This is a genomic window from Pseudomonas sp. MWU16-30323, from assembly GCF_020515595.1.
Classification (GTDB): domain Bacteria; phylum Pseudomonadota; class Gammaproteobacteria; order Pseudomonadales; family Pseudomonadaceae; genus Aquipseudomonas; species Aquipseudomonas yamanorum.
The window spans coordinates 1-54,833 of record NZ_JAIWYM010000019.1 but is presented as its reverse complement, the minus strand read 5'-3'; the positions used below and the strand labels follow the sequence as shown (position 1 = coordinate 54,833).

The window sequence follows — 54,833 nt, the reverse complement described above, 5'->3', positions numbered from 1 at the left end:
ACTATTCCCGCGACGAAGAAGAAGACCTGCTGCGCAACTACATGGCCTACCAGCCACGGGGTTTACTGCTGACCGGGTTTGACCGTACGGAAAGTGCGCGGCGCATGGTGGAATCGAGCAACGTGCCGTGTGTGTACATGATGGATTTGGACCCGAATGCCGGCCTCAACTGTGTAGGCTTCTCGCAGATGAACGCCGGGGAAACGGCGGCCGCGCATCTGATCTCACGGGGTCGCAAGCGCTTGGCCTACATCGGCGCGCAACTGGACCAGCGCACGTTGTTGCGCGGTGAGGGTTTTCGGCGCGCTCTGCAACAGGCGGGGTTGTATGACCCGGCGCTGGAAGTGCTGACGCCACGCCCGTCGTCGGTGGGCCTGGGTGGTGAGCTGTTCCTGCAACTGCTGGCCAGCCATCCGGATGTGGACGCGATCTTCTTTGGCAACGACGACCTGGCTCAGGGCGCGTTGCTGGAGGCGTTGCGCCATGGCATCAAGGTGCCGCAGCAGATCTCGGTGCTGGGCTTCAACGACCTGCCCTCGTCCTCGTTCATGGTGCCGCGGTTGAGCAGCATCAGCACGCCACGGGAAGCCATTGGCCGACGCGCCGCTGAACATCTGCTGACGGTGATGGCCGGCAACAAGATCGCCCGGCCAGTGGTGGACATGGGGTTTGAGTTGAAGGTGCGCGAGAGTACCTAGGCGGCAGCTGTAGGAAGTGACTGGTGTTGATGCCGGCGCCTTGCTCCGTTGCCTACAGGTACGTCAGAATCCGCCGGCTTGTGCGCCTGGGTAGGGCTCTCTAAGGTTGCCCGGTCGCTGAATTTCTCAGTGATCGGGTTTAGTAGCCCGAACTGGTTCACTCTTAGTGCATGAGCTTCATCTGTCAGACGATTTTGTCTGTGCTTGATGGCGGCTGTGCGTAGGGCACCTTCGGGTGCGCCGGCTATGAGTGTCCACCGGTCTACTAACCTGCGCGCAGCTGCCTCCTTTTCGTTTAGTAGCGATGTGGGGGTGGCCTAATACAGGGCACTTACTATGTTCAAAGCAACTCCAAATCCCCCCGCCTTATTCACCGTCAGCCCCGACGCCAACAGCGAAAGCCTGATCGCCAACAGCTACGAGACGTTTTCCTCGGTCAGCACGTTATTGCTCGACCTGTCTGATGAACTCACCGGCAAAGACCGCGACACCGCATTGGCGATTCACCAGTTGAGTGAGTTGGGCGTATTGCTGATGGGCAAGTTGATGGACCAGGAATCACCACTCTGCTAAGGGCCCAGACGCGGTCAATGTGGGAGCTGGCTTGCCTGCGATAGCATCACCTCGGTATGCCTGATACACCGAGGTGCCTGCATCGCAGGCAAGCCAGCTCCCACATTTTTAGTCGTCGTTGGCCCATGCCCCTGCTAAATTGCCCCCTGCCTTCTCACCCTCGTCAGGAAAGCACCATGGGCCATTCGCTGAAAATCCTGGGTCGCACCTCCTCCATCAACGTGCGAAAAGTCCTGTGGACCTGCCAGGAACTGGATATCCCCTACGACCGCGAAGACTGGGGCATCGGCTTCACGCCCACCCAGTCCCCCGAATTCCTGGCCCTGAACCCCAACGCCCAAGTCCCGGTACTCGTGGACGACAACGGCGTGCTGTGGGAATCCAACACCCTCTGCCGCTACCTCGTGGGCCTGCACCAACGCCACGACCTGTTGCCCGTCGAGCCGGCGGCCCGGGCCAGGGTCGAGCAATGGATGGACTGGCAAGCCACCGAACTCAACCCGTCGTGGGGCTACGCCTTCCACGCCCTGGTGCGCAAGAACCCGGACTACCAGGACCCGCAACGCATCAAAGCCGGGGTAAAAAGCTGGAACGACAAGATGGGCCTACTGGAACAGCAACTGATCAAAACCGGAGCCTATGTGGCCGGTAACGATTTCACCCTGGCCGACATCCTCATCGGCCTGTCGGTACACCGCTGGCGGATGACGCCCATGGAGCGTCCGTCCTACCCGGCCGTCAGCGCCTACTACGAAACCCTCAGCCAGCGCCCCGGCTTCAAGACCTTCGCCCTCGACGGTCATAACTAAAAACAAGGACCACACAATGAACGGACTCAACGTACTACTCACCGGCGCCTGCGGCCGCATTGGCAAGACGTTTTTCGAAGCCTCGAAAGACCGCTACCGCTTCACCCTCACCGACCGCATCGAGCCGGATTTCGCCCTCGGCGAACACCGTTTCATCCACGCCGACCTGAGCGACAAAAGCGCCCTCGCCGCCCTGCTCGACGGGATTGACGTGATCGTGCACCTGTCCGGCATCCCCCACGCCAGCGCCACCTTCGACGAGTTGCTGCCCAACAACATCCTGGCCACTACCTACCTGTTCGAAGCCGCCGTGGCCGCGGGTGTGAAACGCCTGGTGTTCGCCAGCAGCGCCCAGACCATCGAAGGCTACCCGGTCGACCGGCAAATCACCCCCGGCATGCAGGTGATGCCCGCCAACCTGTACGGCGTGAGCAAATGCTACGGCGAAGCCCTGTGCGGTTTTTACGCCGCCAAAACCCCGCTCTCCACCATCGCCCTGCGTATTGGTGCATTCGAATTCCCGGAAGCCCCCGACCTGAACAACGCCCGCGACCTCAGCGCCTGGCTCAGCCCCCGCGACGCCGTACAACTGCTGCAACGCTCGGTGGAAACCATCGGGGTGAAACACCTGATCGCCCACGGCATTTCCAATAACCGCTTCAAACGCCTGGACCTGAGCGAAACAACCCGGGTGTTAGGCTATCGCCCCGTGGATGACAGCTTCCAGGCGTTTGATATACCCATTACTTACTAAGCGGGGTAACAAAAAAAGTGGTTTGTCTACTGTGATAACTGACAGTAGACAACTTAGGCCGCCTGGAACTTAATCAGATCTCCTGTTGTTACCCACAAACAAGGAGTTCGATATGACAACTGATACGATTGCTGGTGAAAAAGACATCAAGGCATCCGAGGGGCGCCTAGTGGCCACTGAAGCCTATGAAGGCCCCTTCGACACTCGCGTGGTCAGCTATCGAGAGTGGTCCACCGGCACCCGGCTTATCAACCTTGAAGGCAAGGAAATCATTAACCCCCAAGAATCCCGCGGCATTAAAATCGCCTTTTCCAATAACTTCAAGACTGGGGTACACAAAGTCCCCCAAGACGCTTTTCCGGTTTTCGCCGAGTTGACTTATTTCCGCGACGTAGGCGATCGCAGAACTCAATTTGCAGCCAATAGGGGATCGTTTGAGTTGGTAACTTATGACCGGGAAAAAGCCTCGGCTTCAGGCACCTTCGATTTTGTCGCTGTAGTAGACGGTGCTGAGCATTCATTCAAAGGGCACTTCTCCATTCGATACGTTCAGGAATGACAAAAGCTGAATGCCTTGGAGATTGAAATAGCTGAGCGAGCCCTCGAGCCATAAAAACTCGCAATACAAGCGCCACAAGCAATGATTCAACAAATAAGCCGATGACTCGCTCAATTTTCGCAAGCACTGATTTCCGATAGCAGGCTAAGATTCCAAGTCATTGCCCTTGGAACTTCCCCCATGCCTTCTTCCCCTCACGCAGACGGCATCGACCCGATCCGCGCCGCGCATATCAGTGCGCGCATCGATCGGTTGCCCGCCGTCGCCACCGTTTGGCGCCTGGTGGCGCTGCTGTCGATTGGCGGTTTTTTCGAGCTGTATGACCTGTTCCAGACCGCCTACATCAGCCCCGGCCTGATCAGTGACGGGATTTTCCATACCGGCAGCCAGGGCGTGTTCGGCTTCTCCGACCAGGCGGCCTTTGCCTCGGCGACCTTCCTCGGCCTGTTCCTCGGCGCCAGCCTGCTCAGCCCGATTGCCGACCGCTACGGGCGCCGCGCGATCTTCACCTTTGCGTTGATCTGGTACACCGTCGCCACGGTGCTGATGGGCATCCAGACCTCCGCCCTGGGCATCATCTGCATGCGCTTTTTGGTGGGCATTGGTTTGGGGATCGAGCTGGTCACTATCGACGCCTACCTCTCGGAGCTGGTGCCCAAGCGCATGCGCAGTTCGGCGTTTGCCTTCGCATTTTTCATCCAGTTCCTGTCGGTGCCGGCGGTGGCGTTGATGTCGTGGTGGCTGGTGCCCCAGGCGCCGTTCGGGATTTCCGGCTGGCGCTGGGTGGTGCTGAGCAGTGCGGTGTTTGCGCTGTTTATCTGGCAACTGCGCAAGCGCCTGCCGGAATCGCCACGCTGGCTTGCACAAAAAGGCCGTTTCGACGAGGCCGGGCAGATCATGGACAGCCTCGAAGCGCGCTGCCAGAAAGACCACGGCAAGCCACTCGATGAGCCGGAACCGCAAGCCGTCAGCGTGCAGGGCCAAGGGCGCTTTGCCGATATCTGGCAACCGCCGTACCGGCGCCGGGCGTTGATGCTGATTGTGTTTCACGTGTTCCAGGCCATCGGATTTTTCGGCTTCGGCAACTGGCTGCCGGCGCTGCTCTCAGGCCAGGGCGTGAGTGTTACTCACAGCTTGGGTTATGCCTTCATCATCACCCTCGCCTACCCGCTGGGGCCGCTGCTGTTTGTGAAGGTGGCGAACCGGTTTGAGAACAAATGGCAGATCGTCGGCTCGGCCCTGGGGGCGGTGATCTTTGGCAGTTTGTTCGCGCTGCAAACCACCGCCGTGGGGCTGGTGATCTGCGGCGTGATGATCACCTTCTGCAACGCCTGGCTGAGTTTCAGTTATCACTCCTACCAGAGCGAATTGTTCCCCACCAATATCCGCGCACGGGCGGTCGGCTTTTGCTATTCGTTCAGCCGGTTGTCCACGGTGTTCAGCAGTTTGTTGATCGGCGTGATTCTCGAACACCTCGGCACGCCGGGCGTGTTGGCGTTTATCGCCAGCAGCATGTTGATCGTGATGATCACCATCAGCTGGTTCGGCCCGCGCACCCGCAACCTGGCGCTGGAGAACATTGCCCACTAGCGGCAAACCCTGGCCGTCGGCACGCCAAGGCTTGCCGACGGTGGCGGCCAAAAGCCCCGTAAACACGGGGCCACACCATTGGGCACGCTAATTGCTCCTCCTGTGGCACCGCCCACATCCACAGGTGTCCTGATCATGCTGATCAACAACAATCCCCAGGCTCAGTCGACGATCCAACGCATCAAGCGCGCAGACATGGACCCGGCCAACGCCGCGGCCAGCGCGCTGTACAGCGGTGCCGCGCAAAACGCGCAAGGTGCCGCCGGCGTGTCCACCACCCAGGCCGCCGCCGATGCCAAGGCTGACAACATCGATGCGGCCTTTGCCAAGACCCGCGTGCAGTTGCAGGCCACCACCGCGACCACGTCGAGCACTGATGTGCCCAAGACCGACTCCACCACATCGGCCCGCAGTGACTTCACCGACTACATGAAGAAAAGCCCGGCCGAGCGCATCCGCGAGCAACTGCTCAAGGAACAGGGTTTGACCGAAGAAGATGTGAAGAACCTGCCGCAGGAAAAGCAGGACGCCATTTCCAAAGAAGTGGCCGCACGCCTGAAGGACCAGCAGGCGCAGCAGGTAGCGGCGAAAACCGCTGACCCGCAGGCGCAGACGGTGAAAGAGACCCTGGCTGCAATCTAAGCCCTGACAATACAAACCCTGTGGTCAGGGAGCTTGCTGTGGCTAGGGAGCTGCTGTGGCGAGGGAGCTTGCTCCCGCTGGGCTGCGAAGCGGCCCCAAAATCCTGGGAGCGCTGCGCACTCCAGCGGGAGCAAGCTCCCTCGCCACAGCAGCTCACTCGCCACAGGTTATTTCTCGGCCATAACGGTGTGTTACTGCAACTGCAGTGTCGAGTTGAACTGACTGATCGCATCCACCACATGCCGTGACCCTTCCTGAATCTCCAGGATCACCTGCCCCGCCTCATTCGCCAGCTCCACCCCAAGCCCCGTGCGGCTCAAGCTCGACTGCATGCTCGACACCGCGCTGATCGACAGGTCGTGGTTCTTGCGCACCACGTCCACAATCTCGATCGTCGCCTGGCTGGTTCGCGCCGCAAGGCTGCGCACCTCATCCGCCACCACCGCAAACCCGCGCCCATGTTCACCCGCCCGGGCCGCTTCGATCGCCGCGTTGAGCGCCAGCAGGTTGGTCTGGTCGGCAATGCCGCGGATGGTCTGGACGATACTGCCGATGATGTCCGACTGCTTGCTCACCGCATCGATGCTCACGGCGGCCTCATTCAGGTCTCGAGAAATTTCTTCGATGATCTGCACGGTCTGCTGCACCACTTCCGACCCCTTGCGGGCGCAGGCGTCGTTCTGCACCGAGGTGGCGTGGGCCGAGTCGGCGGCGGTGCGCAAGGTGGTGACCTGCTCGGTGATGTCACTGGCGAACTTCACCACTTTGTACAGGCGCCCGCTGGCATCGAAGATCGGGTTGTAGGAGGCTTCCAGGAACAGCGTTTGGCCGAATTTGTCTTTGCGCTCAAACCGATGGGAGTGATATTCGCCGCGATTGAGCGAAGCCCAGAATGCCTTGTAGGCCGGCGAATCGGTCTCACCGCGATGACAAAACATACTGTGGTGCTGGCCCACGATTTCACCGAGGGAATACTTCACTGTCTTCAGGAAGTTGTCGTTGGCATTCAGAATCTGGCCTTGCGGAGTGAATTCAATCACCGCCATGGAGCGGCCGATGGCGTCGATCAGGCTCTGGTTTTCATGCTCGCGGTGAATCCGCGCCGAGATGTCCGAGGCCACCTTGATCACGCTCTGCACCTGGTTGTCGGAATCGACCACCGGCATGTAGCTGGCTTCCAGCCACACCTCCTGGCCATGTTTATTCAGCCGCATGAAGGTGCCGCTGAGGGGCTCGCCCCGCGCCAGGTCGCGCCAGAGCTTGGCGTAGGCGTCGGTATGGGTGTAGGCCTCTTCGCAGAAAATCCGGTGATGCTTGCCGCGAATCTCTTCGGCACTGTAGCCCATGGTCTTGCAGAAATTTTCATTGGCATCCAGCACGATGCCGTTGCGATCAAACTCGATCATTGCCATGGAACGGCTGATGGCGGCCAATTTGGCCTTGGCTTCGGTAAGGGCACAGGAGAAACGTTCGATTTCCAGCAGGTCGGATTTGTGTTGGCGGTTGAACATGACAGATCACCCTTTATTTTACCGACGCCCACGCGGGCGGATTCCATTCACGGTTTGAATCTTGATCTCAGACCTTTATGGGGAAAACCATCCGAAACGCTTTATATGCCATGCGTCATCAACGGTTCTGAGTGAGCATAGACAGGCGTTGGCGCTATGCAAGGCCACTAGTCAGCCAGCATTTGCAGCAAGGCAGTAACCGCTGCGGAGGGCGGTTGATGGCGCGAAGTCACCAACGCAAACTCGCGGTGTACCGGCTCCGTCAGCGGCATCACGCGCAAGCCATTGCGTTGGGCAGGCAGGGTCATCTCGGGTACCAGGGTGACACCGACACCTTCGCGCACCAGGCTGAAGGCGCTGTTCCACTCCCGCACTTCCACCCGCACCTCGCGCACTATCAGACCGGCTTCCCGCGCCAGGCTGCGGGCATTAACGGTGCAGCCGCCGGTGGCAAGCACGAACGGTTGCTCCACCAGCTCCTCCAGCGTCACCGTTGCCTGTGGCGGGCGCCGGGAAAACACGTGCGCCATCGGCAACACGGCCACCCAGTTGTCGCGCCCCAGCACCGCAGCATTGCGCTCGGATGGCGGGTTGAGCACCACCCCCAGGTCGATCAGATTGGCGTCGAGCAAGGTGTTCACTTCATCGTCCGTGACTTCCAGAGCCGTGACCTCGATGCCCGGGTAAAGCTGGTTGAACCGCCGCAGCAGCGGCGGCAGGAACACCGCCAGCACCATGGGGAAACTCGCGATGCGAACCGTCCCACGCAGCATCGGCCGCGCTTCGTCCACGGTGGTGCGAATCGCCTGCAAGGCCCCCAGCATCACCCGCGCCTGCTCGATCACTTGCAGGCCCAGGGCGGTGGGCAAGGTCTGGCGTGCTTCGCGTACAAACAACTGCGCACCGAGGTTGGCCTCCATGGCCGCCATCGCCTGGCTGGCGGCGGACTGGGTCATGCCCACCCGTTCGGAGGCTGCGGTGATACTGCCGTTGTCCGCCACGGCCACCAGCAGGCGCCAGTGCATCAGGTTCATCATGACAGTAGCTGTCCTTATGGCAGGATTCTGAAAGATTAATTTTACGCAAGGTGCCATGCCCACGAGACTGAAGGCAACTGTCCTGCGGAGTTGCCCCGATGAAGCTGTATTTTTCCCCGAATGCCTGTTCCCTCGCCTCCCATATCGTGCTGCGGGAATTGGCCCTGCCGTTTGAATTGATTCGCGTCGACAACCAGAAAAAGCTCACCGCTGACGGTGATGATTTCCTGCTGATCAACCCCAAGGGCTATGTGGCGGCGCTGCAACTGGACAACGGCGAGGTGCTGACCGAAGGCGCCGCGATCCTGCAATACCTGGCCGACCGGGTACCTGCGGCGGGCCTGGCGCCGGCCAATGGCAGTTGGGAGCGGGTGCGTTTGCAGGAGTGGCTGAACTTTGTCTCCAGCGAGATTCATGGCGGGCTGGGGGTGCTGTTCAAGGACGCGATTCCGGATGAGGTGAAGGCGCTGTTCAAGGCCACGCTGTTCAAGCGGTTGGCGATTCTGGTGCAGACCCTGGAGCGTCAGGACTACCTGCTGGGCGCGCAGTATTCAGTGGCGGATGCGTACCTGTTTGTGGTGCTGCGCTGGGCTGGGCTCTTTGATATCGATTTGCAGCAATGGCCGGCGTTGGCGAAGTTCCAGCAGCGGGTGGGCGAGCGGCCGGCGGTGATTGCTGCGTTGGCCGCTGAAAATTCATGACCTGAAAAGCGATCAACATGTGGGAGCGGGCTTGCTGTGGCGAGGGAGCTTGCTCCCGCTGGGCTGCGCAGCGGCCCCAAAAAAAGCGGGAGCGCTGCGCACTCCAGCGGGAGCAAGCTCCCTCGCCACAGCAAGCTCCCTGTCCACAGCAAGCCCCCCCACAGTAACTCCCTCACCACAGGGATAACGTTACGGGGCCTTGAACACCACTTGCTGCACATCGACCTTTTTCGGGATCAGGCCATTGGCAAAAAACGCGTCGGCCGTGCCTTGTTGGGTGGCGATGTCCGTCGCGTTCAGTGGCCGGCTCGGGGTCGGCGAGCGGTGCTTGAAGTAGCTGTCCACCACCGCCGGCTGCAAGCCCAAGGTCTTGGCCATGAGCGCGACGCTTTCGTCGTGTTGGTCCAGGGACAGCCGCTGGGCCTGGGCAAACACCTTGAGAATCGCGGCGATCGCCTGGGGATGCTGCTTGGCAAACGGGCCGCTGGCGATGAAGAAACTGCCCGCCGGGTTCAGCCCCTGGCCATCCCCCAGCACCTTCGCCGAACCGTCCACCACCGCCGCCGAGTAGTACGGGTCCCATACGACCCAGGCGTCGACCTTGCCTTGTTCAAACGCGGCACGGCCGTCGGAGGGCGACAGGTACACCACGTTCACATCCTTCCACTGCAAGCCCGCACGCAGCAGGCTTTTGAGGAACAGGTTGTGGGCGCTGGAGCCCTTGAGCAGCGCCACACGCTTGCCCTTGAGTTCGGCCACGCTCTGCACGGTGCTGTCCTTGGGCAGCAGGATCGCTTCGGTGCGCCCGTCATTGGGTTCGACGCCGATGTAGCGAATGTCGATGCCGGCGGCCTGGGCGAAGATCGGCGGGATGTCGCCGATATTGCCGATGTCGATACTGCCGCCGTTCAAGGCCTCGATCAGCGGCGGGCCGCCGAGGAATTCGATCCACTCGACCTTGGTGCCTGGCAGCCCTTCTTCGAACAGGTGATGCTCACGGGCGAGCACCATGCTCACCGAGCTTTTCTGGTAGCCGACGCGCAGGGTGGCCGGGTCTGCCGCCAGCAGAGGCCCGGCGCACAGCGCCAACAGTGTGGCTGCGATGAGTTTGCGCATCAGAGATTCTCCTTGACCTTGGCGGCGACGTCGGCCGGCACCCATTGCTGCCAGACCTGCGGTTGTTCTTTCAGGAACGCTTCGGCCACTTGGCGCGGCGCGGTGCGTTTCTCGGCCATTTGCGCAAGGATGCCGTTGAGCAGGTCAATCGGCAGGTCGACCTTTTCAAAGAACGTCACCAGTTGCGGGTACTGCGCCTTGAACGGCGCCGACACGCCAATCGCCAGGTGCGCCGGCATCGAGCGGGTGCCGATGGGGTGCGGGTTGTTGGCGTCGGCCAGGGTCTTCCAGGCTTCGGCGTTGAACGGTGGTTCTTCCAGTTTGATCAGCTTGAAGCGCCCCAACAGTGGCGTCGGCGACCAGTAGTAGAACAGCACCGGCTTGCCGCGTCGGATCGACGAAGCGACCTCGGCATCCAGCGCCGCGCCGGAGCCGGTGCGGAAGTTGACGAAGCTGTCGGTCAGGCCGTAGGCCTTGAGTTTCTGGCTGTTGACGATCTCCGAGGTCCAGCCGGTGGGGCTGTTGAGGAAGCGCCCGCGGGTCGGGTCTTCGGGGTCGCGGAACACGTCTTTGTAGCGGGCCAGGTCGGCCACAGATTTAAGCTCCGGGGCCAGGGGTTTGATACCGCGCTCGGCGTCGCCCTTGATCACGTATTCCGGCACCCACCAGCCTTCGGTGGCGCCTTTGACGGTGTCGCCCAGGCCGAACACCTTGCCTTCGCTTTCGGCCTTGACCCACGCCGGACTGCGCCCGGCCCATTCCTCGCCGATTACCTGGATATCGTCCTTGGCCAGGGCGGCCTCCAGGCTCACGGTGCTGCCGGGCAAGGTGTCGGTGGGCAGGCCATAGCCTTTCTCGACGATCAGGCGCAGCACTTCGGTGATGAGGCTGCCGCTTTCCCAGGTGATGTCACCGAAGTGAATCGGTTTGGCAGGTTCGCCAGCTGTGGCGGACTGTGCCAGGACCGTCAGTGCCAGTAGCGAGCCACCGAGCAGGTTTTTGAGTGTTCTCATGCATAGCCTCTTGGAGATGATCGTTCCCCCGCTCTGCGTGGGAATGCCTCTTGTGACGCTTCGCGTCACGCTTTGGGGCGCAGAGCGGCCCAGGCTGCATTCCCACGCGGAGCGTGGGAACGATCGGTAGGGGGTTTAAAAATCATCACTGAGCCGCGTGCAGTAAAGGCGCCGTCGGCGACAGGTAGCTGTATTGCTGGCCCGGGGTCTGGCGCAAACGGCTCATGTAGTTGCTGACCGAGCGCGGTGAAATGCCCAGTTCAGCCGCGATTTCCGGGTAGGTCAGGCCGTTGAGCTGCGACAGCAGAAAGGTCGCCTTGACCTTGGCCGGCAAGCCGTCGAGCAATTGGTCGATGGCCTGCAGGGCTTCGAGCATCTGCGCCAGGTATTCCGGGGATGGCGCGGGCGAGGTTTCGTCCTGGTCGAGGGCGTCGAGGTAAGCGCGCTCCAGGTCACGGCGGCGCCACAGCTGGTACATCAGGCGTTGGGCAATGGTGGTGAGCAAGGCGCGAGGCTGGCGGATCGGCGCCACGCCCGGGGAACTCAGAAGCTGGACGAAGGTGTCGGCGGCGATGTCTTCGGCGTGGGCGCGGGAATCGAGGTGGCGGTGCAATCGGCTGCACAGCCAGTCGTAATGACTGCGAAATAATCCGCCCACGTAGTCGCTGTGAGAAGTGTCGGCGCCGGACATAGTGGCTCCATCTGAGTAGGTTGCGCGTTATGTCCGGTGTTCCGGTGGAGCGATCCTAGCAAGGCTAGTTATTCTTTAATAATATTAAAAATGCATTTTTATATAACCAATCGTTCCCAGGCTCCGCGTGGGAACGATCATTGGAGGCCTGGATAACCCAGGGCTTCGGCCTGCTGCTGGTAATCCAGCAGCACCTGGTAATCAGCCTCGGTGGCGGGCAGCACTTCGTGTACGCCGAGGGTTTGCACCACGTCGGGCAGGTCCTGCAAGGCGAGGTTCATGGCTTCACGCAGGGGTTCACTAGAGCCGGGCGCGGTGATGTACGGCAACGTGGGGCTGGGCGCACTGCGGGTGACGATCCGCAGCCCGGCCACTTCCTGCGGCGCAAAACGCGCGAGGTAGTCGAAGGTCACGCTGTCGATGGCGGCCAGGTCGGCGCGGTCTTCCCGCAGCCAGCGCAGGCTTTCACGATGGGCACCGCTGATGCCGACCTGCGCAAAAAACCGGCCGCCCTGCTGCAGCGGCGCCAGGCGTTCGCGCAGCAGGTTCATGCCACTGTTGGAGTCATGGCCGTTGATCACGCCGCGGCTGTTGTGGAAGTCGGCCAAGGCGCTGCGGGAATTGTCGTCGCGGGTCAGCAGCAGGCTGCAATGCTGGCCGCCGCTGCTGTGGGGCAGTTCGTAGCGCGGGCGGCCGATCACCTGGACTTGCCCGCGCAACTCGGTCATCAGCGGGTAGCCGCAGGTTTGCGTCAGCAGCAATTCGGGGGCGCGCCACAGGCTGCGCAGGTCGAGATGTTCGGCATTGCGGCGGGTCAGGCCCAGGTGTTCCAGGATGCGCGAGAGCCAACGCTCATTGGCCTGTTGCACCTCTTGTGGCGCCACGTACATCAGCAGTTCGGCGTAGCGGTCACTCATGGTCGTCTCTCAAGCAAAGGGATGCCGTGGGCTGTCGATGGCCCTGAGGCCGTGACGCCCGATCAACTGACCGTAACCCTGCACCAGGAACCCGCCGCTGCGCGCCACCCATTGTTCCCGGCGCGCGCGGTACACGGTGGGCAACAAGTACCACGGCAACTTCGGCAGGTCGTGATGCACCAGGTGCAGGTTGTTGTTGAGGAACAGCCAGGTCCATGGCCAGGCGGCTTCATTGAGCACCGTGCGCTGTTCCGGGTGTGGGTGCGGGCGGTGTTCATAGTAGGAACGGATCGCCGCCACCGACAAGGCCGGCACGCTGACCAGCACCACGTAGTGCCACACCGGCAGCACGCTGCAGTGGGCGATGAAGGTCAGCATCAGCACGGTCACGGTGCCGTGGCTCAGCCACATCAACCAGGCTTGGCGCTGGCCTTGGCGCAGGCGCCTGAATTCGTTGCGCGCCAGTTTCCACAGCGCCATCGGCGAACCCAGCAGGAAGCGCCCGAGGACGGTCTTGGTCAGCCAATGCAAGGTGCGCTCGAACAGCGAACTGGCGTCCCACTGTCGCTGATTCAGGTAGCGGCTTTCCGGATCAACACCGGGCACCGTCAGGTCTTCGTCATTGTGATGAACAAGGTGGCAGTTGCGGTACAGGGTGTAGGGGTACCAGACGGCAAACGGCGCGTAGCCGAGGACTTTGTTCAGGGCAGTGAAGCGGGTGGGATGGCCGTGCAGGAGTTCGTGTTGCAGGGACATCCACAGCGCCACGAGCGGAATCAACAGTGCAGTACTCAGCCACAGGCCGAGCCAGTGGCTGCCAAACATCACCGCAAACCAGCCGGCATACACACCGATCAACAGCAGCCAGGTCGGCCACTCGGTGCGAGCGGTAAAGGTCTGGGCCAGGGCTTCGATTTCGAGGCTGTGGGTTTCATCAAGGTAGTTGGACATCGGCAGCTCAGGGCAGGCGTGGCCGACGAAAAAGTCGGCTTCATCCTGCTCTGTGCAATGAGGCGGGAAAATCTTGCAGATCGTTGGGTGCTTAGCTTAGAACGTTAGTGGCCGAACAGATTGCTGTCGGTTTTCTTGGCCTTTTTCTCGGCGCGTTTTTCATCGGCGGTCTTTGCCGGTTTCTTCTTGTCAGCTTTCTTGGAATTCAGACCTTTGGCCATGATGCGTGCTCCACTTACAGGGGATGTAACACTGGGTATAACACCGATTGCCCAACAGAAGGCGCTTTGCCCGACTTATAATCTTCGCCCCCTGAATTCGCGTGTTTGAAAACCATGCCCGAGTTGCACATCGACCGACTGGCAGAGCCTCTGTGGCCGCTGCTGAACAAGTTCTACCGCAGCCATAACTCACCGATGAAGGCCCTCAAGGGCGGCCAGTTGTGGGTGGCCAAAGGCAGCGAGATCGTCGCGGGCCTGTGCCTGACGCCCGTGGTGGGCGGGCAATGGTTGACCGGGCTGTTTGTCGACCCGGCGATGCGTGGCCAGGGGCTGGCGGCGCAGTTGATTCGAGCCTCGGTGGCCGGCGTTGAAGGCACGGTGTGGCTGCTGTGCCATCCGGACCTGGAAGGCTTTTACCAACGCCTGGGCTTTACCCAGGACACGCTGCTGCCGCAGTCGCTGTCCGAGCGCCTGGTGCGTTACAAACGTAACAAGCCAATGATTGCGATGGGCTTAGAACCGTTGGTGAGGTCGACCTTCAATAAAGTGTGATCAGCCGTTGTGGGCCCCATGCTAGCCTCAACGGCACCAGAGGCCCATTACAGGATGATCATGAAAGCGACCCTTGCAGCCTTATCCCTTGCAGCCCTCCTCGCCCCGGCCTTGAGCCAGGCAGCCGAAGCGCCGGTTTCCGCCGAGCAGTACGCAAGCGTGCTCGCCGGCAGTTGGCGCTTGCCGGCCAACAGCGCACGGGATGTTTATCGTCATCCGCAACAGACCCTGGAATTCTTTGGCTTGCGGGCCAACCAGACCCTGATCGAAATCACCCCGGGTGCCGGCTGGTACAGCGAAGTGCTGGCACCGCTGCTCAAGGATAATGGCCATTACATCGCCGCTGTGCAGGCCCCCAGCAGCAGTGCCTACGCGCGTACGTCAGAGGAAAACCTGAAGAAGAAATTCGCCGCAGACCCGGCGCATTACGCCAAGGCGGGCTTTGCCGAGTTCGACCCCAAGGCGCCGGTGCTGGGCAGGCCAGGCTCGGCCGACACCGTGCTGACCTTTCGCAACGTGCACAACTGGGTGATGGCGGATACGGCGCCGGCGATGTTCGAGGCGTTCTTCAAGGTGTTGAAGCCGGGTGGCGTGCTGGGGGTGGTGGATCACCGGGCCAAGGACGGGGCGTCGCTGGAAGACATCAAGCACAGCGGTTACCTGACCACGGCGTATGTGGTGAAACTGGCGACCGATGCGGGGTTCAAGCTTGAGGGCCAGAGTGAGGTGAATGCCAACCCGAAAGACACCAAGGATTACCCGGATGGGGTCTGGACGTTGCCGCCGGCGTTGACGCTGGGGGAGAAGGACAAGGCGAAGTATGTGGCGATTGGTGAGTCGGATCGGATGACCTTACGGTTTGTTAAGCCGGCTAAATAAACCCCACCATCTGTGATGAGAGAGCTTGGTGTGGCGAGGGAGCTTGCTGTGGCGAGGGAGCTTGCTCCCGCTGGGCTGCGCAGCGGCCCCAAAATCTTGGGAGCGCTTCGCACTCCAGCGGGAGCAAGCTCCCTCGCCACAGCAAGCTCCCTCGCCCAGCAAGCTCCCTCGTCACAGGGATCGCCGGTTATTCGTCTGCCGTCGGGTCCATATCCGGGAACATCACGTCGATAAACCCGAACTTGCTGAAATCGGTAATCCGCGACGGGTACAGCCGGCCGATCAGGTGATCGCACTCGTGCTGGACCACCCGGGCGTGAAAGCCTTCGGCGATCCGCACAATCGGCTCGCCCTTGGGGTCAAACCCTTCGTAGCGAATCTGCTGGTAGCGGTCCACTGCCCCACGCAAACCAGGCACCGACAGGCATCCTTCATAACCCTCTTCCAGCACCGGGCTGAGCGGCGTGATCAGTGGGTTGATCAGGATGGTCTGGGGCACGGCAGGCGCATCGGGGTAGCGTTCGCTGCTCTCGAAACCGAAGATCACCAGTTGCAGGTCCACGCCAATCTGCGGCGCGGCCAGGCCAACGCCACCGACGTGTTCCATGGTCTGGAACATGTCATCAATCAACTGCCACAGCTCGGGGCTGTCGAACATTTCCGGCGGAACCGGCGGGGCAACACGCAGCAGGCGCTCATCGCCCATTTTCAGGATTTCACGGATCATCGATCAGACTTCATCGGTAGTGGGCTTGAGGGAAGGGTCTCGGCCAAGGCCGGAAACATGCTTTTTTTCGTCGTGCTCGCCAAAGTCCTTTTCACCAGGATCCTTGCCTTCAGCCGACATGTGTTCGATCACCGCGTTCATCTCCGCCCCCAGCAACAGCACGGCGGCCGAGATGTAGAAGTACAGCAGCAACACAATAATCGCGCCGATACTGCCATACATGGCGTTGTAGTCGGCAAAGGTTTTGACGTAGTAGCCAAAGCCCAGGGAAGCAATGATCCACACCACCACCGCCAGCACCGAACCCGGGGTGATGAAGCGGAATTTCTGCTTCACGTCAGGCATCACGTAGTACATCAAGGCCACGGAAAACATCAACAGGATCACGATCAGCGGCCAGCGCAGGATGGTCCACAGCGTGACCACGAATTCCTGCATGCCGATCTGCCCCGCCAGCCATTCCATCACCTGCGGTCCGAGCACCATCAGTGCAGCGGCGGCCAACAGCATGCCGGCGAAACCTACGGTGTAGAAAATCGACAACGGGAACCGCTTCCAGATCGGCCGGCCTTCCACCACGTCGTAGGCGGCGTTCATCGCACTCATCATCAGGCGCACACCCGCCGAGGCGGTGTACAGCGCAATCACGATACCCACCGACAACAGTCCACCCTTGGATTGCTGCAACTGGTCGATCACCGGGTTGACCTGCTCCAGGGCCTGGGGCGGCAGTACCAGTTCCGATTGCATGCGCAGCCAGGTGAAGAAGTCCGGCAGGTGCAGGAAACCGATCAGGGCAATCAGGAACAGCAGGAAGGGAAACAGCGAGAACAGCATCTGGTAAGCCAATGCCGAGGCGTACGTAGGCATCTCGTCATCCAGGAACTCTGTGACGGTGCGCACCAGCACTTTGTGCAGGGGCAGGCCTTGTAATACCGGAAAAATCATAGCGTCTCCTTTCGCCGCAAAAAATATAAGTTCGTGGGCGACTCAGGGGCCGTTTACTACATCAAGGTAGCCCATTTGGCGACCTCGAAACAATTTCCAAACTTTAATCACTGCCGGTGACACAAAAACGGCCATCCGTGGATGGCCGTCGGGCTGATGTGTTGCAGTCAGCCAGGTCAGGACTATTTGACCGCTTTCTTTACCGCGTCCTTGGTGTCGCCGACTGCTTTTTGCACTTCGCCTTTCTTTTCCTGAACCACGCCTTCAGCCCGCAATTTGTCATTGCCGGTGACTTTGCCAACACCTTGCTTGATGTTGCCGATGGCTTCGTTCGCCAAACCTTTTGCCTTATCCGATGTGCTACTCATGGTATTTCTCCTGGGAACAATCGAGGATTTTGGTCACTACGTAATCGTTGACCCTTGGCCTTTGCCGAGAGTTTCAATTATTTTTTGAGCGGCATTTCATCGCGCCGTACAGGTTTGGCTTTATGTTTTGCGGCCAACCCACGAGAATGCCGGGCACATCCAGGCGCAAGCGCTGGATAACAGATCCCGTAGGAAGGTTATGAAACTCAATAAAGCACAGGCCATTGCCCGCAGAAACCAGGAACTGGGCGGTGCCGTACTCGGCGTCAACAACTGCCACTTCACCGACCTGGACCGCAAACGCAACATCTGGTGGTTCGACCTGCCGGTGGGCCGGATTGCCGTGGGCCAGTACGAGTGGATCCACTTGTTGATGCACAACGCCGAAAGCGACCAGTTGCTGCACCTGAAGGTGCCGACGGTGTTTTTGCGCGAGAAGCTGGAAGGGCTGGTGGTGCGTAATGCTGGCAAGCGTAAGCCGGAGATTACCCTGGAGCTGAGTGCAGACAAGGACTCGTTCCTCAAGGATGTACGCCCGGCCGGTGCTGGTGTGAGCTTTGCGCAGTTCGCACTGTAGGAATACGGTTTAGACCTGTGGGAGCTGGCTTGCCTGCTCCCACAGTTGGATTGCATTTCAATGCGGGAAAATCAGCGCCCAATAAAAAGCCCCGCATCTGCGGGGCTCTTTATTGGGGCCGAGTTACTTCTTCAAACCCAGCTTTTTCAGTTCTTCGTCCCGCAGTTCACGACGCAGGATCTTGCCCACGTTGGTGGTCGGCAGCGCATCGCGGAATTCCACGGCCTTGGGCACCTTGTAGCCGGTGACGTTGGCGCGCATGTGTTCCATCACCTGGTCTTTGGTCAGGGTGGCACCCGGCTTGACCACGATGAAGATCTTGATGTGTTCCCCGGACTTCTCGTCCGGCACACCAATGGCCGCACATTGCAGCACGCCCGGCAGGGTCGCCAGCACGTCTTCCAGCTCGTTGGGGTACACGTTGAAACCGGAGACCAGGATCATGTCCTTCTTGCGGTCGACAATGCGCATGTAGCCATCGGGCTGGATGATCGCGATGTCACCGGTCTTCAGCCAGCCTTCGCTGTCGAGGATCTCGGCGGTGGCGTCTTCGCGCTGCCAGTAGCCCTTCATCACTTGCGGGCCCTTGACGCACAACTCGCCCACTTCACCCAGCGCCAGTTCGACGCCGTCATCGGTGATGACCTTGCACAGGGTCGACGGCACCGGGATGCCGATGGTGCCGATCTGGATGTTCTGGATCGGGTTCACGGTGGCCACCGGGCTGGTTTCGGTCATGCCGTAACCTTCGCAGATGGAGCAGCCGGTGACCGCTTTCCAGCGCTCGGCCGCCGCCAGTTGCAGGGCCATGCCGCCGGACAGGGTGACTTTCAGCGCCGAGAAATCCAGCTTGCGGAAGGCGTCGTTGTTGCACAGCGCAACAAACAGCGTGTTCAGGCCGACAAAGCCGCTGAACTTCCACTTCGACAGTTCCTTGACCATCGCCGACAGGTCGCGCGGGTTGCTGATCAGGATGTTGTGGTTGCCGATCAGCATCATCGCCATGCAATGAAAGGTGAAGGCATAGATGTGGTACAGCGGCAGCGGGGTAATCAGGATCTCGCAGCCTTCATTGAGGTTGGAGCCCATCAGCGCCTTGCACTGCAGCATGTTGGCGACGAGGTTGCGATGGGTCAGCATCGCGCCCTTGGCCACGCCCGTGGTGCCGCCGGTGTATTGCAGCACGGCCACGTCGCTGGCGTCGGGGCTGACTTCGTTGACCGGCTGGCCGTGGCCCTTGGCCAGGACGTCGTTGAACTTGATGGCCTTGGGCAAGTGATAAGCCGGGACCATCTTCTTCACGTACTTGATGACGCTGTTGATCAGCAGGCGCTTGAGCGGCGGCAACAGGTCGGCGACTTCAGTGACGATCACGTGCTTGACGGAAGTCTTGGGCACGACTTTTTCAGCCAGGTGCGCCATGTTGGCCAGGCAAACCAGGGCCTTGGCGCCGGAGTCGTTGAATTGGTGTTCCATTTCCCGCGCGGTGTACAGCGGGTTGGTGTTGACCACGATCAAGCCGGCACGGATGGCACCGAATACGGCGACCGGGTATTGCAAGACATTGGGCAGTTGCACGGCGATTCGATCACCGGGCTGCAAGTCGGTATGCTGTTGCAGGTAAGCGGCAAAGGCGCCGGACAGTTCGTACAGTTCACCGTAGGTGATTGTCTTGCCCAGGTTGCTGAAAGCCGGTTTGTTGGCGAAGCGTTGGCAGGACTGCTTCAGTACCGCCTGAATATTCGGATACTCGTCTGGATTGATTTCTGCAGCAATCCCGGCGGGGTACTTATCCTTCCAAAAGTCTTCGATCATGGAAGCCCACTCCTCAGCGACGCGAATTCATTCATCGCATTTGATGCGATTATTATTTGTTTGTTTTTGGGTGAGTCTGGCGGTTAAAAGCAGGCCAAGAGGTCACAAAGCGCGCCGAGAGTAGCAGCTTTGCCAAAGGCCGCCTAGAGCCAAAAGAGGCCCCTACAGTCATAAACATGACTCAAGAACATCTAATGGTCATTTTTAGAGCAAAGATTCTATAAGCCAGGAAATGCCTCTGGAATAGGCTCTACAGGGCTAAAAAACAATGTGGGAGCTGGCTTGCCTGCGATTGCGGTTCGTCAGCCAATACATCTGGTGACTGATACACCGCAATCGCAGGCAAGCCAGCTCCCACATTTTTGAGCCTATTCCAACTCAGGCGATGTCGCGAAGCTCACGCCGCAAGATCTTGCCCACCGGCGTCATCGGCAGCGACTCACGCAACACAATGTGCTTAGGCACCTTGTAGCCAGTGAAGTTGGCCTTGCAGTAGGTCTTCAGCTCTTCAAGGCTCACGCCCTGGGCACGGGCCACCACAAACAGCTTCACCGCCTCGCCGGTACGCTCGTCCGGTACGCCGATCACTGCGCAGCTGGCCACCGCTGGATGCGCCATCACCACGTCTTCGATCTCGTTGGGGTACACGTTGAAGCCCGAGACGATGATCAAATCCTTCTTGCGATCAACGATGCGCACAAAGCCATCCGGGTCGATCACCGCGATATCGCCGGTCTTGAGCCAGCCTTCGGCGTCCAGGCTCTCGGCGGTCGCCACTGGTTGCTGCCAGTAGCCTTTCATCACTTGCGGGCCCTTGATGCACAACTCGCCCCGCTCACCCAGCGGCAACTCCACACCGTTGTCGTCGATGACTTTCATCGCCGTGCCCGGCACCGGAATGCCCACGGTACCCAGCTTCGATTTGCCGCCATAGGGGTTGGTGCTGGCCACCGGGGAGGTTTCGGTGAGGCCGTAGCCTTCGCCAATCGCGCAGCCGGTCAGTTGCTGCCAGCGCTCGGCCGTCGCCTTGACCAGTGCGGTGCCGCCGGAGTTGGTGAGCTTGAGGTGAGAGAAGTCCAGGGTCTTGAAATCCGGATGGTCCATCAACGCCACAAACAGCGTGTTGAGCCCCAGAATCCCGGTGAAGCGCCACTTTTTCAGCTCCTTGATAAAGCCACCAATGTCCCGGGGATTGGTGATCAGCACGTTGTGGTTGCCGGACACCATCATGCACATGCAATTCGCGGTGAAGGCATAGATGTGGTAGAGCGGCAACGGCGCGACCATCACCTCCTGCCCTTCCTTGATCAGCGGATGGCCGTCGTCCCCCAGTTGCGACATGCACGCCCGCACTTGCTGCATGTTGGCCACCAGGTTGCCGTGGGTGAGCATGGCGCCCTTGGCCAGGCCGGTGGTGCCGCCGGTGTATTGCAGCACGGCGATGTCGTCGAGGGTCACCGGGTGGCGGATGAGCGCCTGGCCGGCGCCCATGCGCAGGGCACGCTTGAAGGAGATGGCCTGGGGCAGGTTATAGGCCGGGACCATCTTCTTGACCTTGTCGACCACGGTGTTGATCAGCCAGCCCTTGGCGGCGGGCATGAAGTCGCCCATTTTCGCTTCGATCAGGTACTCGATCTCGGTGTCTTTGCTGACTTCTTCAACCCGCGAGCCGAACAGATTGAGGTACACCAATGCACGAATGCCGGCGTCCTTGAACTGGTGACGCATTTCCCGCGGGGTGTACAGGGGATTGGTGTTGACCACGATCAGCCCGGCACGCAGGGCGCCGAACACGGCAATCGGATAATGCAGGACGTTGGGCATCTGCACCGCAATGCGGTCACCCGGCTTGAGGTCGGTGTGCCCTTGCAGGTAACCGGCGAACGCGGCACTGCGCCGGTCCAGCTCGGCGTACGTCAGGGTGATCCCCATGTTGCTGAACGCCGGACGATCGGCAAAGGCCTTGCAGGAACGCTCGAAGACTTCGATCACCGACTTGTAGGCGCTCAGGTCGATCTCGCTGGGCACCCCGGCCGCGCGTTTGTCATTCCAGAAATCAGGTTGCATTATTCTTGTCCTCTTACCTGAGTGGTCCGGCCGCTTTTGATTGCAATGAAAGCGGAGCTTTGGGGACGTTAGCAGCTATGGTCAATCAGGCAAATACAACAAGATGCGTCATTGATTGCGTGAATCTCCCCGCCAAGGCCAGCACTGATCCAGCGGCCCGAGGCAATTGAGCGATACACTGCAACGACCCTGAGCAAAGGAAGCGCCATGAACCACACCACTTTCTGGCTGACCGCGAATGACCGCAGTCGGGTGTACGTCAACCAATGGCTACCCGACGGGCCGCCCAAGGCGCTGATCATGCTGGCCCACGGCATGGCCGAGCACAGTGGCCGCTACGGGCGCCTGGCCCAGGCATTGTGTGACGCCGGTTATGGCCTGTATGCCCCCGACCAGCGCGGCCACGGGCGTACCGCCGACGAGGGCACCCTGGGGCTGTTCGCCGAGAAAGACGGCTGGAACAAAGTGGTGGGTGACCTGGCGAGCCTCAATCAGCACATCGGCCAGCAGGCGCCGGGCGTGCCGATCATCCTGCTGGGGCATAGCATGGGCAGCTACATCGCCCAGGCGTATCTGCTGCACCACAGCGCCAGCCTTAACGGGGCGATTCTCAGCGGCTCGAACTTCCAGCCGGTGGCGCTGTACGGCGCGGCCAAGGTGATTGCCCACGTCGAACGCCTGCGCCAGGGCTTGCGGGGGCGCAGCGCGCTGATTGATTTCCTGTCATTTGGATCGTTCAACAAAGCGTTCAAACCCAATCGCACCGCTTTCGACTGGCTCAGCCGCGACCCGGCGGAGGTCGACAAGTACGTCAGCGACCCGCTCTGCGGCTTTCGCTGCACCAACCAGCTGTGGATCGACCTGCTGGGCGGCTTGCAGCAAATCAGCAAAGCGTCCAATCTCGCTCAGATCGATCCGGGCCTGCCGATCCTGATAATGGGTGGAGAATGTGATCCGGTCAGTGAAGGCAAGCGTCTCAAAAGTCTGGCCAACGCGTTGCGCGAAGCCGGCTGCCAGAATCTGGAGCTGAGCATTTATCCGCAGGCGCGCCACGAATTATTCAACGAAACCAACCGTGATGCGGTCACAGCCGATGTGCTGGCGTGGCTGGCCCAGGCAGCAGTACTGCGCCGCCCTAATCGCTGCGAATGATTTTTCGTTTAAAATCAATACATTAAGATTTTTGATTAGCCACAGGATGCAGCATCTGATGACCCAGGTTACCAACACGCCTTACGAAGCCCTCGAAGTCGGCCAGACCGCCAGCTACAGCAAAACCGTCGAAGAACGCGATATCCAGTTGTTCGCAGCGATGTCCGGCGACCACAACCCGGTGCATCTGGACGCCGAATTCGCCAAGGCGACCATGTTCAAGGAGCGCATTGCCCACGGCATGTTCAGCGGCGCCCTGATCAGCGCAGCGGTAGCGTGCGAGTTGCCCGGGCCCGGCACGATCTACATCGGCCAGCAAATGACCTTCCAGAAGCCGGTCAAAATCGGCGACACCCTGACCGTGCGTCTGGAAATCCTGGAAAAGCTGCCGAAATTCCGTGTGCGCATCGCCACCCGCGTGTTCAACCAGCGCGATGAGTTGGTGGTGGACGGTGAGGCCGAGATCCTCGCGCCGCGCAAGCAGCAGACCGTGACCTTGACCGAATTGCCGGCCATCAGCATCGGCTGACTCATCGCCCATGAAAAAGCCCCGCATCGGCGGGGCTTTTTTATTCAGGCGGGGCTCAAGACTGAGCGCGAGCCTGGTTACGCAGGGCTTTCACCTGGTCGTGGTTACGTTGCGCGCCGTGGAACTGACGCTCCACCAGGTCACGAATGCCGAGCAGGTTGTGCTTGTTGATCTTCTCGATCGCTTCTTTGTAAGCCTTCAGTGCGTGGTCTTCACCGCGCTCGGCTTCGTTCAGTACAGCCTCTTCGTCTTTACCAGTGACCATCGACTTCACGTCGACCCAGCCACGGTGCAAGGCACCGGCGACGCTACCGGATTTTTCCGGATCGCCACCCAGGGCTTTAACGGCGGTCTGCAGTTCGGCAGCAGCGGTGGCGCAATCAGCGGAACGCTTGGCAAACAGGGCTTTGAGCTCAGGATGCTTGATGTCTTCTGCGCAGGTCTTGAAGCCTTCCTGGCCGTCCTTGCTGGTCTCGATCAGGTCATTCAGTACGGAGATCGATTCTTTGTTGATATCAGTCATTTTTCAATTCCTTCGCGGGTTTAGAAACGTGTCTTAATAATTGCAGCGCCCGTGCCAGGTTTTTAAAAACAACTTAATCTTTATATTTCAATAACTTATAAATTAACCAAAAATCTGTATCCGCTTTATTTGCATGATCTGTCATTTGGCCTCCATGCAGAATGCCTGTATTTTCCAAGGCATCGACTCAAACACCTGAAGCCCTAATGAATCCTGAAAAACTCGAATTGCTGATCACCCGCGAAATGCCCTTCGGCAAGTACAAGGGTCGGATCATTGCCGACCTGCCCGGCCCCTACCTGAACTGGTTTGCCCGTGAAGGCTTCCCCCACGGCGAGCTTGGCGGGTTGCTGGCCCTGATGCAGGAAATCGACCACAACGGCTTATCCGAATTGCTGGAACCCCTACGCGCCAAACACGGCAAGCCTGCCCCTCGTCATTAATCGAGCACGCACATGGACAGTACCCGCGACGAACAACACTGGCACGCCATCGCCCAGCGCTACGACCTGGAGCCCGGCCCGATCAACCTCGAAAACGGTTACTTCGGGCGCATGAGCCGCGCGGTACTGCAGCAGTATCAGGACAACGTCGCCTTCATCAACCGCAGCAATTCGATCCATGTGCGCCAGCGTTTCGAGCAGGGCGAGAACGTCAAGATCCGTAACCAGTTGGCGCAATTGATGGACGCCGATCCTGAAGCCATCGCCCTCACCCGTTGCGCCTCGGATGCGTTGCAGTCGCTGATCCGTAACTACAACCGCTTGCAGCCCGGCGACCAGGTGCTGATCAGCGACCTGGAGTACGACACCGTCAAGGGCGCCATGCGCTGGCTGGCGCAGAATCGTGGCGTAGAAGTAATCGAGATTGCCCACGAACACCCGGCCAGCTTCGACCGCCTGGTGCAGACGTATAGCGATGCATTCCTGCGCTATCCCCGCCTGAAATTGCTGGCACTGACCTACGTCACCCACCGCACCGGGCTGGTGATGCCGGTGGAGGCGATTGCCAGCGCGGCCAAGGAACACGGGATCGATGTGATCCTCGATGGCGCCCATGCGCTGGGGCAGATCGAGTTCAACCTGGCGCAGTTGGGCATCGCGTTTGCCGGTTTCAACCTGCACAAGTGGATGGGTGCGCCGCTGACCCTGGGCTTCATTTATATCGACCCGCAACGGTTGGCCGACATTGATCCGGACATGGGTGAGTTTCACTACCCCATCACCGATGTACGGGCCCGCACGCCGTACAGCACGCCGAATTTCCCGGCGTTGATGACCTTGCCGCTGGTGTTCGAAGAACATCGCTTGTTGGGCGGCTCGAAGGCCAAGGGCGCCCGGCTCAACTACCTGCGGGACTTGTGGGTAAAAGAGGTGCGGCAGTTGCCGGGAATTGAAGTACTGACGCCGGATGATCCACGGCTGTATTGCGCGATTACCTCGTTCAAGTTTACTCATCAGCCGGATCAACAGGTGATGGCGGATAGACTGCTAAAGGAATATGACCTGTTTACCACGACCCGCAGCGGGGCATCGTTTGGCAGTTGTATTCGGGTGACACCGGGCTTCTTGACGTCAGCGGCAGACATTCATGTGCTGATCAACGCCATCACCGAACTGAGCGCGATCTCACTGTAGGAGTGGGCCATTTTCCGCAGGCAAAAAAATGCGGCACACCGACCAAGTGCGCCGCAAAAATGCCGTAGAACACAGCAACAACGATTCGGTAAATCCAATCAGTCCAGCAGGGCCAGCGCCTCGGCGGTGGTTTCCTGGATACGTGCCCAGTCGCCGTTCTTGACCCACTCTGGGTCCAGCATCCAGCTACCGCCCACGCACATCACATTCTTCAAGGCCATGTAGCTCTTGATGTTGGCCGGGCCTACGCCGCCAGTCGGGCAGAATTTCACTTCGCCAAACGGGCCGCCCAAGGCCTTGATCGCCGCCACGCCACCGCTGACCTCAGCCGGGAACAGTTTGAAACGGCGATAACCCAGGCCATAACCTTCCATGATCCCGGAGGCGTTGCTGATGCCCGGCAACAGCGGAATCGAGCTGTGTACCGAGGCTTCCAGCAGGTCACGGGTAATCCCGGGGGTGACGATAAATTGCGAACCGGCCACTTCGGCCGCTTCCAGCATATGGCGATCCAGCACGGTACCGGCACCGGTGCACAGCTCCGGACGCTGCTCACGCAGCACCTGGATGGCCTTGAGGCCGAACTGCGAACGCAGGGTCACTTCCAGTGCGGTCAAACCACCGGCAGCCAGGGCATCGGCCAAAGGCAGAATGTCCTGTTCACGGGCAATGGTGATCACCGGCAGGATCCGCGCCTTGGCGCAGAGGCTGTCGATCAAGGCAACTTTGTCCGCCATGGAAACGGTAGGTTGAGGGCTGTTCATCGCGGCTGATCCTTGGCTCATGGGCACCAGTAAATCTCTAAAGTAGGTTGCAAAAACGCGCGTATCGGCATGGCAGCAACGTCGTCACTGGCCAGCGCGGCGCTCAAGGTGGTCAATTTCGAACTGCCGGAAATCGACAGCACGGTGTAGTGGGCGGTAGCCAGCAACGCGCGACTCATGGTCAGGCGCTGGTGCGGCACGGTCGGCGCCAGCATCGGCCAGCAACGACGGCTGCCATCGGGCTTCAGCGCTTCAGCCAGGTTCGGGCTGTTGGGGAACAGCGATGCGGTGTGGCCGTCGTCGCCCATGCCCAGCACCAGCACGTCGATCGCCGGCAACTCGGCCAGCAGGCGGTCGGCCTGCTCGGCAGCGTCATCGAGGGTGGCGGCAACGCTGTACAGGCTCAGGAACTTCGCCTTGGCCGCCGGGCCTTGCAGCAAATACTTCTTCAACAGGCCGGCGTTGCTGTCGGCATGTTCCACCGGCACCCAGCGCTCGTCGGCCAGGGTGATGGTCACCTTGGACCAGTCCAGGCCTTGCTTGGCGAGGTTCTGGAAGAACGCCACCGGGCTGCGGCCACCGGATACCACCAGGGTCGCTTCGCCACGGGCGCTGATGGCCGCGCGCAGTTGTTCGGCCACGTCATTGGCCAAGCCATCGGCCAGCAGCACCGGGTTGCGGTACTCATGGGCCGTCACGCCCTGAGGCAGTTTCAAATCAGATATCGCCATACCAAGACCTCCCGTCCCGCGTGATCAGTGCAATCGAGCTCATCGGCCCCCAGGACCCCGCCGCATACGGCTTGGGCGCATCACCGGATTTTTTCCACCCGGCGATCAACTGGTCACACCACTTCCACGCGGCTTCGATTTCATCTTTGCGCACAAACAGGTTCTGGTTGCCACGCATAACTTCAAGTAACAACCGCTCGTAGGCATCGGGAATCCGCGCGCTGCGATAGGTGTCGGAAAAATTCAGTTGCAGCGGCCCGCTGCGCAGTTGCATGCCCTTGTCCAGGCCCTGCTCCTTGGTCATCACCCGCAAGGAAATCCCTTCGTCCGGCTGCAGGCGGATGATCAGTTTGTTGCTGATCTGCAAGCGCTGTTCCGGGGCGAAGATGTAGTGGGACGGTTCCTTGAAGTGGATGACGATCTGCGACAGCTTTTGCGGCATGCGCTTGCCGGTACGCAGGTAGAACGGCACCCCGGCCCAACGCCAGTTACGGATATCGGCACGCAGGGCGACGAAGGTTTCGGTGTCGCTCTGGGTGTTGGAATTCTCTTCTTCCAGGTAACCCGGCACCGGCTTGCCGGCGCTGTAGCCGGCGATGTATTGGCCGCGCACCACCTGGGTGGTCAGGCCGTCCGGGCTGATGGGCGCCAGGGCCTTGAGCACCTTGACCTTCTCGTCACGAATACTGTCGGCAGACAGGTCGGCCGGCGGGTCCATGGCGATCAGGCACAGCAGCTGCAGCAGGTGGTTCTGGATCATGTCCCGCAGTTGCCCGGCCTTGTCGAAATAGCCCCAGCGACCTTCGATGCCTACCTGCTCGGCCACGGTGATTTCCACGTGGGAGATGTAGTTCTGGTTCCACTGGGTTTCAAACAGGCTGTTGGCAAATCGCAGGGCGATCAGGTTCTGGACGGTTTCTTTGCCCAGGTAGTGGTCGATGCGGTAGGTGCGGTTTTCCGGGAAAAACTGCGCCACGGCGTCGTTGACCTTGCGCGAGGAATCCAGGTCCGAGCCGATGGGTTTTTCCAGAACGACCCGGGTGTTTTCCGCCAGGCCGACCTTGGACAGGTTCTCGCAGATCGCGCCATACACCGCCGCCGGGGTGGCGAAGTAGGCAATCAGGCGTTGTTCAGTGCCGGCTTTTTCCGCCAGGGCGACGTAGTCGTCGGCCTTCAGGAAGTCGACGTGCAGGTACGTCAGCCGGGCCAGGAAGCGCTGGGCGACGGTTTCGTCCAGTTCCTTGCCAACGTAGCTGCGCAATTCTTTTTCGATGTGAGCCAGGTGCTGTTGCTCGGAACCGGCCTCACGGGCCAGGGCCAGGATGCGCGTGTCTTCGTGCAGTAGACCGGCACCATCGAGTTGATAGAGGGCAGGAAATAACTTGCGCAGCGCCAGATCACCCAAGGCGCCAAACAGGGCAAAGGTGCAGGGTTCTACGGTTATCGAAGGCATGATGTTTGTTCTTTTATCAAGTTAAGCTACAAATACCTTTTTTCAAGGCATCACTCAAGGAAAAATGTAGTAATAACCACAACATTTTCCCGAAAAACGTATTCCGAGTGGTGGTGTTCAACTACCCTCAGTAGGATAGGCCACCGCAAAGGGCCGCTCGTCGATTGGTTGACGACCCTTATTTGCATCGTCGCCCTAAGGAAACATGAATGGACCGCGTGCGAAATTTACTGGAACAGATCCAGAAACGCCTCGATGAACTGAACAAGGCTGAACGTAAAGTTGCCGAGGTCATCCTGCTCAACCCGCAGCAGGCGACCCGCTTCTCTATCGCCGCCCTCGCCCAGGCCGCTTCGGTCAGCGAACCGACGGTGAACCGCTTCTGCCGCTCGTTCGGCGTGAGTGGTTACCCTGAACTTAAATTGCAGCTGGCGCAAAGCCTGGCCAGTGGCGCGGCGTATGTCAGCCGCGCGGTGGAGGCCGATGATAACCCGGAGGCCTACACCCAGAAGATCTTCGGCAGTGCCATCGCGTCCCTCGACAGCGCCTGCCAGGCCCTGGACCCGAACCTGATCAGCAAGGCCGTCGACCTGCTGATCCAGGCCCGGCAGATCCACTTCTTTGGCCTGGGGGCTTCGGCGCCGGTGGCCATGGATGCCCTGCACAAGTTCTTCCGTTTCAACCTGTCGGTCACGGCCCATGCCGATGTGCTGATGCAGCGGATGATCGCCTCGGTGGCCCACACCGGGGAGTTGTTCGTGATCATTTCCTACACCGGGCGTACCCGTGAACTGGTGGAAGTGGCGCGTATTGCGCGGGAGAACGGCGCCTCGGTACTGGGGGTGACCGCCGAGAACTCGCCGCTGGCCAAGGTCAGCACGGTGAGCCTGAACATTCCGTTGCCGGAAGACACCGACATCTACATGCCAATGACCTCGCGGATCATTCAGTTGACGGTACTGGACGTGCTGGCGACGGGCATGACCTTGCGTCGCGGGGTGGATTTCCAACCGCACTTGCGCAAGATCAAGGAGAGCTTGAACGACAGCCGGTATCCGGTTGGGGATGAGTTTAACTAAGCTCGAATTTCTGCCTGCAGTACCGCCGCCATCGCGGGCAAGCCCGCTCCCACATTTGGAATGCATTCCCCTGTGGGAGCCGGGCTTGCCCGCGATGAGGCCATCAGCAACACCACTAAACCCCAGCCCTGGCCTGCAAACTCAAATGCGCCCTCTCCCCCGGCGCCAGGCTCGCGGCAGCCATCGCCGACTCCACACACACAAACCCCGAAGCCTCGTTGAAGCTCACCCCCAGCAACGGCCGGCTGCCCGGATGCCACACCACCGTGTCGGCACTCTCGCCGGTATCGATGCACAGCTCGCGCTGCCAGGCATGGTCCTTGAGGTGCAGTTCGCCGTCGTGCTGGAACACCCGCTGACACCCACCATCCACCCGCAACTCACCTTCCTGCTGGCACGCCTGGCGATTGAGCTGGTCGTAGCCCTGCGCGCCATCCAGCCCAGACAGCGCTACCTCACCCACGTTGCCAATCCGCCAATAGGCGTGCAACGCATGGCTCAGTTGGCACGGCAGCTCATCCTGGTGCTCGGTGGCCAGGCGCAGTTCCAGGGTTTCCCCCAGGTGCGCGTGCAGGTCCACCTGCCAATCGCATAACTGCAATTGCCAGTGCAACCGCACGCCGTCGTCGTCGGTGCTGCTGTCCAGCAGTTTCCAGTCGATCAGCCGCGCCCAACCATGGGATGGCCAGGCGTTTTCGCTGGGATGGCGGCCATACCATGGCCAACACACCGGCACGCCGCCACGGATGGCGCCGACCTGCGGCCACTTGGCCGCGCACCACAGCCAGGGTTTCTGGCCCGTGGGCTGAAAGTGCAGCAATTGCGCGCCCTGGCGACTGAACACCGCCTGGCAGAGCGGGTGATCGATCACCAGCACATCGCGCATCTGGAAGCGCTCCCAGGCGAATACCGGCCGCTCGCGCAGGGATTTGAAAAAGCGTTGCAGCGGATGCTCATGCATGTGCCACGGTCCTGGATATCCTTGCAGGAGCTGGCTTGCCTGCGATGGCACCGCCTCGGTGTGGCAGATACACCGCGGGGCTCGCATCGCAGGCAAGCCAGCTCCCACACAAAAAAAAGCGGATAGCCATGGCTACCCGCAAAATGCGCACAGAGAGAAGGAGCTTATCGCAACAACGTTAGAACGTAGACTGAATTTTCAGGCCCGCTACCACCGCGTTGTCGACTTGTTTCACACCACCTGGGTTGGCGATGTATTGCAGGTTGGGACGCACGGTCAGCCAGTTGGTGACGTGGATGCCGTAGTTCAGTTCAACGTTGTACTCGGTGTTACGCAGCGGTGCGTAACCCGCTTCGCTGTAGTCGGTGAAACCGTTGGCTTCGTTGTACAGCTCAGCGTTTTTCTTCACGTCGCTGTTGGCGTGGATACGGGACACACCGATACCTACGTCATCTTTGGTACGCGCGTCGAATGGGCCCTTGTACACCAGCATCACCGACTGGTAGTTGTCGACCAGGTTGGTATCTTTGTCGTGGAAGGTGGCGTTGGCTGCGATGTTCAAGCCGCGGGAAGCGTCGCCATTGTGGGTAGTGAGTTGCTGTTGCACGACGCCCCAATAGCCGCTTTTGCTGCTGCGCACACGGTAGGCGGCCCCAGTGGTGGCTGCATCGTTGCCATTGACATCTTTAAGTACGTCGTTGGCGTCCGCGGCGCTCTTGTAGTAACCCACACGGTATTCACCCGGCAGGCCATTGACCTTAGGCGACCAAACCAATTCCACCGGAATCACGGTGCCCTTGGTGCCGCTGCCGCTGAGCTTGAAGCCGTTGCCGTGCTCCAGTTGCGACGGGTTCTGGTTGTATGCACCGATTTGCGCATACAGCTCAGGCGTGATGTTGTACTTCACCCGAATCGCGGCTTGGGCGACTGGCCAGTTGTACCAGGTGTTTACATAGTTACCGACCTGGGAGCCGCAGAACGACAGGTTCTGGAAGTCGCACGGGAAGGTGTTGAAGTCTTCGCCTTCACCGAAGTAACCGAGCTTCACGTCCAGCTTGTTGTCGAACATCTGGTGCTGAACCCAGAACTGGGTCAGACGCACCATGTGGCCTCGGCCGTCGACTTCTTGAGACGAACTCAAGGTGCCGGCACGCGGGTCACCGATACGGTCGTTGGAGATGTTTGCGCCGTTACGATTGGTCAACTGGATCTTGGCCTGGGTGTTATCCCAGCCCCACAGCTTTTGCAGGTCCAGTGCCACGCCCAAACCGAACTGGTCAGCGTAACGGGCAGTCTTGTCGTTGTTGTAGCCGCCGCCGAGGTTGGCACCGACTTCACCGACGTAATCCGCCTTGATGTCGATACCTTGCTCGATCAGTTTGGTACGTTCACCGCCCCAATCACCGGTCATCCACTTGGAGTCGGCGCTGAACGCGTCGTCCGCCATCGCATTGGCGGACAGTACCAGGGCTGCTGCTGCTGACAGTTGGCAGAACAGCCGGGTGTTGTTGTGGTGCTTTTTCATCCCTACATCCTCGTCTTTATTGTTATTAACTGTTTTTATCTAACGCGGTTTACTTCTTTGTGAGAGCAGGACTCTCACAAAAGCCCCTACACATCATTTGAAACTTCAGCGTCCCTTGAATTGAGCGACGTTGTCCGCACGGTCCTGTGCCGGCAACGAAGCGGCAGTGCCCAGGCGCTCGCCGGTCTTGGCGTCGAACAGCAACACCTTGGCCGGGTCGAACTGCAAGGTCAGGGTCTCGCCCACTTGCGGCGCCACATCGGGCGCCAGGCGGCAGCAGACCTTGGTGTCATTGATTTGCACGAACACCAGGGTGTCCGGACCGGTCGGCTCGGTGACTTGCACCTCGGCCCGAATGGTCGGCGCGCCGGTGGCTTCAGCGGCGGCCAGTACGATCTGCTCCGGGCGCAGGCCCAGGATCACTTCGCGGTCTTCAAGGCCGGCATCGTTCATGTTCAACGGCAACTCACAGCGGGCCTGGCCGCTGTCCAGCAGCGCCACCAGGCGGCCGTCCTTGCGTTGCAGGCGCAGTGGAATGAAGTTCATCGGCGGCGAACCGATGAAGCTCGCCACGAACAGGTTCGCCGGGTCGTTGTAGATCTCTTTCGGCGTGCCGAACTGCTGGATGATGCCGTCCTTCATCACCGCCACTTTGTCGCCCAGGGTCATCGCTTCGATCTGATCGTGGGTGACGTAGACGGTGGTGGTTTTCAGACGCTGGTGCATCAGCTTCATTTCGGTACGCATCTCGACCCGCAGCTTGGCGTCGAGGTTGGACAGTGGTTCGTCGAACAGGTAGATCTTCGGACGACGCGCCAGTGCACGGCCCATGGCCACACGCTGTTGCTGGCCGCCGGAGAGCTGGCCCGGCTTGCGATTGAGCAGGTGCTCGATCTGCAGCAGCTTGGCCACTCGCGCCACTTCTTCGTCGATCGCCGCCTGGGGCATCTTGCGAATCTTCAGGCCGAATTCGATGTTCTCGCGCACGCTCATGGTCGGGTACAGCGCGTAGGACTGGAACACCATGGCGATGTCACGATCCTTGGGGCTCATGCCGCTGACGTCCTGGTCGCCGATCATGATCGCGCCGCCGGTGATGTTTTCCAGGCCGGCGATGCAATTCATCAGGGTCGACTTACCGCAACCCGAAGGGCCGACCAGGATCAGGAACTCACCCTCCTTGATCGACAGTTCGATGTTCTTCAGGGTGTCCGGCAGGCCGGTACCGTAGGTCTTGTTTACGTTACGAAGTTCAAGCGTTGCCATGATTACCCCTTGACCGCGCCGGCCGTCAGGCCGCGCACGAAATACTTGCCTGCGACCACATAGACCAGCAGGGTCGGCAGCCCGGCGATCATCGCCGCCGCCATATCAACGTTATATTCCTTGACCCCGGTGCTGGTGTTGACCAGGTTGTTCAGCGCCACCGTGATGGGCTGCGAATCACCGCTGGAGAACACCACGCCGAACAGGAAGTCGTTCCAGATCTGCGTGAACTGCCAGATCAGGCACACCATGATGATGGGTGTCGACATCGGCAGGATGATCAGGCGGAAGATCGTGAAGAACCCCGCACCATCCAGGCGTGCCGCTTTCACCAGTGCATCGGGAATGCTGACGTAGTAGTTACGGAAGAACAGTGTAGTAAAGGCCAGCCCGTAGACGATGTGCACGAACACCAGGCCGGTGGTGGTACTGGCCAGGCCCATCTTGCCGAGGGTGAACGAGGCTGGCAGCAGCACGGTCTGGAACGGCAGGAAGCAGCCGAACAGCAACAGGCCGAAGAACAACTGTGAACCGCGGAAACGCCACATCGACAGCACGTAGCCGTTCAACGCACCGATGCCGGTAGAGATCAGTACCGCCGGAACGGTGATCTTGATCGAGTTCCAGAAGTAGCCGTCAACCGTGGCCCAGGCTTTCACCCAGCCAATGCCGGTGATCACGGTGGGCCAGCTCAGCAGGTTGCCGGTGCTGATGTCTTCCGGGGTCTTGAAGCTGGTCAGCAACATGACCACCAACGGCACCAGGTAAAGCAGGACAGCGAGGATCAGCACCGCGTAGATCGCGACGCGGCTCAGGCTGATGGCAGGTTTGCCGGCGAGACTAGTCATTACGCTTGGTCCTTAGCTCGGAGTACAGGTAAGGCACGATGATTGCGAGAATCGCACCGAGCATCAGAATCGCACTGGCCGAACCCATGCCCATCTGGCCACGGCTGAAGGTGAAGGAGTACATGAACATCGCCGGCAGGTCGGAGGAGTAACCCGGACCACCCGCCGTCATTGCCGCCACCAGGTCGAAACTCTTGATCGCGATGTGCGCCAGGATCATTACCGCACTGAAGAACACTGGACGCAGGCTTGGCAGCACCACTTTCCAGTAGATGCGCGGCATGCTCGCGCCGTCGATCTGTGCGGCACGGATGATCGATTGATCAACACCGCGCAGGCCGGCGAGGAACATCGCCATGATGAAGCCCGAGGCTTGCCATACAGCGGCGATCACCAGGCAATACACCACACGGTCCGGGTCGATCAGCCAGTCGAGGCGGAAGCCTTCCCAGCCCCAGTCACGCAGCAATTTGTCCAGGCCCATGCCCGGGTTGAGCAGCCATTTCCAGGCCGTACCGGTGACGATCATCGAGAGCGCCATCGGGTACAGGTAAATGGTGCGGATAAAACCTTCGCGACGGATTTTCTGGTCGAGGAAAATCGCCAGGGTCACGCCGATCACCAGGGTGATGCCGATGAACATGCCACCGAACACCGCGAGGTTCTTGCTCGCCACCCACCAGCGGTCGTTGTCGAACAAGCGCGCGTATTGAGCCAGGCCTACGAACTTGTAGGTCGGCAGGAAAGTCGAGTTAGTGAACGACAGCACAAACGTCCACAGGATGTAGCCATAGAAGCCCACCAGAACGATGAACATGCTCGGCGCCAGCACCAGTTTGGGTAGCCAGCGCTGCAGTGCATCGAACGGCGAGGCTTTGCTGAACACAGCAACAGAACTCATGGGAAAATCCAGTACAGGGAAAAAGGACTACAGGAACAGGCCTTGTGGGGGTTAGGGGTCCCCCCACAAGGCCATTCGGTACTAACCGTTACTTGGCCGACTTGATCGCTGCCGCGAGTTTCTTCGCGGTATCGGCAGGGTCAGCTTTCGGGTCGTTGATGTAGTTGGTCACGACATCAAAGAACGCGCCTTGCACCGCCAGCGTGGTTGCCATGTTGTGGGCCATGCTTGGTTGCAGGCCGCCAGTCTTGGCATCCGCCAGGAAGTCCTTGGCAGCAGTCTGGGCGCAGGAGTCAAAGCCGTATTTGCCCATGTCTTGCAACATGTCGATACGAACCGGGATCGAGCCCTTGTTGATGCTGAAGACTTTCTGGAAGTTTTCGCTCAGCACGACCTTGGCGATGTCCTGCTGACCGGCAGCAGTGCCTTTGTCTTTCTGCTTGAAGGCTGCGAGGGAGTCGATGTTGTAGGTGAAGGCCTTGTCGGTGCCCGGGAAGGCTACGCACTCGTAGTCTTTGCCAGCGACTTTCTTGGCGGCGGTCCATTCACTCTTGGCCCAGTCACCCATGATCTGCATGCCGGCCTTGCCGTTGATGACTTTGGCCGCTTCGAGGTTCCAGTCCTGGCCCTTGCCGTCGGCGTCCATGTAGGTCGCGACTTTCTTCAGCTCGGTCAGGGACTTGATCATTTCAGGGCCGGTCAGGGCTTTTTCGTCGAGGTCCACCAGGGCTTTCTTGTAACCGTCAGCCCCCATGACCGAGAGCACGACCGCTTCGAATACGGTGCTGTCCTGCCAAGGCTGGCCACCGTGGGCGAGCGGAATGAAGCCCGCAGCCTTGAGCTTGTCGCCCGCTGCGTAGAATTCTTCGAGGGTGGTCGGGTTCTTGGTGATACCGGCTTTCTTGAAGACTTCCGGGTTGATCCACAGCCAGTTGACGCGGTGAATGTTCACCGGCACGGCCACGTAGTTACCTTCGTACTTCACGGTATCGGAGACTTTCTTGTCCAGCAGGCTGTCCCACTTCTCTTCTTTGGCGGGTTCCTTCAGGACGTCGGTGTCGAGCAGCCCGGTGGACGCCCATTCCTGGATGTCGGGGCCTTTGATTTGAGCCATGCCAGGCGGGTTGCCAGCAACGGCGCGGCTTTTCAGTACGGTCATGGCAGTCGAACCGCCACCGCCGGCGACGGCACCGTCTTTCCAGGTGAAACCGTCTTTTTCAACTTGAGCCTTCAGGACATCTACTGCCGCTTTCTCGCCACCCGAGGTCCACCAATGCACAACTTCAACCGTCCCTTTCGAGTCGGCGGCAAAAGCACTGAGGGGAAACAACGAGGCAACGGAAATAGCAACGGCGAGGCGACTGATCGCTTTCATCTGAGTACCTTTTTTCTTGTTGTTATGCATGCAAGTCGGTGCTTGCGCTGCAAACGAGTTTAAACAGGGATTTTTCAGGTGCAGGTAACAAAGGGACGCCAAAATGTCACCACTTGGTGACATAACGCCCGGCGGCCACGGCACTGGCCATGCTCGGTGACAAGGGTAGACCCGGCAGCAAGACAGACTGCCAGGCGTGGTAGAGGTCCGGCTTGCCACCCCAGATCTTGCTGCTGGGCTGGTTTTTCGGGCTCAGTTCGTGGTGCCAGCTGCCGAGGGTTCGGTCAATGAAATGGCTTTCACAGAACTCCCAGAAGCGCCGGTACCAGATTTCGTAATGCAGCTCACCCGTGCGTTTGAGCAGCGCCTGGGCAGCGGCGCTGGCTTCGCAGTGGGTCCAGTGCAGGCGCTCGCGCACCACGGGCCGCTGGCCCCAGTCCAAGGTATAGACAATGCCGGGGGCGCCGTCGACGGCCCAGGCATATTCGCAGGCGCTGGCGAACAGGCCCTTGGCATCGGTGACCAGCCACTCAGGGGTGGCGAGCCCGGCATCCAGGCGCGCGGCCTCCAGGTGCAACACCAGCCGCGCCCATTCGAAGCCGTGGCCGGGGGTGATGCCGTAGGGGCGAAAACCATCGGCCGGGTTGTCTTCGTTGTAACCGCGCAGGGGTTGCCAGTGGCTGTCGAAATGCTCGATCACCATGTCCCGGTTTTCCGCCGCATGGGTATGAATAATCCGTTCGACGATGCGCAGCGCACGGTCCAGCCAACGGGTTTCACCGGTGACATCGGCCAGGGCCAGGAACGCTTCGGTGGCGTGCATGTTGCTGTTGGCGCCGCGATAGGCTTCTACCCCACTCCAGTCCTGGGCAAAGGACTCGAGCATCGCGCCCTCCTCTTCGCTCCAGAAGTACTGGTCGATGATGTGGGTCGCGTCGTTGAGCAAGGTTTGTGCGCCGGGCGCGCCGGCCACTACCGCCGAGCTGGCGGCCAGGGCCACAAAGGCGTGCAGGTACGCGGCCTTGCCGGTGTTGCCATCGCTGGCATTCGGCGTGGCGAACCAACCACCATACCGGGCATCGCGCAGCGGGCCGCTGAGGGCCGCAACGCCGTGTTCCACCAGGTCGGCATAACCGGGCAGGCCCAGGCTATGGGCCATGGCGAAACTGTGGGTCATGCGGGCGGTGTTCATGGTTTCGGCGACGGCATCGGGCGGCAAAACACCGTGATCGTCGAGATTGCCGAAGCCTTCAGGCAGCTTGGAAGCCTTGGCGAATGACAGCAGGCGCTGGCCTTCAGTGGCGAGCCAGGCGTGATGGGCAGGAGCGTTCAGCCAACTACTGGCAGGCAGTGGTTGCGTGGTCATGATTAGCCCTTTTTATTATGTGCGGGATGACGGGAGTCTAAACAAGGACGGGGCGAGGGCAAGTAACGAAGGAGGCAGGAAATGTCACCGAACGGTGACATTGATTGTGCTAGGGCCTGTAGGCGTCATGTGCATGACGCCTACAGCTTCTCAACATCATTGCTGCCCGAGAGGGGTGGCCCGTGCCGGCTGGTTGATCTGCTGCTGCAGGTTCTGCACCTGGCTTTGCAAGGTGGTGACGTTACGCGTGGTCTGGATGCGGAACACGTCGAACTCCTTGGTGGACGGACCGTCGGAGGCCGCCGCGCGGCTGTCCAGTTCGCTCTTGAGGACCACCAGGTCCTGCTCCAGGCGGGCGATGGCGGCCGTGGGGTTGCCTTGCTTTTTCAGGGCCGCGACGTCGGCGGAGAGGTCCTTGAACTCGGCGTCCCGGGACTTGAGGGTTGCCACCGCTTCCGTCAACGCCTGGACCTGGCCTTGCAGTTGCGCGTTGGCACTGGACAGTTGGGCGGTGCTGGCAGTCATTTGCTCCAGGCGCTTGTCCAGGTCAGTGGCCTGGCCGGCCACGCCCAACTGCTGCCTGCCCTGCTCCAGCAATTGGGTTTCCAGTTGCTTGATCTGCAGCTTCAGGGCTTCGCTACCGTTGTTCACGTTGGCTTCGCTGGCCACCACCTTGCCGGAAATATCCTGCAGGCGCCCCGCCGCTTCCTCGCTGATGCGCGCGAAGCTTTCCTGGGTGGCCACCAGTTGCTGGCCCATCAGGGAAATCTGCTGGAAGCTCCACCAGGCAAGGCCGGCAAAGGCAAACAGCAACGCACCGACCAGTGCCCACAACGGCCCGGTGCTGGCGCTCTTGACCTTGACGACAGGCGCTGGCCGGGAGCGCACGGACGTGGCTGGCGTAGGCTCGAAATCATCGTCGTCCGAGGTGTCCGCCCGCAGGCTGGGAACGTTGTCAAAGTCGTCGTTAGCATCGTTACGCATGAATCAACCTTAAATCCTTTGAGGTGGCATATGGATAGCCAAGCGCCGGAGTATAAACCTCCGGCAGCCGCACTGATCGACCCGGGTTCGCCCATTGGGTTCCCGGTGTGTTGCCGCTTATTTAAGCCCTGCGTCCTGCGCCTTCCACCAACTGCAGAACTCGTCGAGGGCCGCCCACAGGCTGACCTTGGGCTGGTAGTCGAGATAATGCCGTGCCCGGGTGATGTCGAGGGTGAAATCTTTGTTCATGACCTGCATGCCCAGCCGTGACAACGACGGTTCCGGACGCCCCGGCCACATGGCACAGAAGGCTTCGTTGAGCGCCGCGACACTGTAAGACAAGCCATAGGACCGGTAACGGGTGACCTGGGGCATGTCCATTTGACGCATCACATAGTTCACCACATCCCACACCGGCACCGGGGCGCCGTTGCTGATGTTGTAGGCTTTGCCCAACGCCGAACCCGTCGCGAGCAAGCCGCTGAGCAGGGCTTCATTGAGGTTGTGCACGCTGGTGAAATCCACCTTGTTCAGGCCATCGCCGACAATCGCCAGGCGGTTCTTGCGCTGCATCTTCAACAGGCGCGGGAAGATGCTCATGTCGCCGGCCCCCGTGACAAAACGCGGGCGCAGGGCCAGCACTTCGAGGCCGAATTCCTGGGCGCCGAAGACCTTTTGCTCCGCCAGGTACTTGGTGGCCGCATACGGGTGCTTGAAACGCTTGGGCACTTGTTCTTCGGTCAACCCCAGGTGGTCGCGGCCATCGAAATAGATCGACGGCGACGACAGGTGCACCAGGCGCCCCACCCGCTGCTTGAGGCAGGCCTCCACCACGTTTTCGGTAACCAGCACATTGCCCTGGTGGAAATCCTGATAGCGCCCCCACAGCCCCACGGCCCCGGCGCAATGCACCACGGCCTCGACATCGCGGCACAGCTCGCGCACCAGGTCCGGATCATTCAAATCACCCTGGATAAACTCGGCGCCGCGCCGTACCAGGTGCTCCACACCTTCGGCCCGCCGCCCGTTGACCCGCACGTCCAGGCCCTGCTCCAGGGCGAAACGCGCAAAACGCCCGCCAATGAAGCCGCTTGCGCCGGTGACCAGAATTTTCATGACTTACTCCGCATTCTTTCGTTTTTCATCGCTGTTGCCTTGACGCTGGTCATCACGCCAACGGCACCAACCATTGCCCCGTTGTGTGTGCCAGATGATCCGTCAGCAGACCCAACAATTGTCCACCACTGCGCCAATGATGCCAGTACAGCGGCACATCGATCGGCTTATCTGGCAATAACTCCACCAGCACACCTCTTTCCAGTTGGTCGCGCACCTGCAATTCGGGCACCAGGCCCCAGCCCAATCCGGCTTCCGTCAGGCGGATAAAACCTTCGGACGACGGGCATAAATGGTGTTCGAACCCCCCGTCGACACCCAGGGACGCCAGGTAGCGATGCTGCAGGAAATCATCCGGGCCGAACACCAGCGCCGGGGTGCGGGCCAGTTGATCGGCGCGTACGCCATCGGGAAAGTGCCGTGCGACAAACGCCGGGCTGGCCAGCGCCCGATAACGCATGGCGCCGAGCAACAGGCTGCGGGCCCCGGCCACCGGGCGTTCGCTGGCGCAGATACAGGCCGCCACTTCGCCGGCACGCATGCGTTTGAGGCCGACGGTCTGGTCTTCCACGACCAAATCCAGCAGCAGGTGTTGCTCGGCGCAGAAGTCGCTCACGGCCTCGGCCCACCAGGTGGCGAGGCTGTCGGCATTCAAGGCGATGCGCAGGCGCTCGGGCATGCCCTCTTCATCCAGCGCAGGCACCTGGCTTTGCAGGTCGCGCTCCAGTAGCCGCACCTGTTGCACATGGTTGAGCAAACGGCGGCCGATTTCGGTGGGCGTCGGCGGCGTGGCGCGCACCAGCACCGGCTGGCCGACCCGCGCTTCCAGCAATTTGATGCGCTGGGAGATCGCCGACTGGGAGATTCCCAGCACTTGGGCGCCCCGTTCAAAGCCGGCCTGTTCCACCACCGCTGCCAGGGCGGAAAGCAATTTATAGTCGAACATCAGTTTTCCTAATGAGCGATCAGCAATATTGGTTTTTCTTATACAGCCTTGGACAGGAGAATAGCCAGCATCGCTTCTTCTTATTCAAGGACCTTCCACATGGCTGGCGAAACCGCCCTGGCAACCCTGCTGCGCAGCATGAGCCCACAGCTCAATGACGGTGACTACGTGTTCTGCACCCTGGCCGACGGCCGCATCCCCGAGGGTTGCGACGTGATTGGCAGCTTCCGCGAGCAGGAAGGCCTGACGCTGATCGTCGAGCGCCAGCAGGCCGAACGGGCCGGGCTGGCCTTCGACTACGTAGCAGCGTGGATCACCCTGAACGTGCATTCGGCCCTGGAAGCCGTGGGCCTGACCGCCGCGTTTGCCACGGCCCTGGGCAACGCCGGCATCAGTTGCAACGTGATTGCCGGCTACTACCACGATCACTTGTTCGTTGGCCGCGCCGATGCCGAGCGCGCGATGAAGGTGTTGCGGCAATTGGCGGCGGGCGCGGAGTAAATCCTATGTGGCAAAGCTATACGAACGGCCTGTTGGTGGCCTTTGGTTTGATCATGGCGATCGGCACCCAGAACGCGTTTGTGCTGGCGCAGAGCCTGCGCCGTGAACATCACCTGCCGGTGGCAGCGCTGTGCGTGGTGTGCGACGCGATCCTGGTGGCCGCCGGTGTGTTCGGCCTGGCGACCGTACTGGCGCATAACCCGATATTGCTGGCGATTGCCCGTTGGGGCGGTGCAGCGTTCCTGTTGTGGTACGGCACCCTCGCCCTGCGCCGGGCCTGCTCGAAGCAGAGCCTGGGCCAGGGTGAGAACCTCAAGGTGCGCTCGCTGAAGGCGGTGATGCTCAGCGCCCTGGCAGTGACCCTGCTCAACCCCCACGTGTATCTGGATACCGTGCTGTTGATCGGCTCCCTCGGTGCCCAGCAGACCGAACCCGGCGCCTACGTGGCCGGTGCCGCCAGCGCTTCATTCCTGTGGTTCATGACCCTGGCCCTGGGCGCCGCCTGGCTGGCACCGTGGCTGGCACGCCCCGCCACCTGGCGAATTCTGGACCTGCTGGTGGCGGCCATGATGTTCAGCGTGGCCTATCAATTAATCAGTGCCGCGTAGATATTCCAAAACGCTCTGGAACCTCTATCCCACACAGTTGTTGCGTGGTTTTGCCGCACCCCCGGTGCTATGATCCAGCCCCTGCGCCGCAAAGAGTACAAACTCCCCGGCGCTTGTTTGGCCGCCCGTGATCGGCCTTGCGCTCACCGCAACTGACCTGATTAGGAGAATCATCATGGCTTTCGAATTGCCGCCGCTGCCCTACGCACACGATGCCCTGCAGCCGCACATTTCCAAGGAAACCTTGGAGTATCACCACGACAAGCACCACAACACCTATGTCGTGAACCTGAATAACCTGGTGCCTGGCACCGAGTTCGAAGGCAAGACCCTGGAAGAAATCGTCAAGTCTTCTTCGGGCGGCATCTTCAACAACGCCGCTCAGGTCTGGAACCACACGTTCTACTGGAACTGCCTGGCGCCAAACGCCGGCGGCCAACCTACCGGCGCGCTGGCTGAAGCCATCAACGCTGCCTTCGGTTCGTTCGACAAGTTCAAGGAAGAGTTCACCAAGACTTCCGTCGGCACCTTCGGTTCCGGTTGGGGCTGGCTGGTGAAAAAGGCTGACGGTTCCCTGGCCCTGGCCAGCACCATCGGCGCCGGCAACCCGCTGACCAGCGGCGACACCCCGCTGCTGACTTGCGACGTCTGGGAACACGCTTACTACATCGACTACCGCAACGTGCGTCCAAAGTATGTGGAAGCGTTCTGGAACCTGGTCAACTGGAAGTTCGTGGCTGAGCAGTTCGAAGGCAAGACCTTCACCGCTTAAGTACTGCTTGCAGTAGAAAGAGCCCGGCGATTGCCGGGCTTTTTTGTGGGCATCACAATTTGTCATCCCTGCGCAGGAACTCACTAATAGTCTTTTGCCACGTAATCAACGAGAGAAATTGATCTCTCTTACCTGTCGGAGAAAATAACAATGACAATAGGCGCACTGGCAGCACTTCCTGTAGTAGGAGACTTGTTAAAAGCAGCGATTCCTGTGGTTGGCGATATCGTCAAGGCAGTCACGCCATTGATCCAACCCTTCGCAGATGCCCTGGCTAAGAAGATAGGAGGCGAGGAGCAGGAGCCCCCAAGCAAATCCATCGAGTTCTCCAAAGGCTTGGACGCTGAAAAGCTGACGATTACCTTCAACTCATAACAGCAATGCCACCCTTTACCCCTGCGCCGGGCCAGAGCGGGATGTTGCATGGCGCAAACTGAAAAACAGCAATCAAGAGATGGCGGAAAGACCTCTCTCCGCCCCCTCTTACGACACAGGATTGACAGGGATAAACAAGCCCTCGTCAGAACTTGATTGGCTGCTGTTGATTCAAAGCGCTCCCAGCAAAATTGCTGGCGGCGCCCAACGCCTGTCTTGTGACGTCTGCCGCCACGCCTGCTGCCTGGACTGCCAAGGGAAGGACCAGGGGTGCCAATGCTGCGGCGGTCGCTCCTGCTGCGATCATAATTAAATACTCCGAAATAGAATGAAAGGCGTATTCCTCTCCCGACCTGAGTGAATCGTTCCGAAGGTTTAGTTCCACTTTTCGTAACTTTTTGCGCAAGCCACAATGTCCCTTTGACTGCCCTCACCGGATTGCCAATACTCATGGCATATTGAGGCTACCCGCATGAAACAAGGAATACCCCTTTGAAGCTGGAACTCAAAAACAGCTTGTCGGTGAAGTTGCTACGGGTGGTGCTGCTGTCGGCATTGGCAGTGGGCGTGGTGCTGAGCGCGGCGCAGATCGTCTTTGATGCCTATAAGACGCGCCAGGCCGTGGCCGGTGATGCCCAGCGCATCCTCGACATGTTTCGCGACCCGTCGACCCAGGCCGTCTACAGCCTGGACCGGGAGATGGGCATGCAGGTCATCGAAGGTCTGTTCCAGGACGATGCCGTGCGCATGGCCTCCATCGGCCACCCCAACGAAACCATGCTCGCGGAAAAAACCCGCGACCTGCAACAATCCCCAACCCGCTGGCTGACCGACCTGATTCTGGGCCAGGAGCGCACGTTCACCACGCCACTGGTGGGGCGCGGGCCTTATAGCGAGTACTACGGCGACCTGAGCATCACCCTCGACACCGCCACCTATGGCAAAGGGTTTCTCGTCAGTTCAGTGATCATTTTCATCTCCGGCGTACTGCGGGCCCTGGCCATGGGCCTGGTGTTGTACCTGGTCTATCACTGGCTGCTGACCAAGCCGCTGTCCCGCGTCATCGAGCACCTGAGCTCGATCAACCCCGATCGCCCCAGCGAACACAAGATTCCGCAGCTCAAGGGCCACGAGAAAAACGAACTGGGGATCTGGATCAGCACCGCCAACCAGTTGCTCGAATCCATCGAGCGCAACACGCACTTGCGCCACGAGGCGGAGAACAGCCTGCTGCGCATGGCCCAGTACGACTTTCTCACCGGCCTGCCGAACCGCCAGAAGTTGCAGGAGCAACTGGACAAAATCCTGATCGACGCCGGCCGCCGGCAGCGCCGTGTCGCAGTGCTGTGTGTAGGGCTGGATGACTTCAAAAGCGTCAACGAGCAGTTCACCTACCAGGCCGGCGACCAATTGCTGCTGGCCCTGGCCGACCGCCTGCGGGCCCACAGCGGCCGCCTCGGCGCCCTCGCCCGCCTGGGTGGCGACCAGTTCGCCCTGGTGCAGGCCGATATCGAGCAACCCTACGAAGCCGCCGAGCTGGCGCAAAGCATCCTCGATGACCTGGAGGCCGAATTCGCCCTCGACCACGAACAGATCCGCCTGCGTGCCACCATCGGCATCACCCTGTTCCCGGAAGACGGCGACAGCACCGAGAAGCTGCTGCAAAAAGCCGAACAGACCATGACCCTGGCCAAGAGCCGTTCGCGCAACCGCTACCAGTTCTATATCGCCAGCGTCGACAGCGAAATGCGCCGCCGTCGCGAGCTGGAAAAGGATCTGCGCGACGCCTTGAGCCGCGAGCAGTTCCACCTGGTGTACCAGCCGCAGATCAGCTATCTCGACCACCGTGTGGTGGGTGTCGAAGCCTTGATCCGCTGGCAGCACCCGGAACACGGCCTGGTGCCGCCTGACCTGTTTATCCCCCTGGCCGAACAGAACGGCACCATCATTGCCATCGGCGAATGGGTGCTGGACCAGGCCTGCCGGCAACTTCGGGAATGGCATGACATAGGCTTCACTGAACTGCGCATGGCGGTCAACCTGTCCACCGTACAGTTGCACCACGCCGAGCTGCCACGGGTGGTCAACAACCTGCTGCAAATCTACCGCCTGCCGCCCCGCAGCCTGGAGCTGGAAGTGACCGAGACTGGCCTGATGGAAGACATCAGCACCGCCGCCCAGCACCTGCTGAGCCTGCGCCGCTCCGGGGCGTTGATTGCAATTGATGACTTCGGCACCGGCTATTCGTCCCTGAGCTATCTGAAAAGCCTGCCGCTGGACAAGATCAAGATCGACAAGAGCTTCGTCCAGGACCTGCTGGATGACGACGACGACGCGACCATCGTGCGGGCGATCATCCAGCTCGGCAAAAGCCTCGGCATGCAGGTGATCGCCGAGGGTGTGGAGACCGCCGAACAGGAGGCCTACATCATCTCCGAGGGCTGCCACGAAGGTCAGGGCTACCACTACAGCAAACCCCTGCCGGCACGGGAGTTGGCGGCCTACTTGAAACAGGCCCAACGCAATAACGCCGTCATTCTCTGACGCAATGCTGGCCAGCAGTGCCGCCCGCGCCGCTGCCAGCAAATCAATACTGAATATTTCCTACTTATAACCCTTTACACAAAATGCAAATCTTTCGCATTATGTCGCAGTTTTGCGCGCCCCCCGCGTGCCCCATCATCAACCGAAGCAGGATGTTCGCCATGATTCGTATGCCCCTGGCCACCGCCAGCCTTCTCGCCATTGCCATTTCTCTCGCCGGTTGTGGTGAAGGCAAAGACAAGGCCGCCGCACCTCAAGCCCCGGCCGCCGCCAGCACCACCGCCCCTGCGGCTGCCCCGGCAGGCCAGGTCGACGAGGCCGCTGCCAAGGCCGTGGTCGCGCATTACGCTGACATGGTATTCGCGGTGTACAGCGATGCCGAGTCCACTGCGAAGACCCTGCAAACCGCGATCGACACCTTCCTCGCCAACCCGAACGACGACACCCTGAAAGCGGCCCGCACCGCCTGGATCGCCGCGCGCGTGCCGTACCTGCAGAGTGAAGTGTTCCGCTTCGGCAACACCATCATTGACGACTGGGAAGGCCAAGTGAACGCCTGGCCCCTGGACGAAGGCCTGATCGACTACGTCGACAAGACCTACGAACACGCCCTGGGCAACCCTGGCGCCACTGCCAACATCATCGCCAACAACGAAATCCAGGTCGGCGAAGACAAGGTCGATGTGAAAGACATCACCCCGGAAAAACTCGCCAGCCTGAACGAGCTGGGCGGTTCCGAAGCCAACGTGGCCACCGGTTACCACGCGATTGAATTCCTGCTCTGGGGCCAGGACCTGAACGGCACCGGCCCGGGCGCCGGCAACCGTCCAGCGTCGGACTACATGACAGGTGAGGGTGCCACGGGCGGCCACAACGAGCGTCGCCGCACCTACCTGCGCGCCGTGACTCAACTGTTGGTCAGCGACCTGGAAGAGATGGTCGGCAACTGGAAGCCCAACGTCGAAGACAACTACCGCGCCACCCTGGAAGCCGAGGCGCCGACCGATGGCCTGCGCAAAATGCTGTTCGGCATGGGTAGCCTGTCCCTGGGCGAGCTGGCCGGTGAGCGCATGAAGGTTTCCCTGGAAGCCAACTCGCCGGAAGACGAACAGGATTGCTTCAGCGACAACACCCACAACTCGCACTTCTATGACGCCAAGGGTATTCGCAACGTTTACCTGGGCGAGTACACCCGCACCGACGGTACCAAAATGACCGGCCCAAGCCTGTCGTCCCTGGTGGCGAAGGCTGATCCAACCGCCGATGCAACGCTGAAGGCTGACCTGGCGTCGACCGAAGCGAAGATCCAGGTGATGGTGGATCACGCCAACAACGGTGAGCATTACGACCAGTTGATCGCGGCCGGTAACGATAAAGGCAACCAGATCGTGCGTGACGCCATCGCCGCGCTGGTCAAGCAGACCGGTTCGATCGAACAGGCTGCGGCCAAGTTGGGCATCAGCGACCTGAACCCGGATAACGCTGATCACGATTTCTGATCGGTGCCGCGTTGAATGAGGCGACCTTCGGGTCGCCTTTTTTGTGCCTGCCAGACCGCTTTGGGCCGAACACATTCCCTGTGGTGAGGGAGCTTGCTCCCGTTGGGCCGCGCAGCGGCCCCAGTGAAGCCACCGCACGTTTCCAGAAAAACACCTCGGAAGGTTTGGGGACTGCTCCGCAGTCCAACGGGAGCAAGCTCCCTCGCCACAGGATCAACGCAGCCACGATCATCGCCGCCCCCGGTTTACTTGCCCTTCACCGCAGGTAGAATGGCGCCTTTCCTGTCACCCCGAGCGGACCTCATGGCGTTGCCGACCTTACGGATAATCGGTTTCATTATCGGCATCTTCCTGATCACCCTGGCCATCGCCATGGTCATCCCCATGGCGACCCTGGTCTTCTTCGAACGCACCAGTGACCTGCCATCGTTCCTCTGGGCCAGCCTGATTACCTTCATCGCCGGCCTGGCGCTGGTGATTCCCGGTCGCCCGGAACACGTGCACCTGCGCCCGCGGGACATGTACCTGCTGACCGTCTCCAGCTGGCTGGTGGTGTGCATCTTCGCCGCACTGCCGTTCCTGTTGACCCAGCACATCAGCTACACCGACTCCTTCTTCGAAAGCATGTCCGGTATCACCGCCACCGGCTCCACGGTGCTCAGTGGCCTGGACACCATGTCCCCGGGCATCCTCATCTGGCGCTCGCTGCTGCACTGGCTTGGCGGCATCGGCTTTATCGGCATGGCGGTGGCGATCCTGCCGCTGCTGCGCATCGGTGGCATGCGCCTGTTCCAAACCGAATCTTCCGACCGCTCGGAAAAGGTCATGCCCCGCTCGCACATGGTGGCGCGCCTGATCGTGGCCGCGTACGTGGGCATCACCATCCTCGGCAGCCTGGCGTTCTGGTGGGCAGGCATGGGCCTGTTCGACGCGATCAACCATGCGATGTCGGCGATTTCCACCGGCGGGTTCTCCACCTCCGATGAGTCCCTGGCCCACTGGAAACAGCCGGCGGTGCACTGGGTGGCGGTAGTGGTGATGATTCTCGGCAGCCTGCCGTTCACCCTGTACGTGGCCACGATGCGCGGCAACCGCCGGGCGCTGATCAAAGACCAGCAGGTGCAAGGCTTGCTCGGGTTGCTGGTGGTGACCTGGCTCGTGCTCGGCACCTGGTACTGGTGGACCACCGACCTGCATTGGCTGGATGCGCTGCGCCACGTGGCGGTGAATGTCACCTCGGTGGTCACCACCACCGGCTTTGCGCTGGGGGACTACAGCATCTGGGGCAATTTCTCGCTGATGCTGTTCTTCTACCTGGGCTTTGTGGGCGGTTGCTCCGGCTCCACCGCCGGCGGGATCAAGATCTTCCGGTTCCAGGTGGCCTACATCCTGCTCAAGGCCAACTTGAACCAGCTGATTCACCCACGGGCGGTGATCAAGCAGAAATACAACGGCCATCGCCTCGACGAAGAAATCGTGCGTTCGATCCTGACCTTCTCGTTTTTCTTCGCGATCACCATCTGCGCCATCGCCCTGGCCCTGTCGTTGCTGGGCCTGGACTGGATGACCGCGCTGACCGGCGCCGCCAGCACCGTGTCCGGCGTGGGCCCGGGCCTGGGGGAAACCATCGGCCCGGCCGGCAACTTCTCCACCCTGCCGGACGCCGCCAAGTGGATCCTGTCGTTCGGCATGCTGCTGGGCCGGCTGGAGATCATTACGGTGTTTGTGCTGTGCATTCCGGCGTTTTGGCGTCACTGACAGGCAGCTCATGCAACCGCGCCCGGTACTCGCCGGGCGTGGCATCGAACCAGCGGCGGAACGCGCGGAAGAAGTTGCTCGGGTCGGCAAACCCCAACAGGTAGGCAATTTCCAGCAGGGTCATGCTCGGCTGTGCCAGGTATTGCTCGGCCAGTTCGCGGCGGGTGTCATCGAGCAGGGTCTGGAAACTGGTGCCCTCCTCCTGCAAACGACGCTGCAAGGTGCGCTGGGACAGGTGCAACGTCTGCGCGACCACCTCGCGCTTGGGCTCGCCTTGCGGCAGCAATCGACACAGTACCTGCCGCGCCTTGTGGGTCACCCGGCTCTCGGAAAACCGCGCCAGGTATTCCCCGGCAAAACGATCGTGCAGCAACGCCATCGCCTCGTTCGCCGTGGGCAACGGCGCCTCCATATCCGCCCGCTCGAAGATCAGCGCGTCATAGGGCGCGTTGAACACCAGCGGTGCATGGAACGCTTGTTTGTAGGGTGCCAGGTCTGCCGGTTGATCGCCCTGCACCAGCACCTTGCGCGGTTGCAGAGTGCGCCCGGTCAGCCAGCCGCATAACGCCAGGGCACTGGCCAGGGACGCTTCGGCGCTTTGTCGGGTGGGCGGCAGGTGGTCGCCATGCACCGTCAGAATCAGCGCATAACCTTCGGGTAACAGTCGGAAACTCAGGTCGGCACTTTCAGCAATGATTCGCTGATAACGCACCAGGCGCATGAAACCTTCGGCCAGGGTGTTACTGGACATCAAGGCGTAGCCGGCCACATGAAACGACGCCGGGCGCACCACCTTGCCCATGTTCAAGCCGATCGCCGGGTTGCCCGACAGCTCGACCGCCCGCTGCCAGAGGCGGGTCATGGAGTCCTGGGGGAAACGTGCATCCGGGTCGTTCAGCGCGGCGTAATCCAGGCCAAGCTGCTTGAACAAGGCACGGCAATCCAGGCCGTCCATCTCCAGCGCCTTGACTATCCCCATCGCCCAGCTTGCAGAAGTCGTTCGTTCGCTCATGGCGTTTTCTTAACAAGGAAGGCTGAAACCACAGCCAGGAATCCGAAGGATACTAAAGTGGCATCTATTGTCACTGGCTGTTACCACTGATGACTCTAGACTCAAATAAGCTCCCCGCCGAACATCTGTCGGGCAGAACAATAACCAGAGGGCCGACGACTGTGGAAAATGCCAGACAATTCAATAGCTTCGCTGATTTTTACCCTTACTATCTGAGCGAACACGGCAACAGCACCTGCCGTCGCCTGCACTTTATCGGCACCAGCCTCGTTATCTTCATCCTCGCGTTCGCCATCGGCAAAGGTGCGTGGTGGCTGCTGCTGGCGCTGCCGGTGGCCGGCTACAGCTTTGCCTGGATCGGCCACTTCTTCTTTGAAAAGAATCGCCCGGCGACCTTCCAGCACCCGCTTTACAGCCTGTTGGGGGATTTTGTGATGTACCGCGACATGATTCTGGGCAAGGTGCCGTTCTAGCCCTGCACCTTAAAAAAACAATAAGAGAGGCTCTGATGAACCAGCAGGCCCGCTTCACCCATATGCAGGATGGCACCCAGGAAGACTGGGCGATCATTGCCAAGGATTTCAGCGCCTACGCCCGGCAACTGCCAACCCGAATCGTGGCGCACCTGCGACTGCTGGAAGGCGACTTCGGCGGCTTCCCGGTGGACCGCCTGACCCACTCGCTGCAAACCGCCAGCCGCGCCTGGCACGACGGGCGTGATGAAGAATACGTGGTCTGCGCCCTGCTCCACGACATCGGCGACACCCTGGGTTCCTACAACCACCCGGACATCGCCGCCGCGATCCTCAAGCCGTTCGTGAGCGCCGAAAACCTGTGGATGGTGGAGAAGCACGGGATCTTCCAGGGCTACTACTTCTTCCACCACCTGGGGATGGACCGCCACCTGCGCGAGCAATTTGGCGATCACCCACAGTACCGGCAAACCATCGAGTTCTGCGCGCAATACGACGCGGCGGCGTTCGACCCGGCCTACGACACCCTGCCGCTGAGCTTCTTCGAACCGATGCTGGCGCGGGTGTTTGCCCAGCCGAAGCACTCCCTCTACAAGGCGGCGATGGAGCGCCAGGGTTAAACCGGCAACAGTGTGCCGCCTTGACCGGTTTGGGTGGCCGGCTCCGGGCCTTTAACCATCTCCCGGGCCACCGTCAGGATGATGATGGCGGCGATGATGTCGAAAATCGCCAGCACCACAAACAGGGGGCTGTAGCCGACCTTGGTCACCAGTACGCCGAACACGGCGGTAAATGCCGCTGCCCCGATAAACCCGCACATCTGCCCGCCACCCGTGGCGGTGGCCACGTCGTTCTTGCCGAATGAGTCCGAGGCGATGGAAAACAGAGCGCCGGACAAGGTCTGGTGGGCGAAACCGCCAACACACAGCAGGGCAATCGCGGTGTAGGCACTGTCCACCAGGCCGATGCACGCCGGGCCGATCATGCACAGGCAACCGAACAGCATCACCAGCTTGCGTGAAGTGAACAGCGAAACCTTGAAGTAGCGATGGAACAGCGGGCTCAGGTAGCCACCCAGCACGCAGCCGATGTCGGCGGCCAGGAACGGCAGCCAGGCGAACAGCGCCATTTCCTTGATGTTCATGTGCCGCTCGGTCATCAGGTACAGCGGAATCCAGGCGTTGAAGGTCTGCCAGGCCGGTTCCGAGAGCATCCGCGCCGAGGCGATGGCGAAAAAGTTGCGGCTCTTGAGGATGCGCTTCCAGCTGGCTTTCTTCTGCACGCCTTCCTTGAGGTGAGTTTCCTGGCCGGCTTCGATGTACTCGCGCTCGGCTTGAGCCAGCAGGCGCTGGTCACGCGGGTGCTTGTACAGCAGTAGCCAAAGCCCACTCCACGCCAGGCCGATACCGCCGACGATCAGGAACGCCAACTGCCAGCCGCTGTGCAAAATTGCCCAGACCACCAGTGGCGGCGCCAGCAGCGCACCAAACGACGAACCAAAGTTGAACCAGCCGATGGCGACGGAGCGCTCCTTGGCCGGGAACCACTCGGTAATCGCCTTGACGCCGCCGGGGAAGCCCGCCGACTCCGTCAGCCCCAGGGCGCCACGGGCCACTGCCAGGCTCTGCCAACCCGTGGCGAACGCCGCCAGGGCACACACCACCGACCAGGAAATGGCGAAGATCGCAAAGCCCATCTTGGTGCCAATCGCATCGATCACGTAACCGGCGATCGGCTGCATCAAGGCGTAGCACACCTGCCAGGCAACAACGATGTGGGAATACTGCTCAGTGGAGATGCTCAGGTCGGTCATCAGCGTGGGGGCTGCGACGGACAGCGTGTTACGGGCCAGGTAGTTAATAATCAGGCCGACCGTCATCAGCCCGACCATCCACCAACGGATGCCTTTGATTTTCATCGCTTCACCTTAATTATTTTTAGATTTGAGGCTTACGTTCTGCGACCGAGCGCACCCGTATTACGGGCGCTATAAAACTGTAACGTCATATGTCGTCATACAACTTCTAGCGTTATATTCAGTCCGCACCACGATGTCAATCCGTTAAGGGTGATGTTGTACGATGACAATCGATCCGCCTGTGGCGCCACGTCACTTGCGCGGCGGGATGAAGAGGTGTTCATTTTTCGAGATAAAATCTTTCTGTCATTTACAGTGCTGTATCCTGCCCAAGCTTTTTGAAAGCGCGGAATCACCTGCGATTGATAAAACAGATCTTGCGAGGAGCGACGACGATGCACGAAATCCCTAATCTCCCCTTCCCAAGCCTGCGCGAAACTGAGCAGCCAACCCCGCAACAGGCCGGTGCCAGCAAGCCCGAGCCAAAAGAGGCAAAACCGGTCGACCGCAAAAGCGCAGACTGAGTGCCGTACCCAGACCGTGTGGAAAGCGTGACATTGCGCGCTTTCCACACCGCCTGAACACCGTGAGCCCCGCCATGACCGACACCCCCCCCGATACCGCCCTGCTCGACACTGCCCTGCAGATGGTCGACGTATGGAACCGCCTCACCCCGGAAAAACAGGCCCTCCTGCTCAAGCGCTTCGGCACCCAGGAAAACGCCCTCGCCGCGTTGGTAACCACGCAACTGCTCAACCCCGCCGATCGCTAAAAGTTTGGTTTGCTGCCCCCGCACGCGCCCAGCATCGGTATCATAAGCAGCCTATCTTTTCCTGCTGCGACAGTGGACCTCTCCCCATGCCAGATACCCAGCGCCCCATGGCGGTCACGCTGCAAGTCGTTTCCATCGTTCTGTTCACCTTTATCGGCTACCTGAATATCGGCATTCCCCTGGCCGTGTTGCCCGGCTATGTGCACAGCGACCTGGGCTTTGGCGCCGTGATTGCGGGCCTGGTGATCAGCGTGCAATACCTGGCCACCCTGCTGAGCCGGCCCTATGCGGGGCGCATCATCGATAACCGCGGCAGCAAGCGCGCCGTCATGTACGGCCTCGCGGGTTGCGGGTTGAGTGGCGTGTTCATGTTGCTCTCGGCGTGGCTGTCACACCTGCCGGCGCTGAGCCTCACCAGCCTGCTGATTGGCCGCCTGGTGCTGGGCAGCGCTGAAAGCCTGGTGGGCTCGGGCTCCATCGGCTGGGGCATTGGCCGGGTGGGCGCGGCGAATACCGCCAAGGTCATTTCCTGGAACGGCATCGCCAGCTACGGCGCCCTGGCCATCGGCGCGCCGCTGGGGGTGTTGCTGGTCAGTCATTTCGGGCTGTGGAGCATGGGCGTCAGCATCATCCTGCTGGCGGTATTGGGCCTGCTGCTGGCCTGGCCGAAAGTCGCGGCGCCAATCGTAGTGGGCGAGCGTCTGCCGTTCATGCATGTGCTCGGGCGTGTACTGCCCCACGGCTGCGGCCTGGCGCTGGGCTCGATCGGGTTTGGCACCATCGCGACCTTCATCACCTTGTATTACGCGACCCAACACTGGGATAACGCGGTGCTGTGCCTGAGCCTGTTCGGTGCCAGCTTTATCGGGGCGCGGTTGTTGTTCGGGAATTTGATCAACCGCATTGGCGGGTTTCGCGTGGCGATTGCCTGCCTGTCGGTAGAGACCCTGGGCCTGCTGCTGTTGTGGCTGGCGCCGGACCCTCATTTGGCGTTGGCGGGTGCGGCGTTGAGCGGGTTCGGGTTTTCCCTGGTGTTTCCGGCGCTGGGGGTGGAAGCGGTCAACCTGGTGCCCGCCTCAAGCCGGGGCGCGGCGGTGGGGGCGTATTCGCTGTTTATCGATTTGTCGTTGGGGATCACCGGGCCGTTGGCCGGGGCGATTGCGGCGGGGTTCGGGTTTGCCTCGATCTTCCTGTTTGCGGCGATCGCGGCGTTTGGCGGGTTGCTGTTGAGCCTGTACTTGTACCGGCAGGCGCCGAAGTACCGTGAGGAGCGGGAGGCGGCTTAGAAATCAACCTTGCCGCGGCCGGCCTTGATACTGCCGCGTTTGGTTTTGGATTCGAGGCGGCGCTTTTTTGAGCCCAGGGTGGGTTTGGTGGGGCGGCGTTTCTTTTCGACCTTGGTGGCGCTCTGGATCAGCTCGACCAAACGCTCGAGGGCGTCGGCGCGGTTTTGTTCCTGAGTGCGGTATTGCTGGGCCTTGAGGATCAGCACGCCGTCGCTGGTGATGCGGGTGTCGCGCAGGGCCAGCAGGCGTTCCTTGTAGAAGTCGGGCAGGGACGAGGCCGGGATGTCGAAACGCAGGTGCACGGCGCTGGAGACTTTGTTGACGTTTTGACCGCCGGCGCCTTGGGCGCGGATGGCTGTCAGCTCGATCTCGGCGTCGGGGAGGTGCACGTTGTTGGAAATCACCAGCATTTTTTGATCGGGCCTTGGGTTAGAGGGGTAAGGATACGCCAATGTGGTGGGCTGCTGGGGCCTGGGGGCATATCCGTTATTTAGGTAACGGCC

Annotated in this window: 56 protein-coding genes (1 of these 56 running past the window's edge); 27 read left to right on the top strand and 29 right to left on the bottom strand. The window is 60.5% G+C overall.

The annotated features are described in order from the left end of the window. The 7 genes from LIY45_RS20610 to LIY45_RS20580 form a co-directional block, all read left to right on the top strand. Positions 1-698, top strand: partial view of a LacI family DNA-binding transcriptional regulator gene (locus LIY45_RS20610; RefSeq protein ID WP_177325501.1) — the 3' portion only. The gene continues 334 nt to the left of window position 1, outside the view; only the last 698 of its 1,032 coding nucleotides appear in the window; the start codon falls outside the window, past its left edge; its stop codon occupies positions 696-698. Between the two features lie 336 nt (positions 699-1,034). Further along, on the top strand, positions 1,035-1,271 hold the full coding sequence (locus tag LIY45_RS20605; RefSeq protein ID WP_226477420.1) for a DUF6124 family protein: 237 nt from the start codon (positions 1,035-1,037) through the stop codon (positions 1,269-1,271). Positions 1,272-1,447: 176 nt separating this feature from the next. Then, positions 1,448-2,080, top strand: a complete 633-nt coding sequence (locus LIY45_RS20600) for a glutathione S-transferase (protein ID WP_226477419.1) — start codon at positions 1,448-1,450, stop codon at positions 2,078-2,080. 16 nt (positions 2,081-2,096) lie between these two features. Continuing rightward, positions 2,097-2,834 carry an NAD(P)-dependent oxidoreductase gene (locus LIY45_RS20595; protein ID WP_226477418.1) on the top strand — a complete coding sequence of 246 codons (738 nt, stop codon included), beginning with the start codon at positions 2,097-2,099 and terminating at the stop codon, positions 2,832-2,834. A 112-nt stretch (positions 2,835-2,946) separates the two neighbouring features. Beyond that, complete coding sequence (locus LIY45_RS20590; protein WP_226477417.1) at positions 2,947-3,393, top strand: hypothetical protein; 447 nt, start codon at positions 2,947-2,949, stop codon at positions 3,391-3,393. A gap of 180 nt (positions 3,394-3,573) precedes the next feature. Then, on the top strand, positions 3,574-4,983 hold the full coding sequence (locus LIY45_RS20585; RefSeq protein ID WP_226477416.1) for an MFS transporter: 1,410 nt from the start codon (positions 3,574-3,576) through the stop codon (positions 4,981-4,983). A 135-nt stretch (positions 4,984-5,118) separates the two neighbouring features. Further along, positions 5,119-5,625 carry a hypothetical protein gene (locus tag LIY45_RS20580; protein WP_063027741.1) on the top strand — a complete coding sequence of 169 codons (507 nt, stop codon included), beginning with the start codon at positions 5,119-5,121 and terminating at the stop codon, positions 5,623-5,625. Positions 5,626-5,816: 191 nt separating this feature from the next. On the opposite strand, the gene LIY45_RS30775 is transcribed toward LIY45_RS20580, so the two are convergent. Next, a complete protein-coding gene (locus tag LIY45_RS30775) occupies positions 5,817-7,136 on the bottom strand; it encodes a PAS domain-containing methyl-accepting chemotaxis protein (RefSeq protein ID WP_017475960.1) in 1,320 nt (439 codons plus the stop codon). A gap of 167 nt (positions 7,137-7,303) precedes the next feature. Further along, entirely contained in the window at positions 7,304-8,173 is an 870-nt protein-coding gene (locus LIY45_RS20565; RefSeq protein WP_226477415.1) for a LysR family transcriptional regulator, read from the bottom strand. A gap of 98 nt (positions 8,174-8,271) precedes the next feature. Between LIY45_RS20565 and gstA the strand changes: the two genes are divergently transcribed. Further along, complete coding sequence (gene gstA / locus LIY45_RS20560) at positions 8,272-8,874, top strand: glutathione transferase GstA (RefSeq protein ID WP_226477414.1); 603 nt, start codon at positions 8,272-8,274, stop codon at positions 8,872-8,874. A 189-nt stretch (positions 8,875-9,063) separates the two neighbouring features. Here the strand turns inward: gstA and LIY45_RS20555 are convergent, their stop codons facing one another. The 5 genes from LIY45_RS20555 to LIY45_RS20535 form a co-directional block, all read right to left on the bottom strand. Continuing rightward, entirely contained in the window at positions 9,064-9,990 is a 927-nt protein-coding gene (locus LIY45_RS20555; RefSeq protein WP_226477413.1) for an aliphatic sulfonate ABC transporter substrate-binding protein, read from the bottom strand. Then, positions 9,990-11,003 (bottom strand): ABC transporter substrate-binding protein, encoded by a 1,014-nt coding sequence (locus LIY45_RS20550; protein ID WP_226477412.1) that lies wholly within the window; start codon positions 11,001-11,003, stop codon positions 9,990-9,992. Before LIY45_RS20550 ends, LIY45_RS20555 begins: the two co-directional genes overlap by 1 nt. 145 nt (positions 11,004-11,148) lie before the next feature. After that, a complete protein-coding gene (locus LIY45_RS20545; protein ID WP_226477411.1) occupies positions 11,149-11,694 on the bottom strand; it encodes a sigma-70 family RNA polymerase sigma factor in 546 nt (181 codons plus the stop codon). A gap of 137 nt (positions 11,695-11,831) precedes the next feature. Beyond that, on the bottom strand, positions 11,832-12,611 hold the full coding sequence (locus LIY45_RS20540; protein WP_226477410.1) for a PhnD/SsuA/transferrin family substrate-binding protein: 780 nt from the start codon (positions 12,609-12,611) through the stop codon (positions 11,832-11,834). A gap of 9 nt (positions 12,612-12,620) precedes the next feature. Further along, positions 12,621-13,562: a fatty acid desaturase gene (locus LIY45_RS20535; protein ID WP_226477409.1), complete on the bottom strand. Its 942-nt coding sequence runs from the start codon at positions 13,560-13,562 to the stop codon at positions 12,621-12,623. A gap of 335 nt (positions 13,563-13,897) precedes the next feature. On the opposite strand from LIY45_RS20535, the gene LIY45_RS20530 reads away from it, so the two are divergent. Both LIY45_RS20530 and LIY45_RS20525 read left to right on the top strand, forming a co-directional pair. Beyond that, the gene (locus tag LIY45_RS20530) at positions 13,898-14,335 is read left to right on the top strand and encodes a GNAT family N-acetyltransferase (protein WP_226477408.1); all 438 of its coding nucleotides are present in this window, start codon (positions 13,898-13,900) and stop codon (positions 14,333-14,335) included. 60 nt (positions 14,336-14,395) lie between these two features. Continuing rightward, positions 14,396-15,214, top strand: coding sequence for a methyltransferase (locus tag LIY45_RS20525; RefSeq protein ID WP_226477407.1), 819 nt, complete (start codon positions 14,396-14,398; stop codon positions 15,212-15,214). Between the two features lie 187 nt (positions 15,215-15,401). Here LIY45_RS20525 and def read toward each other — a convergent pair whose 3' ends face one another. From def to LIY45_RS20510, 3 genes are all read right to left on the bottom strand, one after another. Beyond that, positions 15,402-15,941, bottom strand: a complete 540-nt coding sequence (def, locus tag LIY45_RS20520; protein ID WP_226477406.1) for a peptide deformylase — start codon at positions 15,939-15,941, stop codon at positions 15,402-15,404. A gap of 3 nt (positions 15,942-15,944) precedes the next feature. Next, entirely contained in the window at positions 15,945-16,889 is a 945-nt protein-coding gene (locus LIY45_RS20515) for a YihY/virulence factor BrkB family protein (RefSeq protein ID WP_017475750.1), read from the bottom strand. Between the two features lie 182 nt (positions 16,890-17,071). Next, positions 17,072-17,257 (bottom strand): CsbD family protein, encoded by a 186-nt coding sequence (locus LIY45_RS20510; protein WP_017475749.1) that lies wholly within the window; start codon positions 17,255-17,257, stop codon positions 17,072-17,074. Between the two features lie 199 nt (positions 17,258-17,456). Here LIY45_RS20510 and LIY45_RS20505 point away from each other — a divergent pair, with 199 nt between their 5' ends. Continuing rightward, positions 17,457-17,834: a hypothetical protein gene (locus tag LIY45_RS20505; RefSeq protein WP_003213043.1), complete on the top strand. Its 378-nt coding sequence runs from the start codon at positions 17,457-17,459 to the stop codon at positions 17,832-17,834. A gap of 123 nt (positions 17,835-17,957) precedes the next feature. On the opposite strand, the gene fadD1 is transcribed toward LIY45_RS20505, so the two are convergent. Together fadD1 and fadD2 are read right to left on the bottom strand one after the other, a co-directional pair. Beyond that, the gene (gene fadD1 / locus LIY45_RS20500; protein ID WP_017475748.1) at positions 17,958-19,649 is read right to left on the bottom strand and encodes a long-chain-fatty-acid--CoA ligase FadD1; all 1,692 of its coding nucleotides are present in this window, start codon (positions 19,647-19,649) and stop codon (positions 17,958-17,960) included. Positions 19,650-20,027: 378 nt separating this feature from the next. Further along, positions 20,028-21,716: a long-chain-fatty-acid--CoA ligase FadD2 gene (gene fadD2 / locus LIY45_RS20495; protein WP_226477405.1), complete on the bottom strand. Its 1,689-nt coding sequence runs from the start codon at positions 21,714-21,716 to the stop codon at positions 20,028-20,030. Positions 21,717-21,923: 207 nt separating this feature from the next. Between fadD2 and LIY45_RS20490 the strand changes: the two genes are divergently transcribed. Both LIY45_RS20490 and LIY45_RS20485 read left to right on the top strand, forming a co-directional pair. After that, the gene (locus LIY45_RS20490; protein ID WP_226477404.1) at positions 21,924-22,868 is read left to right on the top strand and encodes an alpha/beta hydrolase; all 945 of its coding nucleotides are present in this window, start codon (positions 21,924-21,926) and stop codon (positions 22,866-22,868) included. Between the two features lie 58 nt (positions 22,869-22,926). Beyond that, complete coding sequence (locus LIY45_RS20485; RefSeq protein WP_003213034.1) at positions 22,927-23,397, top strand: MaoC family dehydratase; 471 nt, start codon at positions 22,927-22,929, stop codon at positions 23,395-23,397. 55 nt (positions 23,398-23,452) lie between these two features. On the opposite strand, the gene LIY45_RS20480 is transcribed toward LIY45_RS20485, so the two are convergent. Beyond that, positions 23,453-23,920, bottom strand: a complete 468-nt coding sequence (locus LIY45_RS20480) for a PA2169 family four-helix-bundle protein (protein ID WP_017475745.1) — start codon at positions 23,918-23,920, stop codon at positions 23,453-23,455. Between the two features lie 206 nt (positions 23,921-24,126). Here LIY45_RS20480 and LIY45_RS20475 point away from each other — a divergent pair, with 206 nt between their 5' ends. Continuing rightward, positions 24,127-24,363 (top strand): DUF3820 family protein, encoded by a 237-nt coding sequence (locus LIY45_RS20475; RefSeq protein WP_003213031.1) that lies wholly within the window; start codon positions 24,127-24,129, stop codon positions 24,361-24,363. Positions 24,364-24,375: 12 nt separating this feature from the next. Continuing rightward, entirely contained in the window at positions 24,376-25,557 is a 1,182-nt protein-coding gene (locus LIY45_RS20470) for an aminotransferase class V-fold PLP-dependent enzyme (RefSeq protein ID WP_226477403.1), read from the top strand. A gap of 98 nt (positions 25,558-25,655) precedes the next feature. Here the strand turns inward: LIY45_RS20470 and LIY45_RS20465 are convergent, their stop codons facing one another. The 3 genes from LIY45_RS20465 to zwf are packed head-to-tail and all read right to left on the bottom strand — an operon-like array spanning position 25,656 to position 28,505. Then, entirely contained in the window at positions 25,656-26,321 is a 666-nt protein-coding gene (locus tag LIY45_RS20465; RefSeq protein ID WP_003213027.1) for a bifunctional 4-hydroxy-2-oxoglutarate aldolase/2-dehydro-3-deoxy-phosphogluconate aldolase, read from the bottom strand. A gap of 17 nt (positions 26,322-26,338) precedes the next feature. Next, positions 26,339-27,052 (bottom strand): 6-phosphogluconolactonase, encoded by a 714-nt coding sequence (gene pgl / locus LIY45_RS20460; RefSeq protein WP_008431579.1) that lies wholly within the window; start codon positions 27,050-27,052, stop codon positions 26,339-26,341. Continuing rightward, positions 27,039-28,505: a glucose-6-phosphate dehydrogenase gene (gene zwf, locus LIY45_RS20455; RefSeq protein ID WP_076015857.1), complete on the bottom strand. Its 1,467-nt coding sequence runs from the start codon at positions 28,503-28,505 to the stop codon at positions 27,039-27,041. The genes pgl and zwf overlap by 14 nt, the downstream gene beginning before the upstream one ends. Before the next feature lie 218 nt (positions 28,506-28,723). Between zwf and LIY45_RS20450 the strand changes: the two genes are divergently transcribed. Next, on the top strand, positions 28,724-29,584 hold the full coding sequence (locus LIY45_RS20450; protein ID WP_172834605.1) for a MurR/RpiR family transcriptional regulator: 861 nt from the start codon (positions 28,724-28,726) through the stop codon (positions 29,582-29,584). A gap of 115 nt (positions 29,585-29,699) precedes the next feature. On the opposite strand, the gene LIY45_RS20445 is transcribed toward LIY45_RS20450, so the two are convergent. The 10 genes from LIY45_RS20445 to LIY45_RS20400 all read right to left on the bottom strand — a co-directional run bounded on the left by LIY45_RS20445 (position 29,700) and on the right by LIY45_RS20400 (position 40,872). Then, positions 29,700-30,545 (bottom strand): D-hexose-6-phosphate mutarotase, encoded by an 846-nt coding sequence (locus tag LIY45_RS20445; RefSeq protein WP_226477402.1) that lies wholly within the window; start codon positions 30,543-30,545, stop codon positions 29,700-29,702. A 178-nt stretch (positions 30,546-30,723) separates the two neighbouring features. After that, positions 30,724-32,070 (bottom strand): carbohydrate porin, encoded by a 1,347-nt coding sequence (locus tag LIY45_RS20440; protein ID WP_017475739.1) that lies wholly within the window; start codon positions 32,068-32,070, stop codon positions 30,724-30,726. 105 nt (positions 32,071-32,175) lie between these two features. Further along, a complete protein-coding gene (gene ugpC / locus LIY45_RS20435) occupies positions 32,176-33,336 on the bottom strand; it encodes a sn-glycerol-3-phosphate ABC transporter ATP-binding protein UgpC (RefSeq protein WP_017475738.1) in 1,161 nt (386 codons plus the stop codon). A 2-nt stretch (positions 33,337-33,338) separates the two neighbouring features. After that, positions 33,339-34,184 (bottom strand): carbohydrate ABC transporter permease, encoded by an 846-nt coding sequence (locus LIY45_RS20430; RefSeq protein WP_017475737.1) that lies wholly within the window; start codon positions 34,182-34,184, stop codon positions 33,339-33,341. Further along, positions 34,177-35,085, bottom strand: a complete 909-nt coding sequence (locus LIY45_RS20425) for a sugar ABC transporter permease (RefSeq protein WP_010169866.1) — start codon at positions 35,083-35,085, stop codon at positions 34,177-34,179. Before LIY45_RS20425 ends, LIY45_RS20430 begins: the two co-directional genes overlap by 8 nt. An 88-nt stretch (positions 35,086-35,173) precedes the next feature. Then, the gene (locus tag LIY45_RS20420) at positions 35,174-36,460 is read right to left on the bottom strand and encodes an ABC transporter substrate-binding protein (protein ID WP_003213009.1); all 1,287 of its coding nucleotides are present in this window, start codon (positions 36,458-36,460) and stop codon (positions 35,174-35,176) included. Between the two features lie 106 nt (positions 36,461-36,566). Continuing rightward, positions 36,567-37,826 carry an AGE family epimerase/isomerase gene (locus LIY45_RS20415; protein ID WP_226477401.1) on the bottom strand — a complete coding sequence of 420 codons (1,260 nt, stop codon included), beginning with the start codon at positions 37,824-37,826 and terminating at the stop codon, positions 36,567-36,569. A gap of 156 nt (positions 37,827-37,982) precedes the next feature. Beyond that, positions 37,983-38,810: an ATPase gene (locus tag LIY45_RS20410; RefSeq protein ID WP_226477400.1), complete on the bottom strand. Its 828-nt coding sequence runs from the start codon at positions 38,808-38,810 to the stop codon at positions 37,983-37,985. 117 nt (positions 38,811-38,927) lie between these two features. Further along, complete coding sequence (locus LIY45_RS20405) at positions 38,928-39,926, bottom strand: NAD(P)-dependent oxidoreductase (protein WP_063027697.1); 999 nt, start codon at positions 39,924-39,926, stop codon at positions 38,928-38,930. A gap of 52 nt (positions 39,927-39,978) precedes the next feature. Then, positions 39,979-40,872 (bottom strand): LysR family transcriptional regulator ArgP, encoded by an 894-nt coding sequence (locus LIY45_RS20400; protein WP_063027695.1) that lies wholly within the window; start codon positions 40,870-40,872, stop codon positions 39,979-39,981. Between the two features lie 99 nt (positions 40,873-40,971). Here LIY45_RS20400 and LIY45_RS20395 point away from each other — a divergent pair, with 99 nt between their 5' ends. The 7 genes from LIY45_RS20395 (at position 40,972) to LIY45_RS20365 (ending at position 48,929) form a co-directional block, all read left to right on the top strand. Continuing rightward, positions 40,972-41,373: an ACT domain-containing protein gene (locus LIY45_RS20395; protein ID WP_226477399.1), complete on the top strand. Its 402-nt coding sequence runs from the start codon at positions 40,972-40,974 to the stop codon at positions 41,371-41,373. 5 nt (positions 41,374-41,378) lie between these two features. Beyond that, on the top strand, positions 41,379-41,981 hold the full coding sequence (locus tag LIY45_RS20390) for a LysE/ArgO family amino acid transporter (protein WP_226477398.1): 603 nt from the start codon (positions 41,379-41,381) through the stop codon (positions 41,979-41,981). A 175-nt stretch (positions 41,982-42,156) separates the two neighbouring features. After that, positions 42,157-42,753 carry a Fe-Mn family superoxide dismutase gene (locus LIY45_RS20385; RefSeq protein WP_003212997.1) on the top strand — a complete coding sequence of 199 codons (597 nt, stop codon included), beginning with the start codon at positions 42,157-42,159 and terminating at the stop codon, positions 42,751-42,753. 150 nt (positions 42,754-42,903) lie between these two features. Next, entirely contained in the window at positions 42,904-43,128 is a 225-nt protein-coding gene (locus LIY45_RS20380) for a hypothetical protein (protein WP_226477397.1), read from the top strand. A 492-nt stretch (positions 43,129-43,620) separates the two neighbouring features. Next, positions 43,621-45,672 (top strand): GGDEF domain-containing phosphodiesterase, encoded by a 2,052-nt coding sequence (locus LIY45_RS20375; protein ID WP_226477396.1) that lies wholly within the window; start codon positions 43,621-43,623, stop codon positions 45,670-45,672. 161 nt (positions 45,673-45,833) lie between these two features. Continuing rightward, entirely contained in the window at positions 45,834-47,171 is a 1,338-nt protein-coding gene (locus tag LIY45_RS20370) for an imelysin family protein (protein ID WP_226477395.1), read from the top strand. A 303-nt stretch (positions 47,172-47,474) separates the two neighbouring features. After that, positions 47,475-48,929 carry a TrkH family potassium uptake protein gene (locus LIY45_RS20365; RefSeq protein WP_226477394.1) on the top strand — a complete coding sequence of 485 codons (1,455 nt, stop codon included), beginning with the start codon at positions 47,475-47,477 and terminating at the stop codon, positions 48,927-48,929. Here LIY45_RS20365 and LIY45_RS20360 read toward each other — a convergent pair. Further along, positions 48,886-49,941 carry an AraC family transcriptional regulator gene (locus tag LIY45_RS20360; RefSeq protein WP_003212986.1) on the bottom strand — a complete coding sequence of 352 codons (1,056 nt, stop codon included), beginning with the start codon at positions 49,939-49,941 and terminating at the stop codon, positions 48,886-48,888. The genes LIY45_RS20365 and LIY45_RS20360 overlap by 44 nt on opposite strands. Positions 49,942-50,102: 161 nt before the next feature. On the opposite strand from LIY45_RS20360, the gene LIY45_RS20355 reads away from it, so the two are divergent. Beyond that, the gene (locus LIY45_RS20355) at positions 50,103-50,414 is read left to right on the top strand and encodes a DUF962 domain-containing protein (RefSeq protein WP_201125169.1); all 312 of its coding nucleotides are present in this window, start codon (positions 50,103-50,105) and stop codon (positions 50,412-50,414) included. A gap of 35 nt (positions 50,415-50,449) precedes the next feature. Beyond that, on the top strand, positions 50,450-51,034 hold the full coding sequence (locus tag LIY45_RS20350) for a phosphohydrolase (RefSeq protein WP_017475723.1): 585 nt from the start codon (positions 50,450-50,452) through the stop codon (positions 51,032-51,034). Here LIY45_RS20350 and LIY45_RS20345 read toward each other — a convergent pair. Continuing rightward, a complete protein-coding gene (locus LIY45_RS20345) occupies positions 51,031-52,305 on the bottom strand; it encodes an MFS transporter (protein WP_226477461.1) in 1,275 nt (424 codons plus the stop codon). The genes LIY45_RS20350 and LIY45_RS20345 overlap by 4 nt on opposite strands. A 565-nt stretch (positions 52,306-52,870) precedes the next feature. Here LIY45_RS20345 and LIY45_RS20340 point away from each other — a divergent pair. Together LIY45_RS20340 and LIY45_RS20335 are read left to right on the top strand one after the other, a co-directional pair. Next, entirely contained in the window at positions 52,871-53,044 is a 174-nt protein-coding gene (locus LIY45_RS20340) for a hypothetical protein (RefSeq protein ID WP_226477393.1), read from the top strand. A gap of 86 nt (positions 53,045-53,130) precedes the next feature. Beyond that, positions 53,131-54,330 (top strand): MFS transporter, encoded by a 1,200-nt coding sequence (locus LIY45_RS20335; protein WP_017475721.1) that lies wholly within the window; start codon positions 53,131-53,133, stop codon positions 54,328-54,330. On the opposite strand, the gene arfB is transcribed toward LIY45_RS20335, so the two are convergent. Continuing rightward, complete coding sequence (arfB, locus tag LIY45_RS20330; protein ID WP_226477392.1) at positions 54,327-54,740, bottom strand: alternative ribosome rescue aminoacyl-tRNA hydrolase ArfB; 414 nt, start codon at positions 54,738-54,740, stop codon at positions 54,327-54,329. The two genes, LIY45_RS20335 and arfB, sit on opposite strands and share 4 nt — an antisense overlap. Positions 54,741-54,833 lie beyond the last annotated feature (93 nt).

What these genes read in the sequence shown, in the direction of transcription:
- LIY45_RS20530 (WP_226477408.1), top strand. Translation starts at nt 13,898, where the DNA reads ATGCCCGAGTTGCACATCGACCGACTGGCAGAGCCTCTGTGGCCGCTG.
- LIY45_RS20445 (WP_226477402.1), bottom strand. Translation starts at nt 30,545, where the DNA reads ATGCATGAGCATCCGCTGCAACGCTTTTTCAAATCCCTGCGCGAGCGG.
- arfB (WP_226477392.1), bottom strand. Translation starts at nt 54,740, where the DNA reads ATGCTGGTGATTTCCAACAACGTGCACCTCCCCGACGCCGAGATCGAG.
- gstA (WP_226477414.1), top strand. Translation starts at nt 8,272, where the DNA reads ATGAAGCTGTATTTTTCCCCGAATGCCTGTTCCCTCGCCTCCCATATC.
- LIY45_RS20590 (WP_226477417.1), top strand. Translation starts at nt 2,947, where the DNA reads ATGACAACTGATACGATTGCTGGTGAAAAAGACATCAAGGCATCCGAG.
- LIY45_RS20415 (WP_226477401.1), bottom strand. Translation starts at nt 37,826, where the DNA reads ATGACCACGCAACCACTGCCTGCCAGTAGTTGGCTGAACGCTCCTGCC.
- LIY45_RS20580 (WP_063027741.1), top strand. Translation starts at nt 5,119, where the DNA reads ATGCTGATCAACAACAATCCCCAGGCTCAGTCGACGATCCAACGCATC.
- LIY45_RS20440 (WP_017475739.1), bottom strand. Translation starts at nt 32,070, where the DNA reads ATGAAAAAGCACCACAACAACACCCGGCTGTTCTGCCAACTGTCAGCA.
- LIY45_RS20475 (WP_003213031.1), top strand. Translation starts at nt 24,127, where the DNA reads ATGAATCCTGAAAAACTCGAATTGCTGATCACCCGCGAAATGCCCTTC.
- LIY45_RS20605 (WP_226477420.1), top strand. Translation starts at nt 1,035, where the DNA reads ATGTTCAAAGCAACTCCAAATCCCCCCGCCTTATTCACCGTCAGCCCC.
- LIY45_RS20515 (WP_017475750.1), bottom strand. Translation starts at nt 16,889, where the DNA reads ATGATTTTTCCGGTATTACAAGGCCTGCCCCTGCACAAAGTGCTGGTG.
- ugpC (WP_017475738.1), bottom strand. Translation starts at nt 33,336, where the DNA reads ATGGCAACGCTTGAACTTCGTAACGTAAACAAGACCTACGGTACCGGC.
- LIY45_RS30775 (WP_017475960.1), bottom strand. Translation starts at nt 7,136, where the DNA reads ATGTTCAACCGCCAACACAAATCCGACCTGCTGGAAATCGAACGTTTC.
- LIY45_RS20510 (WP_017475749.1), bottom strand. Translation starts at nt 17,257, where the DNA reads ATGAGTAGCACATCGGATAAGGCAAAAGGTTTGGCGAACGAAGCCATC.
- LIY45_RS20335 (WP_017475721.1), top strand. Translation starts at nt 53,131, where the DNA reads ATGCCAGATACCCAGCGCCCCATGGCGGTCACGCTGCAAGTCGTTTCC.
- LIY45_RS20535 (WP_226477409.1), bottom strand. Translation starts at nt 13,562, where the DNA reads ATGTCCAACTACCTTGATGAAACCCACAGCCTCGAAATCGAAGCCCTG.
- def (WP_226477406.1), bottom strand. Translation starts at nt 15,941, where the DNA reads ATGATCCGTGAAATCCTGAAAATGGGCGATGAGCGCCTGCTGCGTGTT.
- LIY45_RS20490 (WP_226477404.1), top strand. Translation starts at nt 21,924, where the DNA reads ATGAACCACACCACTTTCTGGCTGACCGCGAATGACCGCAGTCGGGTG.
- LIY45_RS20430 (WP_017475737.1), bottom strand. Translation starts at nt 34,184, where the DNA reads ATGACTAGTCTCGCCGGCAAACCTGCCATCAGCCTGAGCCGCGTCGCG.
- LIY45_RS20540 (WP_226477410.1), bottom strand. Translation starts at nt 12,611, where the DNA reads ATGAGTGACCGCTACGCCGAACTGCTGATGTACGTGGCGCCACAAGAG.
- LIY45_RS20420 (WP_003213009.1), bottom strand. Translation starts at nt 36,460, where the DNA reads ATGAAAGCGATCAGTCGCCTCGCCGTTGCTATTTCCGTTGCCTCGTTG.
- LIY45_RS20400 (WP_063027695.1), bottom strand. Translation starts at nt 40,872, where the DNA reads ATGTTCGACTATAAATTGCTTTCCGCCCTGGCAGCGGTGGTGGAACAG.
- LIY45_RS20365 (WP_226477394.1), top strand. Translation starts at nt 47,475, where the DNA reads ATGGCGTTGCCGACCTTACGGATAATCGGTTTCATTATCGGCATCTTC.
- LIY45_RS20565 (WP_226477415.1), bottom strand. Translation starts at nt 8,173, where the DNA reads ATGATGAACCTGATGCACTGGCGCCTGCTGGTGGCCGTGGCGGACAAC.
- LIY45_RS20600 (WP_226477419.1), top strand. Translation starts at nt 1,448, where the DNA reads ATGGGCCATTCGCTGAAAATCCTGGGTCGCACCTCCTCCATCAACGTG.
- LIY45_RS20395 (WP_226477399.1), top strand. Translation starts at nt 40,972, where the DNA reads ATGGCTGGCGAAACCGCCCTGGCAACCCTGCTGCGCAGCATGAGCCCA.
- LIY45_RS20370 (WP_226477395.1), top strand. Translation starts at nt 45,834, where the DNA reads ATGATTCGTATGCCCCTGGCCACCGCCAGCCTTCTCGCCATTGCCATT.
- LIY45_RS20545 (WP_226477411.1), bottom strand. Translation starts at nt 11,694, where the DNA reads ATGTCCGGCGCCGACACTTCTCACAGCGACTACGTGGGCGGATTATTT.
- LIY45_RS20485 (WP_003213034.1), top strand. Translation starts at nt 22,927, where the DNA reads ATGACCCAGGTTACCAACACGCCTTACGAAGCCCTCGAAGTCGGCCAG.
- LIY45_RS20350 (WP_017475723.1), top strand. Translation starts at nt 50,450, where the DNA reads ATGAACCAGCAGGCCCGCTTCACCCATATGCAGGATGGCACCCAGGAA.
- fadD2 (WP_226477405.1), bottom strand. Translation starts at nt 21,716, where the DNA reads ATGCAACCTGATTTCTGGAATGACAAACGCGCGGCCGGGGTGCCCAGC.
- LIY45_RS20385 (WP_003212997.1), top strand. Translation starts at nt 42,157, where the DNA reads ATGGCTTTCGAATTGCCGCCGCTGCCCTACGCACACGATGCCCTGCAG.
- LIY45_RS20425 (WP_010169866.1), bottom strand. Translation starts at nt 35,085, where the DNA reads ATGAGTTCTGTTGCTGTGTTCAGCAAAGCCTCGCCGTTCGATGCACTG.
- LIY45_RS20480 (WP_017475745.1), bottom strand. Translation starts at nt 23,920, where the DNA reads ATGACTGATATCAACAAAGAATCGATCTCCGTACTGAATGACCTGATC.
- LIY45_RS20595 (WP_226477418.1), top strand. Translation starts at nt 2,097, where the DNA reads ATGAACGGACTCAACGTACTACTCACCGGCGCCTGCGGCCGCATTGGC.
- LIY45_RS20360 (WP_003212986.1), bottom strand. Translation starts at nt 49,941, where the DNA reads ATGAGCGAACGAACGACTTCTGCAAGCTGGGCGATGGGGATAGTCAAG.
- LIY45_RS20410 (WP_226477400.1), bottom strand. Translation starts at nt 38,810, where the DNA reads ATGCGTAACGATGCTAACGACGACTTTGACAACGTTCCCAGCCTGCGG.
- LIY45_RS20390 (WP_226477398.1), top strand. Translation starts at nt 41,379, where the DNA reads ATGTGGCAAAGCTATACGAACGGCCTGTTGGTGGCCTTTGGTTTGATC.
- LIY45_RS20465 (WP_003213027.1), bottom strand. Translation starts at nt 26,321, where the DNA reads ATGAACAGCCCTCAACCTACCGTTTCCATGGCGGACAAAGTTGCCTTG.
- LIY45_RS20550 (WP_226477412.1), bottom strand. Translation starts at nt 11,003, where the DNA reads ATGAGAACACTCAAAAACCTGCTCGGTGGCTCGCTACTGGCACTGACG.
- LIY45_RS20380 (WP_226477397.1), top strand. Translation starts at nt 42,904, where the DNA reads ATGACAATAGGCGCACTGGCAGCACTTCCTGTAGTAGGAGACTTGTTA.
- zwf (WP_076015857.1), bottom strand. Translation starts at nt 28,505, where the DNA reads ATGCCTTCGATAACCGTAGAACCCTGCACCTTTGCCCTGTTTGGCGCC.
- LIY45_RS20345 (WP_226477461.1), bottom strand. Translation starts at nt 52,305, where the DNA reads ATGGTCGGGCTGATGACGGTCGGCCTGATTATTAACTACCTGGCCCGT.
- LIY45_RS20505 (WP_003213043.1), top strand. Translation starts at nt 17,457, where the DNA reads ATGAAACTCAATAAAGCACAGGCCATTGCCCGCAGAAACCAGGAACTG.
- LIY45_RS20525 (WP_226477407.1), top strand. Translation starts at nt 14,396, where the DNA reads ATGAAAGCGACCCTTGCAGCCTTATCCCTTGCAGCCCTCCTCGCCCCG.
- LIY45_RS20585 (WP_226477416.1), top strand. Translation starts at nt 3,574, where the DNA reads ATGCCTTCTTCCCCTCACGCAGACGGCATCGACCCGATCCGCGCCGCG.
- fadD1 (WP_017475748.1), bottom strand. Translation starts at nt 19,649, where the DNA reads ATGATCGAAGACTTTTGGAAGGATAAGTACCCCGCCGGGATTGCTGCA.
- pgl (WP_008431579.1), bottom strand. Translation starts at nt 27,052, where the DNA reads ATGGCGATATCTGATTTGAAACTGCCTCAGGGCGTGACGGCCCATGAG.
- LIY45_RS20405 (WP_063027697.1), bottom strand. Translation starts at nt 39,926, where the DNA reads ATGAAAATTCTGGTCACCGGCGCAAGCGGCTTCATTGGCGGGCGTTTT.
- LIY45_RS20555 (WP_226477413.1), bottom strand. Translation starts at nt 9,990, where the DNA reads ATGCGCAAACTCATCGCAGCCACACTGTTGGCGCTGTGCGCCGGGCCT.
- LIY45_RS20340 (WP_226477393.1), top strand. Translation starts at nt 52,871, where the DNA reads ATGACCGACACCCCCCCCGATACCGCCCTGCTCGACACTGCCCTGCAG.
- LIY45_RS20470 (WP_226477403.1), top strand. Translation starts at nt 24,376, where the DNA reads ATGGACAGTACCCGCGACGAACAACACTGGCACGCCATCGCCCAGCGC.